The organism is Psychrobacter sp. 1Y11 (genome assembly GCF_052259045.1).
Lineage (GTDB): Bacteria > Pseudomonadota > Gammaproteobacteria > Pseudomonadales > Moraxellaceae > Psychrobacter.
Genome location: NZ_JBQQER010000003.1, coordinates 57,672 through 115,342, shown reverse-complemented (window position 1 = coordinate 115,342; position 57,671 = coordinate 57,672). Strand labels below are relative to the sequence as shown.

Below are 57,671 nucleotides of genomic sequence, written 5' to 3'. Positions count from 1 at the left end.
GCGATGCTACGGCGTGAAGGGGGCGTGAGCTTATTTGGCTTAGGGCTGGGCTTTGCTATTTTTGCTTTTGCTTTGACTGTCATTAAGGTACAGTTTTTGCCCATTATCGCGAAGCCAAAAGAAAATGAAGTCCTGTTCGATGCTTATGACATAACCAAAACCGCGCAAAATCAAGTGGCCTTAGCTTATCAGCAAACAGGGCGCTGTCCTACTGAGCTGCCAATAGCTATTAGCAATCCAAAAATAAAAGTAGCTATTGATACGCAAACGCCAAGCGTACCAGAGACCGACTGCGCAGTGACAGGCACTATTCAAAACGTTAGGTTTCCACTGCGCTATTTGAACGGGCAGACACTAGTGTTTTATCATCTGCCAAACGAGGATAACTGGCGCTGTACTAGCTCGTTAAATGAAAAACAAGCGCCTGCTTATTGCGTGGCTAATTAATCATTAGTTTTTTGAATGGGGTAGAGGTTCTTGATCTTTATCAATCGGTGTGGCTTGGTTTTTAAGCTCTTCATAAAACTCGCTTAGATCCATTGTGCGAGCCTTACCAATATCCTCATCGAAGAGACTCTCAAGTTCTGCCATTGCCGATTGCGCCGATTCGATCATACTTGCTTCGTCGTCATAGATGGCTTGCTGGCGTTCTATCAAATCATCGTCATAATCGCGGAAAGTCTGTACCGTTTCGCGTGCTTTTTCAGGGGATATACCCAATAGCTGCAATGATTCACGTGACATATCTAAGGAAGACAAATAAGTCTCGCGCCAAATATGACGGACCCCAACCTCACGCAGACGGTAATAGTGCTGCCTGTCTCGCGCTCGCGCTAGGATAATCAAATCTGGATAATTCTTGTGTAAATATTCAGCAGTCGTGATAGAGCGCTCTAAATCATCGATAGCTAGAATAAACAACCTTGCTTTATTGATGCCAGCGGCGCGTAGAATCTCGGGGTTTTTGGGGTCGCCGTAATAGACTTGGTTACCGAATTTACGTACAAAATCTACTCGATTCGCTGAGCGTTCAATGGCGGTAAATTCAATATTATGCATGCGCAGCACTCGACCAATAATCTGTCCGATACGGCCAAAACCGGCGATAATGACTTGATGCTCATGATCAGGAATGGTGTCGTACTCTCGCCTAGGCTTACTCTTAGCGAATAAAGGTTCGCCTGCTTTTTCGAGTAATAAAAACGCGAGCGGCGTTAGCGCCATGGAGATAGTCACCACCAGATTAAGTGTGTTGGCCAGCTCTGGCCGCAAGACATTTTGCGCGCTTGCTACACTGAATAATACAAAGGCAAACTCGCCGCCTTGCGCTAAGGTCACCCCAAGCCGGATGCTCGTCGGCCAGCGATTACCTGAGATTTTTGCGATAGCCGCTACTACGCCAAACTTGATGACCATTAACGCTATAGCACAGCCAACGATAAACACCGGTTTGGCGAGGATAAGCTTGACATCAGTCAGCATACCCACCGACATAAAGAATAGGCCTAATAATAAGCCCTTAAAGGGCTCGATACTGGCTTCTAACTCGTGACGATACTCTGAATCCGCCAATAGCACACCAGTCAAAAACGCGCCTAACGCCATCGAGAGTCCGATCTGCTCCATCAAAATAGAAACGCCCATGACGATAAATAACGCTACAGCCGTTAGCAGCTCAGTTGCGCCGCTAGACGCCACGAACTTAAAGAAAGGTCTGACGATATAACGACTAGAAAAAATCAAACCAGCAAAGACGGCGAATACTTTACCAAAGTAAATCAGATCATAGCTTTGTTCACGTACCCCAGATAAAAAAGGAATCACGGCGAGTAGCGGAATAACCGCAATGTCTTGGAATAATAGAATAGTAAAAGCTTCGCGGCCATGCGTGCTGGAGAGTTGCTGTTTTTCGGTCAAAATTTGTAGCACAAACGCGGTAGAGGAGAGCGCTAAACCAAAGCCGACAATGAAGGCTGTATCAAGCTGTAATGAGAAAAACTGATATAAAATCGCCATTAACACTATGCCGGTCAGACCGACTTGCAGACCACCTAACACAAAGATTGAGCGGCGCAGGGCCCATAGACGAGAAGGCTGCAATTCAAGACCGATGATGAACAGTAGCATCACCACGCCAAATTCAGAGAAGTGTAGTAAGCTTTCAGCATCACCCGCAACATCTAACGCGCTTGGGCCTAATATCAAGCCGGTAATCAGATAGCCCAAAACCGTAGCGATACCGAAACGTTTACCAAGCGGTACAAACAGCAGCGCTGCTCCCAAAAAAATAGTCGCTTGTAGCATTAAGTTTGGAGAGCCGGCGGCGGCTGCGAACATAGTAAATCCTTAGCAATCAGTATCAAGGGTATCAACATGGTTAAATAAAATAGCAAAAAGGCGATTTATTTTTTTCGATAAACTTTCCATACTGAGTTGTCCGCAATTGGGTTGCTATAAGCGTCATTGCGGCGCTTACGCGGTGTCTGCCGACTATCCACGATCTTAAAATCTGGCAGTGCATGGACAATCAGGCCGGTACGATAAAAACGAACGCGCTCAGGCTCTAGCATCTCGCCTTTGTTATCGCGGCAAAACACATAGGCTCGTAGATCGATAAACTCTCGATGGGCAACTAACCTAGCTTCATCATCTGCCTCGAATACGGCAGTCATACGCTCAATCTCTTGCGCAGTATAATCACCGCATTTATCAATCAAAGCGCTGACTGAGCCAAAGCTTTTGGATTCTTTGGCACGGGTTTTGGTCAGATGTAAGCGCTGCACGCTAAAAATAAACTGCGGAATCTCAAGGCTGGCAGGTAATGGTAAATGGTCAGGGGGCATATCCGCGGCAGGATAGAATTCCTTAGCACGCTGCAATAGGTTTTGCCAGCGCTGCTGATAAGCTTGTACCTCATTAAGGTTACCCTCAAAGATAGGCATATCGCGAATTTGCCGTAGAATATCAGGTGGAAACTGCTCATTACGAAAGCTGGAAATATCTTCTTGTAGCGTTGATAGCAGAACTTTAGCCTGCTTTTTGCCGTCTTTTGAGACAGGATCATCGATGTAGTCGGGAGCAACAAAAGGTGCTGAGCGTCTAGACATGGCAATAGCTCATTATTAAGAATTGATAAAGCTGCGATCACTACTAAATAATAGCAAAAAGCGGCTCATTATAGATATAATTATCATTATTATAACCACATAAACGGCTATAAGTTTAATTTAGTTCTAAATTTAAACCTTTATAATGATTGATATAGTCTATTCACTTTAAAAATGACATAGCGCTACTGGATTAGCAATCGCTAGCAAAATTATCATGAATATCGTCCGTACCTTACTCATATCTATATTAGCATTAGCCTTTGGGTTTTGGCTCGTTATGGCATCAAATATGGGGCCAGCTTATTTGCCACAGGTAATGAATGGAAGCTTAGATATTTGGATAAGAATGCTGTTATTGGTATCTGGCTTAGTGATTTGGTTAACCATTGTCATCTGGTTGATAAGAATTATTTACCGCTACCTTGCCAAACTGATTAAGACAGTTAAATAAATTTTGCTAGCTAAATTTTTGTTCCCAGATTTTTAGTTAATGATTATGACCAATATGTCCAGTATCACTCAGTGCACGCTCAGAGATATCGCAGACTAGCGTGTCGCTGTGAGCCATAGTCTGAGGATGCGATAGGCTCTCGACCTGAATGGTCGCATGACTAATCCCCAAATCCTGCAAGCGCTGTTCAAGCTCGCTAATTAGCACACTAGCCTCAGTAATGCTCATCTCACCATTGACCACCACATGACAAGATAAGGCATTCAGACCGCTAGTAATACTCCAAATATGCAAGTCATGAATTCTTTGGACTTGCTCATGATCGAGCAAGCGCTGTTCAACCGATTCTAACGAGATACCTTTTGGTGTGCCTTCCATCAGAATATGCACCGAATCACGCACCACTCGATAACCGCTGATCAATATCAAAACAGCAACGATGACCGAAGCGAGAACATCAGCCCACAGCCATCCAAATCCTATCATCAGTAGCGCGGCAATAATAGCAGCGACTGAGCCCATCAAATCACTTAAGACATGTAGATAGGCGCTTTGCATGTTCAGATTGACAGGCTCTTTAGCGTCAGAAGGGTTTTGTTTTTCTCCATGACTATTTCCGTTATGACTGTGTCCGCTATGGCTATTTCCGCTATCGTCACTACGGCTACCACGATGCATCAGCCAAGCCACTAATATATTGACGAGCATACCGATAGTAGCGATGATCAGCATGCCTTGGCTAGCGATTTCGGTCGGGGTGTTGAAGCGCTTGATGGCTTCCCAAAAAATCATCAGCGCAATAATCACTAAGGTTGCGCCATTGACACCAGCGACTAAAATCTCGAAGCGCTTATAACCAAAAGTCTTTTGATGAGTCGCCGCTTTTTCACCGATTCTAAAAGCCATCAAAGTCGCACCTAGCGCTACTGCATCGCTGAGCATATGACCGGCATCTGATAATAACGCTAAGCTACCCGTCAGTAAGCCGCCAATAACTTCGATAAGCATATAACCGGTAATGATAATAAAACTAATCAATAGCGTGCGCTGATAGCCTTTGGTATCTCGCGGCGCGGTAGTCTGCTCTAGATGCTCGTCATGATCATGCTGGTCTTCATCGTTGTAGAGATAATGTTCAGCATCATTATGAGTAGTCTTACTGTTAGCACTATTATCAGTATAAGGCTTATGTTTAGGGTTTGAATGGTCGGCACTCATTAGTCTTCTCACACTCAAAGCATTTGATGGGAAATCGATGACTTAGAATTTAGCATAACTGACAATAAGAAGCTGTAACGCTGCCGTAACGGCTAAAACTTATACAATATAAAAAAACAAAGAGGTATGGAGAAGATAAGGTAGACAAGACACCACAAACGCATTAAAAAATCACCAACCGACAGGGTCAATATCTAAGGTCAGCTTGAGATATTTAGTACTAGGTAAAGCCAGCACAGGCTGCCACCAGAGCTTGAGAATGTGATGCAGCTGCGCCCGCTCTTTGGCTAATAATAACAACTGCGAGTGATAACGGCTGTTCTTTTTACTCATCGGCGCATCAATAGGGCCGAGAACCGCCAGCTTATGACCTGTGGGTAAATGTGCCACGGCGTCTTTTAGCGCTTGCGTAGTCGCCGCCAAAGTCTTGCCTTCACAGCGAATTAAGGCGGCATGACTAAACGGAGGTAAGCCCATCATTTTGCGCTCTTGTAATAGCGACTGCGCAAAGGAATAATAGCCGTCCTTGACCAGCTTAAGCAGTAGCGGGTTGTCAGGTTGTAGCGTTTGAATTAATACGCGCCCGGCCTTGTCGCCACGACCCGCTCGACCCGCGACTTGAATCATCAGCTGCGCGGTATGTTCAGGCGAGCGAAAATCCGCGGACAAAAAGCCTCTATCGGCATTGGGCAAGCAAACGAGCGTCACATTAGGAAAATGATGACCTTTAGCGACCATTTGCGTGCCGACTAAAATCGCCGGTTTACCTTCATTAATACGCTGATAGATGTTCTCCCAGCTGTCTTTACCCCGAGTGGTATCACGATCGATTTGAATAATTGGGTATTGTATTTTACTGGTTTGCGGATTAGCAAACAGCGCATGTAAGTTTTCGCTAAGTCTTGTCGTCCCCATACCTTTGGTATCTAAGTTTTGACTGGCGCAATCAGGACAACTGCTTGGAATATAAGCCTGCCAATCACAGTGATGACACTTTAAATAAGAGTTTCTCTGATTTTGGCGACTGTAATGCACTGTTAAATGTGCATCGCAGCGTGGACAGTCTGCTTGCCAGCCACAAGCGGCGCAAAGTAACACGGGGGCGTAGCCGCGACGATTTAGAAATATTAAGACCTGATCGCCGGCTTCGAGCGTTTGCCTAATAGCATTGATGAGATCGTGGGTCAGACCAGTATCATAGTTTGCGCCATCGTCTCCAGTTTGCTGATGAGTAGTTTGCAGGCGAGCATCAATCAGCTGCATGGCCGCAGGTGTGGCACTGCCGGGGCGGGACGTTAGCTGAGACTCTGTCAGTTTGCCATCTGCCACGAGTTTTAGATGCTCAAGCGTTGGAGTCGCGGTTCCGAGCACTACGGGGATCTTACACTGAAGGCCGCGGTATAGCGCCACATCTGCGGCATGATAGCGCAGCGTATCTTGTTGTTTATACGAGCCATCATGCGCTTCATCAACAATGATCAGTCCTAAATTGGCAAAAGGATACAGCACAGCTGAGCGCGTACCGATGATGATTTGTGCGTGCCCAGTACGGCAGTCTTGCCAACCTTGCAGTCGATAAGTATTGGTCATACCTGAATGCAGCAGCACAATTTGCGCGGCAAAGCGACTGGCAAAACGTGCCCGTGTCTGCGGCGTTAAGCCAATCTCTGGCACCAGTATCAGTACCTGCTTACCAGCTTCTAGCACCGCTTGCATCGCTTGTAGATAGACTTCTGTCTTACCGCTACCGGTAATACCATTTAGCAAAATACCTTTATACTGCTCAGCGCTATGGGCGGCAACAATAGCCGTCACTGCGAGCTGCTGCTCATCATTAAGATCAAGCGGCATCTTCGCTAAACTCACTGGCTTAGGCGCCGATTTGTGCTCAATGTAGCGCTCAATTAAGCCTTTGTCTTCTAGCGTCTTCAAAAAGCTGCGCTGCATTCCTTCTAATAGCAACACATCTTCGCTCGCCCCGTGCTCGCCATGCAGCTTTAGCATATCGAACTGCTGTTTTTGCTTGACCGCATTGGCATGAAAGTCAGCATCAGTGACGTGCGGCAAGATCCGCCAATGGGTAATCAGTAAGTCGAGCGGCTTACCTTGCCGCACTAAAGTTGGCAGCATTACAGCGAGTACATCGCCTAAAGGGTAATGGTAATAACTCGCGAGCCAGTGCGCGAGGCGAAGCATAGCACTATCGACGATAGGCTCAGCATCTAAGCACTGAGTAATAGGTTTGAGCTTACTTGCCGGAACATTGCTATCTGCTTGTACAATTTGCGCAATGACGATACCGATGAGGGTCTGCCTACCAAAAGAGACTTCGACACGGCTACCGATTTTAGGCAAGGATAAGTCTGCAGGCACGCTATAGTCAAAGACTCGATAAAGAGGAACTGGTAGAGCAACTTGGACTAACATAAACGACGCTCGCAGCCTTATTAATAGTTAAATTATGGGGATTGATTGCTAAAAGTTAAGTGAAAAATACCAATAGATGAGGCGCTAATTTTACTTTTACGTAATATAAGCAGCAGAAACAGGTAAGCCCAAATTGCCGTTATCGATAACCGCGCTTTGGGCTTAAGCTTTTTTAACTTTATAGGGCTGGCTTTGGCCTTATGACTTTAGCTTTAAGGGTTTTAGCCTTGATGATATCAGTTATTCTATATACATAATCGACTCAATCTCGACTACACCGCCTTTAGGTAGGGCGGCGACTTGTACCGCAGCGCGAGCAGGGTACGGCTCGCTTAGATTAGCAACGAACACTTCGTTTAGCGCCGCAAAGTCGTTCAAATCGGTCAAGGAGACATTGAATTTAACGACATCATTGATAGTACCACCAGCCGCCTCACAAATCGCTTTTATGTTTTCAAAAACTTGCTTAGCTTGCGCCTCAAAGCCTTCTTTTAGCTCCATCGTCTCCGGGTCAAAACCAAGCTGTCCTGAGATGTAGACGGTATTACCAATCTTTACCGCCTGTGAATAAGTGCCAACAGCAGCTGGGGCTTTATCAGTTTGGATAGTTTGACGGCTCATGCTCATTCCTTATATTAAGTCGATAGTGGTGAAGTTATTTGGATAAATTTGTTATAGCTGGTACAGCCGCATAATATTAGGGAAACCTAACAGCGATCTGAGCTCACGTATACCTTGGGCTAAGTGCACACGGCTGCGAACAACTACATGGACGATAGTATCACTATTACGCACATCGATCGTTTCTACACCGATGTTTAACTGGCGCAGATGATAAACCACTTCGCTGATTTGCTCATCGCTTAGCGAAATGGAGAGCTTGAGATAAGCTGGAAAGCGTATCTTATTACTGACATCATCAGATTCGTTTTGTTTAATCGCTTTATCATCGCGCCACCTTAGCTGAATGATTTGGTAAGGATTGTCCTTACGTATATCATCTAGCGAAAAACACTTATGCCGATGTGCCACTAATCCATGCCGTGATAAGTGGCCAACAATAGGGTCGCCATAAATAGGATGACAACAATTGGCAAAATCAAGCTCAACACCAGCAGTATTGACGATCAGTTGTTGCGGCTGCGAGGCTTCATTGCCAACCGCTTGCAAACTTGCCATCTCATCGCTGAATAAGCGTGATACGACGAGCTGCGGCAATAAGGTGCCAGAGCTTATTTGCTCAAACAGGGTATTTTTATCGTTGAGACCACGCCACTCAAGTAGGTTATCCCACTCACAGTCGTGCAAGTCATCTAAGCTTTTATTATAAGTTTTTAGTGCGCGATCTAGCGCTTGTTGTCCATGACGCTGTTTTTCACTCGTTGTTAAGTCTTTAAACCAGCGTAGAATTTCTTCACGAGCCTTATTAGTTACCACAAACCCAAGCCACTCCGCTTTAGGTTCAGAGTCACTATCGACTTCGATTTCGACTAACTGTCCGTTTTTGACTACTGTACCGAGTTTGGCTTTTTCATTGTCTATATTAGCACCGACTGCGACATTACCGACCATGGGACCGACGGCATAAGCAAAGTCGAGCGCGGTTGCGCCTTGCGGTAGCTCATAAGCCCGACCTTGCGGACTATAGCAGAGGATCTTGCTAGAATGCAGATAGTCCATCAGCTCATTAATAGTAGACACCGCGGCCGTAAAGTCAGGGTTATTCTCACTCAAGGTTTCTTCATCAACCAGCTCTTTCATATTGCGTAGTGAGGCCTGAATCACCGATTGACTGACATCAGAGGCGTGCTCAGCGCCGATCACGCCTAGACGTGCTGCATGCTGCATCTTTTTGGTCATGATGATTACTTTGATACAGTCATTGTCACGCTCATAAAACAAGGTCAAAGATTGATTGCCGCCTGGCAGTGGGCGGCGAATATTGTCTTGAATATGGGCGTCTTCGATTTGATATTTTTTGATAAGGTAATAAGCCAGCTTGTCACAAGCCTCTACTGTATCGAGGACAATCTCAAAGGAATAATGTCGAAGTAAGGCACTAATCTCACCGCGGTTACGAAAGAATTGACGGTACATCGTCACACGATTGTCTAGGATCTTGACGTGACCATTTAATTCCAAATTGTTTAATACCACAATCAGATAACGGTGGATAGCTTCTTTTTGAAAATTACGTCCAAGACCATGTTGCAACAGCTTATCAGAGAGCTTGTTATACATCACTGGATTAAGATTACGGTAGCAGAGCACCTCAATATAATCAGCAATATCGTTGATGCCCATTAAGCGTGCGAAGGGCACATAAAAATCTAAGGTCTCTTGCGCGGTGGCACGCTGCTTTTCAGAGCTGACTGCATCGAGCGTTGACATATTGTGCAGACGATCGGATAGCTTGATAATTAAGACACGCGGATCTAACAAGGTGGCAGTCAGGATCTTATGAAAGGTCGCCGCTTTGTTTTGCTGTTTGTTATATTTTGAAGATTTAAGCTTAGTGACACCATCAACTAATTTAGCGACCACTTTGCCATAACGCTGCTCAATCTGTTCGCCAGTTACGTCGGTATCTTCAACCGTATCGTGCAAAATCGCGGCAATAATCGTATCTCTGTCTAAACGAAAACCCGCCAAAATCTCAGCAACAGCAATAGGGTGGGTAATATAAGGCTCACCTGATTTGCGTTTGTCCTTGATATGAGCGATATCACCGAACTCACAAGCATCGATAATGTCACGGCGATCGTCACTACTTAAGTACCCAACCGAGCGCAGCAAATTATATTGAGCCTCGTCCACTAAACGATGACTGAGCTTGGGAAGGGTTTGGCTCATACAGGATTGTCCTATAACTGAGCGCCTATCATTGGGCGCCTATAGCTTGGCAATGGATTTAGCGGCTATTGTTTTGCTAAACAAAAAGACCAGAAATGAATAAAATAAACTCCAAGACGAGTTTGGTTCTCCACCCTCTAATTAATCGTAAATTACCTACAATGTCAACCACTAAGCGCATTCACTCTGTAAATAGCAAAAAACAGTTTTTTAAATCATAAAAACCACAGCTTAGTACTGTGGTTTTATAGCGCTATGCGGGTGTATCAGCAGCTATTTTAGCTTAAAAAAGCCTATCTTTATAAGATTTTTTAAAAGCTATGATCGCCTGATAAAGCTAGATCCAATGAGCTAGTGGCAAAGCTATGCTCAGGTTGGTTTAGGATATCGCGGGTGATTTTGCCAGCGGCGATCTCACGCAGTGCCAACACCGTTGGCTTGTCATTATCGACTTCAACGAGTGGCTCAGCAATACCTTTTGCCAGTTGGCGAGCGCGTTTGCTAGCGACAAGTACCAGCTCAAAACGGTTGTCTACATTCTCTAAGCAATCTTCAATCGTGACACGTGCCATAGTTAATTACCTCAGTGATTTATGATTAGCAGATAGTATCGATGTTATAAATAATATACCAATAGGTCGCCTGCTAATGTATAGGAGCAGAAATATAGAAAGATATAGGGGAAGTAACTGGCTATTATAGCATTTTTTCGCCAGTCGCGTCATAGCTTTTATACTAGGTTATCGAAACCTTAAAGTCGCTATTATCACTTAAGCTATTATTACATAAGCTGTTATTACATAAGCCACTGATACGTAAGACACTAACAATTAGAATATTAGCACTTGAGCCGTACTTAAAAGCGGAGCTAAGGCTATACTTCGCTCTCATTAGTCAGCAAAGCGTTGATAATACGGCGATGATGGCGTTGCTGACGATTAAGCGTTTGTCTGTCAGCGACGATTATGGCTTTAAGCTCAGTTAGCGCCACTTCAAAGTTATCATTAATAATCACGAAGTCAAAATGTACATATTGCGCCATCTCAGTAACGGCGCCGGCAAGACGCTGCTCGATTACCTCAGCGCTGTCTTGAGCCCGGCCCGCTAAGCGCTGGCGTAGGGTTGAGAGGCTAGGCGGTAAGATAAAGATCATAGTGGCATCGGTAAATATCTTTTTGACTTGCAGCGCCCCTTGCCAATCAATCTCCAATATCACATCGATACCCGCCTCTAGCTGTGCTCGTACGCTTGCCTCTGCAGTGCCATAGTAGTTGCCAAATACCTCAGCATGCTCTAAAAATTTGCCTTCGCCAATAGCGGTAGTAAATACCTCTTTGTCGATAAAATGATAATGATGACCATCGATCTCACCTGGACGAGGCGCACGAGTAGTGTGAGAGATGCTGACAGTCAAGTCATTAGTGGTCGCAAGTAGCTGCTTAACCAAAGAGGTTTTACCGGTACCAGAGGCCGCGGTAATAATAAACAGTGAGCCTGTCATAAGTATCCCAATAAAGTAATGATAAGTGTTTTTTTCAATAGAGTAGATAATAGCGTCGGCAATTATAATACTGATACGATAGCATTTTAAAGCGTAATGAGAATATATTATGATAAAGTAGGGGTGGGTGCGTTGAATCTATGTATTTGTGCCCTGATAACAACGATAAGCAATGATTTAAGCACTAATTTAAGTTTGAGCACTGATCTTAAGTGCTTAACCACTGATTCTAAATTATCTAATGATAGGCTGTCTTATGCAAATTTATCTTGCCAATCCACGCGGGTTTTGTGCTGGCGTGGATCGCGCTATTGCGATTGTCAACGAAGCGCTGACTCGTTTCGAGCCGCCCATTTATGTGCGCCATGAGGTGGTGCATAATAAGTTTGTGGTCTCAGACTTAGCCAATCGTGGCGCGGTATTCGTCGAGGAGCTAGATGAGGTGCCTGATGGCGCTATTGTAATCTTTTCTGCGCATGGGGTGTCAAAAGCGGTCGAAGATGAAGCCAGTCGCCGCGATCTTACTGTGTTCGATGCCACCTGTCCGTTAGTGACGAAAGTACATATCGAGGTGGCGAAGTTCGCCCACGAAGGGATGGATGCGGTACTGATTGGGCATGCAGGACACCCAGAAGTCGAGGGCACTATGGGCCGCTTCAATCGAGGGCATGGTGGCCATATTCATCTGGTAGAGGATGAAAAAGATGTCGAAGACCTTAGCGTAAGAGACGCTGAGCGCTTAGCTTTTGTCACCCAAACGACCTTATCAATGGACGATACCGCAAGAGTGATAGACGCGCTTCGCAATAAGTTCCCAAGCATTCAAGGGCCGCGAAAAGATGATATCTGCTATGCCACTCAAAACCGACAAGATGCAGTCAAGGACTTAGCGGGTCGCTGTGAGGTAGTGCTAGTCGTAGGCTCGCCCAACTCATCGAACTCCAACCGTCTACGTGAGCTTGCCGAGCGCATGAATTGTAAGGCCTATCTCATTGATAACGCTAGCGAAATGAAGCAAGCTTGGTTCGATGGCGTAGAAGCGGTAGGGGTGACGGCGGGCGCTTCAGCTCCTGAAATTCTCATCCAAGAGGTACTACAGCAATTACAAGATTGGGGCGGCAAGCAGCCTGATGAGCTCTCTGGTATTGAAGAGAATGTCACTTTCAGTCTACCAAAAGCTTTACGTATTCCAGTGACTGAGGTCGGGAAGTAAGAGCCAACGGATAGTAGTTGTAGATAACCGTTCATAACCTTTAACTACTTAAAAAATTAATAAAAAGCAATTCAAATCTTGATAAAGAGCAAATAGGATGAAAAAAGGTAGAGCGAAATTTGTATTGGCGGAAGCTAGTCTCGCTGAGGTCAATAAGCAACTAAAGATCAACTGGTTGGTCACAGCGGTGGTTATCGCCATACTTGCGATGAATATTATTCAGTTTATGCAAGTCAAAAGCTTCTTTTATGCGGCGCTAACGGCACTGATGATATTTTTACTTTTTTTTATTACTAAAGCGCGTCATATTCTCAAATTAAGGAAGCAAGAACTTAGTCAATAAGGTACTAAAGGCACTAAAATACAGGTGCCGTAATAGCCAAACGGAAATGCAAATAAAAATATAGGACAGCTATGTCAGCGTATTACCACTTTAGCAAACGCGAGCAGCAGCCAGATGGCACTTGTATCGCTTATTATCAACCGACCAAAAATGTTCAAGGCGCTTGGAACGAGCATGAACAGCACATGGCGCCAGCGACAGGGCTGCTCACTTATGAGCTGAACCATTTCAATCCGCAAGACAATATGCGTATCGCCCGTATTAGTCTTGATATTTTGGGATTGATTCCGCTTAGCGACTTTACGATTACCACCCGCTGTATTCGACCCGGCAAAACCATTGAGCTTATCGAAGCGGTGATGACTAGTCGCGGCCGCGATTGTATCATTGCGCGCGCTTGGCGACTACTCACCCAAGACACTAGCGAGATCGCAGGTCTTGAGGATGCGCCAGCCATGCATCAACCCGAAGCGCTGCCAGTTTGGGAAGGCATGAAGCAATGGCCGGGTGGTTTTATTGAAACGGTTAATTTAGTCGCTGAAGCGGATCGCCGTTCTGGCAAAGGTATGGTGTGGATTACTAATGAGACTGATATGATCGAAGGCGAGCCGACCAGCGATTTAGTGAAACTATTAGGGATGGTCGATACGGCGAATGGAGTGGTGCAAAGACTGGGTCTTGGGCTGACAAAGTTAGAGTGGATATTCCCTAATACCGATCTGCAAATCCATATGCACCGAGAGCCAAAGGGTCAATGGCTAGGGATAGAAGCGGTACAGCAATATGGCAGCGATGGTATTGGCTTAACCAGCGCGGTGCTGCATGATGTGCATGGGCCGTTTGGGCGTAGCGAGCAAATCCTTACTATTCGCCCGATGCCCAGTTGATGATGGCTAGCTGATTCAGCAGCTAAGCTACTCACTTTTACCCTTGTCAGTACTCTTAAGGACAGCTTCTACGCTGTCCTTTCTTATGGTATAAAATAAAGGGCTGCTTATGTCAATCAGAACAATCTAGCGTGATGATTATTAAAATAAAACGAAAGGATACAATTAATTCATTATACAAATAACAGTGGTTAAGGTGTAATAAGCACTAGCAATGAGATTTTAAGCAAGCGTTAGAGAGCCAAAGAGTGCTTATACTTTGACTAATATACTTTGACTGACTATTTAAAGGAATAATCCCATGAGTGATAAAATGAATGATAAAAAATGCCCCTATGATTCAACGCCGCTCACTATGAGTAATGGTGCGCCTGTTGTTGATAATGAAAACAGTAAAACCGCTGGCAAGCGCGGGCCATTATTAGCTGAAGACCTATGGCTGAATGAAAAGCTAGCTGATCTGAATCGCGAAATTATTCCCGAGCGCCGTATGCACGCCAAAGGCTCTGGTGCCTTTGGTACGTTTACCGTGACTAATGACATCACGAAATATACTCGCGCCGGTATCTTTGACGAAGTCGGTAAGCAGACGCCGATGTTTGCGCGCTTTAGTACGGTAGCTGGCGAGCGCGGCGCCGCTGATGCTGAGCGTGATATTCGCGGTTTTGCCTTGAAGTTTTATACTGAGCAAGGTATTTGGGATATGGTCGGTAATAATACGCCGGTATTTTTCGTGCGTGATCCGCGTAAGTTCCCAGATCTGAACAAAGCGGTGAAGCGTGATCCGCGTACTAATATGCGCTCAGCGACCAATAACTGGGACTTTTGGACCTTATTGCCAGAATCTTTGCATCAAGTAACCATTACTATGAGCGATCGCGGTATTCCAGCCTCTTATCGGAACATGCACGGCTTTGGCTCGCATACTTATAGCTTTATCAATAGCGATAATGAGCGCTTTTGGGTCAAATTCCACTTTGTCACTCAGCAAGGTATCAAAAACCTAACCGATGCTGAAGCCGCTGATATTATCGCTAGCAATCGTGAAAGCCATCAAGAAGACTTGCTAAATGCTATCGATAATGGCGACTTCCCGAAGTGGAAAATGTACGTACAAATCATGCCAGAAGAGGAGGCTGATAAAGTACCGTACCATCCCTTTGACCTAAGCAAAGTCTGGCCCAAAGGCGACTATCCGCTAATCGAAGTGGGCGAGTTTGAGCTCAATAAAAACTCAGACAACTATCATCTTGATGTCGAGCAAGCGGCTTTTGCCCCGAACAATCTCGTACCTGGTATCAGTGCCTCTCCAGATCGTATGCTGCAAGCGCGTCTGTATAGCTATGCTGATGCCCAGCGCTACCGCGTTGGGGTCAACCATAAGCATATTCCGGTGAATAAACCTACTTGTCCGGTGACTAGTAACCAGCGCGATGGTCTTATGCGTGTCGATGATAACTACGGCGGCCGTCCGCACTATACCCCAAACAGCTTTGAGCAGTGGCAAGAGCAGCCGCAATATGCTGAGCCGCCTCTAAAAGTAGATGGTTACGCCGAGCATTATGACTTCCGCGAGGACGATAGCGACTACTTTAGTCAGCCGCGCGCGCTATTTAAGCTGATGAATGACGAGCAACAGCAAGTACTGTTTGACAATACCGCAAGAGCGATGGGCGATGCACTAGACTTTATTAAGTATCGTCATATTCGCAACTGTAACTGGTGTGATCCGGCTTACGGCGCAGGCGTTGCCAAAGCGCTTGGATTAACAGTCGAAGATGCGCTAGCCGCTCGTGATAGCGATCCTGCTCGTGATTTGCCAAGCTGTTTGTAGTTGATAATTAGCTTTTAAATCAAAATATTTTAAGAATTAACCACACCGCCTAAGGAAACTTGGGCGGTGTTTTTTTGTCTAACTTTTTTATAACAAGGCTTTTAAACTTGAAATATCTGGTCGCGACCCTATTAGTATAAACAGCCTAGCACTATTTGTGACTCTTAGTTTGAGACTCTCATTTAGTGCTACTGTTTGACGCTAATCTCAATTTTCCAATAAAGGAGTTTTTTATGAGTGAAGACAACAACAACCCAGAATTAAAAAAACATAGTTTTGAGGCGGAAGTCGCCCAGCTACTACATTTAGTGACGCATTCGCTGTACTCAAACGCTGACATCTTTGTGCGTGAGCTGGTCTCAAACGCCTCTGATGCTTGCGATAAGCTGCGTTTTGAAGCCACTAACGACGACAGCCTGTATGAAGACGATGGCGAGCTAAAAATTCGCATCGCTGTAGACGCGGACGCCAAAACCATCACCTTTACCGATAACGGCATCGGCATGAATGAAACCGATGCGATAGAGAACTTAGGGACTATTGCCAAATCGGGCACCAAAGCGTTCTTGGACAAACTCTCTGAGTCACAAAAGCAAGACGGCCAATTAATCGGTCAATTTGGCGTTGGTTTCTACTCCGGTTTTATCGTTGCCGATACTATTAGCGTTGAAACACGCAAAGCCGGTGAGCCAGCGGACAAGGGTGTACGCTGGATCTCTGATGGCAGCGGTAGCTTTACGGTTGAGACCATCACTAAAGAGGCTCGCGGGACGAGCATCACCTTGCATCTAAAAGAAGAATATACCGAGGGCGAAGATAATTATCTGGACCGTGCTAAGATTAAGCGTCTGGTTAATAAGTACTCAGACCATATCAGCTTACCGATTCAGATGCGTAAAGAAGTCTGGCAAGAAGATGTTAAAGAGGAAGGTGATGATAGTGATGCGCCAGCAGGCGGCGAGATGGTCTTGACCGACGAGTGGGAGACCATCAATAAAGCCAGTGCGCTCTGGACGCGATCTGCCTCTGAAATTGAAGATGATGAGTATGTCGATTTTTATAAAAACATCAGTTATGACATGGATGAACCGCTCACTTGGACGCATAACCGCGTAGAAGGTCGCGTGCAATATACCCAGCTGTTATATGTACCCAAAAAAGCACCAATGGATCTATACACCCGCGATCAGCAACATGGCTTGAAGCTATATGTGAAGCGCGTGTTTATCATGGATGACGCTGAGCAGTTATTGCCAACCTACTTGCGTTTCGTTAAAGGGGTGATTGATTCAGCTGATTTGCCACTCAACGTCAGCCGTGAGCTCTTGCAAGAGTCGCGCGATGTCAAATCTATCCGTGACGGTAACGCGCGCCGTGTCTTGACTATGCTCGCAAGCCTAGCCAATAGCGAAGACAGCGATAAGCAAGACAAGTTCGCTCAGTTCTACAGCGAGTTTGGCGATGTCATCAAAGAAGGTCTAGGCGAGGACATGGGTAATCAAGAGCGTATTGCCAAATTGCTTCGTTATGCTACCAGCACCGATGACAAAGTTGCGACTAGCTTTGAGGACTATAAAGGCCGCATGATCGAGGGTCAAAAAGCCATCTATTATCTCACTGCAGATAACTTAGCCGCTGCCAAAAATAGCCCGCAGCTTGAGCTATTCAAAAAGAAAGGCATCGAAGTCATCCTTATGACTAGCCGTGTTGATGAGTGGGCGATGAACTTCTTGACCTCATTCGATGAGACGCCGCTGCAAAACATCGCGAAAGGCGCGGTTGACTTAGGCGACTTGCAGGATGAAGAAGAGAAGGCAGAAGCTGAGAAAGCACAGGAAACTATGAAACCGGTGGTTGAAAAGCTAAAAACGGCTTTAAACTCACGTGCTAAAGATGTGCGCGTCTCGAATCGCTTAGTCGATAGCCCTGCGATACTAGTGACTTCAGAAGGCGATCTATCGCCGCAAATGATACAGATGCTGCAGCAGATGGGTCAAGAAGTACCAGACACTCAGCCTATCTTGGAAGTCAATCCTGAGCATCCGCTGATCAAAAGACTTGATAGCAGCGAGCAGTTTGATGACAGTTTTGACAAGCTGGCGCAAGTGATCTTTGATCAAGCGTTACTAGCTGATGGCGGTCAGCTAGAAGATCCAGCCGCTTATCTTAAACGGGTCAACGAGCTATTGATGCGCTAGTTTGAGAGTAGTTGAATTGTCAGTGTTAACTAAAAAGGAGATCTCGTTTGAGGTCTTCTTTTTTTGTAAATGGTTATTTTGATTAGTTTTTATGGATGGTTCTTTACGGTTAGCTAGGGTTGGTAACAACGGAAAACAGAGCGGTTTTTACAAATCAGCCTTATGGTCTGAACCGACAATCCGTTACAATTGCGTTATGTTAGGAAGCTAATAAGTCATCAATTATAAATGGTATATCCTATCTTATTTTATCCGACTCGATAGAGGTTTAAGTCTTTGTCACTCTCGTCCCTAAAAACCGTCTCCCTTCAGCGCTTCTCTCTTAATTTTGCGGCCAATATTATAGCCGCTTTTTGGATGCTGATCGGCTCTACGCGTGCCTTTTCTTGGGTGAAGCCTACCTTTATACAGTTTGCCGTATTTGCTTTTTTGGCGCTTGGGAGTAATGTACTCTTTTCTTGGTTAGCGGCGGAGAGTGGTAGCGTTTTTAATGAACAAGGCTTAGTCAGTTACTTGATTTGGCCGGTGATTATTCTGCTAGCGGGTATCATTCTAGCGCGGCGCTCCGGAAATCAAAGCTTATTATTCGTGCCAGCGGTATTGTGGTTAGTAGCAGATAGCATCTCAGCGCTACTACAAAGCTTAGTGCAGTTCTTTGGCAGCCGCGGCTGGTTACCGGATTGGAGCTATTCGCTTTTACCGATATTATTTTTAATATTGTTTTTATGGCAAACCTTAGCTCTGCTATGGATCTTCTCTCAGCGCTTGCGTACGCCTTGGTGGGAGCGCCTTATCGTCTTGGTAGGGGCTGTGGCCCTGCTTACTATTTGGCAAAAAAACGTCGCCGATCAGCCTATTTTTAAACCCATACCTGTAGAGCCGATCTTAGAAGAAGCGGCTATTTATAAACAGCCTGAACTACTACAAAACGCTTTAGCTAGTATCGATGCTAGTATCCCGGGGAAGACGGAATGGTACTTTATGGGCGTCGCAGGCTTTGCCGGGCAAGAGGTGTTCCGCTCTGAGATTAATAATGCTCGTGAGCTATTCGATGTCCGTTTCGGCACTAGTGGGCGCTCTTTATCCTTGATTAATAATCGCTACAGCTGGACGGAAGAGCCCATAGCGACGAAGACCAGTATTTTGCGAAGCCTAAAAAAGATCGGCCAACAGATGAATAGCGATGAAGATGTATTGCTGCTCACCTTATCATCACACGGTAACGAAGATATCCTTCAATTGGCAAACGCGCCTGTGGCGATGGATAATTTGCAGTCGGCGTGGCTACGCGCGGCTCTGGACGAGTCCGGTATTCGCTGGCGGGTCATCGTCGTATCGGCTTGCTATTCAGGCTCTTTTATCGACGAGCTGATGTCTCCGACCACAGTGGTTATCACCGCATCAGCAGCGGATAAAATGTCATTCGGCTGTACCAATAGCGCTGAGATGACTTATTTTGGTCAAGCCTTCTTTGCTGAGAGCTTGCGTGAGAACACTAGCTTTGCCGCCGCCTTTAAAGATGCGAGCTTACGCATACAAGAGCGCGAAAGATTCATGGGGTTTGAGCCATCAGAGCCGCAGATGATAGTAGGTAGCCTGATGGATACGGCTCTACCTGCTTTTGAGCAAGTATTATTTGATCAAAAGCGAGCGCTGCAGCCTTCTGCTATGGTCGATACGAAATAAAAGTGTCACGCTCTAATAAGCAAGGCTACGATATCACCACCCCTTAACAAAGAGCTAAAGAAAGCCAATAGATAGTCTGCAGATAGTTTGTATAATAGGGGTCAAGTCTTTCCTTACTCATTATTTGAGTAGTAAGTTTGCTTTTAACGGAACTTAAATAACACGCCCTAACTATATAACGATAAAAACGGTAAATATAAAAGGATATCAGTGATGAGTCATTATTCTAATCAAAAGTTATCTGTCAGCTCAAAATTGACGCAAGTCAGCGCTAATCGGTGCTTCGATGGCGAGCAGCACTATTACCGCCATGAGTCATCAGCGACTAACACGCCCATGACTTTTAGTATTTATTTGCCAGATGAGGCACTAGCCGGCCACCGTTGTCCGGCGATACTGTATCTATCCGGTTTGACTTGTAATGCTGATAATGTCACGCACAAAGCGCACTTTCAACAAAAATGCAGCGAGCTTGGCGTTATCTTTATCGCCCCAGATACCTCGCCGCGCAGTACAGATGATATCGATGTGCCAAATGATGAGCGTTACTTTGTCGGGCAGGGCGCTAGCTACTATGTCGATGCGACACAGGCGCCGTGGTCAGAGCATTTTAATATGCAAAGTTATATCGTCGATGAGTTTTATGATCTAGTGCGTAATGAGTTTCCAGTGAATAGTATCGGTATCACCGGCCACTCTATGGGCGGTCACGGCGCGTTGCTATTAGGGTTTAAATATCCTAGTAAATTCGTTAGTGTCTCAGCTTTATCACCAGTGTGCGCAGCTAGTGACTCCGCTTGGGGGCAAGCCGCTTTTAGCGAGTACTTCGGTGACGATAAGTCGTTATGGCAACAAGCCGATGCCGCTAAGGTTATTGAAGAAGCGGGGCAGCAATATGCCAGCTTGCTAGTAGACCAAGGTGCTGCCGATAACTTCTTGAGCGAGGGGCAGCTGCAGCCCGAAAGGCTACAACAAGCTTGCAAAGACGCGCAGCAGCCTTTGACGCTACGTTATCAAGCCGGCCATGATCATAGTTATTATTTTATTCAAACAGTCATTGAAGATCATATTTGGCATCATTATCGCCAAGCGCAGCTGAGCTAAGTGAGAAAGCAGCGCTTTAGATAAATAATATATAAGGCAAACCTTATGATCGAGACGTCAGCGGACACAGAAACCCAGTCGTCATTAGAGACTATGAAAGCCGATATGACAGCAGCATTAGCGCAAAAGCAGCTGGAGCACGAGCAGCCGACCAGCAGCGCTCACAGTGCTGAGCAAGCGCTAACAGCCACGCAACCAACCGATACCGACGGCAATATAGGGCTAGATGAAGTACAGACTTCAAGGGTCATCGAGATGGCATGGGAAGATAGAACGCCATTTGCCGCGATAGAGCACAGCTATGGCCTTGATGAGGCAGCGGTGATTAAACTGATGCGTCAAAAGCTAAAGCCATCTTCCTTTCGATTATGGCGCGAGCGGGTAACGGGCCGCAATACTAAGCATGAAGCCAAACGCGACTTCGATGTTGGCCGTGCTTATTGCAAGACCCAATATAAACCGCGTTAATACTTCTTAAATTATTTCTTATTTTTAATACCCCTTAACTAGGTAGCTCTCCTATGATTTGTCCGGATAAGCAGTATCTAATCGCGCCTTCTATTCTGTCCGCTGACTTTGCTCGATTGGGCGAAGAAGTCGAAACCGTCTTGGCAGCAGGGGCCGACGTCATTCACTTCGATGTCATGGATAATCACTACGTGCCGAACTTAACTTTTGGTAGCATGATCTGTCAGGCACTGCGTGATTATGGTATTGAGGCGCCTATCGATGTGCATTTAATGGTAGCGCCTGTTGATGGCATGATTGAGCAGTTTTTAGCAGCCAATCCTAATGTCATCACCTTTCATCCTGAAGCTAGCGATCATATCGATCGTTCACTGCAACTGATCAAAGACGGCGGCGCTAAGTGCGGCTTAGTATTCAATCCAGCGACGCCGCTGCATTACTTAGATTATGTCATGGACAAGGTCGATCAAATTCTGCTTATGAGCGTGAACCCTGGTTTTGGTGGGCAATCCTTTATTGAAGGCACGTTAGATAAAGTACGAGAAGTACGCCAACGTATCGACGCTAGCGGCCGTGATATCAGGCTAGAAGTGGATGGCGGTATCAAAGCCAATAATATTCGCGCTATTGCTGAAGCGGGCGCTGATATGTTTGTCGCCGGTTCTGCAATCTTCAACCAAGACGATTATAAAGTCGCTATCGATGCTATGCGGGCCGAGCTTGCTATGGCAAATCAGTAGTCTCTATCAGCTTTGACGCTTGCTTTTATACCGATAAGCCTCCATTAAGATAGGACTAGCTATAACTATAACGAGTTGTAATCGTACTGCTAACTGAGGTGACTTATGGAATCGCAAACGAATTCCCACAATCCGAGCATAAATTCTGAGTCAACTTCTAAGGAAGCGACTTTGAGCGCGCGCAGCTTAGTGCCGAAAGGCATCACCATAGGTTTAGCTATTTTCGCCTTAATATTAAGCTTAGCAGGTTATGGTTTTCGCCTGATAGTAGGTCACGACGTAAGCGAGGTTATGCTGCATGCTGCGGTATTAGTTCCCGCGTTTGTTATAGGCATTCCTTTACTGTTTTGGTTAGGCTCGAAGCTTTTTAATAAAATCAATGGCGCTAATATCGAAGGCTGGAACGCGATAAGTTTGGGCTATCTGACGTCTTGTATTTCACTGCTATGGATAATGGGCACTTATAGCTAGTCTTTTCTTACGCATTACTCTTTTTTCATTTTCGATCATCCATTACTGGCTTAGACCATAAAAACCACTGAGTTTTTTGTATGCAAATCATCCCCACTCGCATTGCCGATACTATTTATCCCAAAGACTTACCGAATGGTCTTTTTACGAGCCTTATTATCGCTTGTTTATTGTTAGGACTTGCTGGCTTGAGTAAAGGCACGGGCTTAGAAGGTTGGCTCAATGTGATAGAGAACTGGCTGTTGATGCTGCTAATACTGCCAACAGCTACTGCTGCGGTAGCCTTGCCTTTTAAATACCGTGATCCGACTTTAGAGCTCAAGCTTATGTATTATCTGGGAATGTTTGTGGCGTTTTTATTTACCATCGCCAAACTGCGCTACTGGCGTTGAACATTCGCCCTTGAAATTGACAACTAAAGCGTCCATTGTATGAAGTAACAAAGGTTTTGCCCAAATGCTGTAGAAAGTTAAATCATTAGTTTTCGAGGCAGCAAACTACGGGATAATAAGGAAAAATGTAATGCCATACGACATTGATAATGAGATAGAAGTGGAGACTGATAGTACCGATTCGTTTTCAGGGTTTGCCAAAGAGACGACGCTTGAGCTGATAGAGGCCGATGACGGTACGCTATTACTACGCGATACGGATAAAGATGATGAAGCGCTGATGACGATTGACTTCTCTGATAAGCTAAAAGACTTACTGGGTAGCGACACGCAATCTATTGGTCAACACATGATTCATGCCGCTATTCAGGTCATTATGCAAAAACAGATGAGCCAGTGGCATGCCCATGTTTACGACAAAGAGCCTACCCACTATAGCTGATGGAACCTTTATAGCTGAGCTGATGGCATATTCAGCTTGAGGTAACACTTAGCTTAAGTGAATAAATAAATAAGTGAACTAGAAAAAATAAAACGTAGCGCATAAAAAAGGGTTTATCAAATGATAAACCCTTTTTTACGTTCAAATATCAACGTTTATAATAAACGAAGATTATTTGATTTTAGCTTCTTTAAAGATCACATGCTGGCGAACTTTAGGATCAAACTTTTTGATCTCCATTTTGCCAGGCATAGTGCGCTTGTTCTTAGTCGTCGTATAATAATATCCAGTACCAGCAGTTGATACCAATTTGATTTTATCTCTCATGATAATGTTCCTTTAAAAGTGGCAGAGCACTAAGTTTAAATTGGGCTTAAACTTTTTGACCTTGTGCGCGCAGATCAGCTAGCACTTTATCAATACCTAGTTTATCAATGGTACGCATACCTTTGGTAGACACACGTAGACGGACAAAACGGTTTTCAGATTCTACCCAAAAACGGTGACGTTGCAGGTTTGGTAGGAAGCGACGACGGGTTTTGTTGTTCGCGTGCGAAACATTATTACCCACCATAGGGCGCTTTCCAGTCACTTGGCAAACTCTAGACATGGCGAACTCCTAATCTATGAGGTATGAGGTATTCCCATACCAGTCTGGGCAAGTTGCGCGAATATGCGGCATGGACACAGCAAGCGGCATCTTTGCACCAAACAAAACTATATGAAGGTTGAGCTGGCATTACTGTTATCTAAAGGCAAATAACAGAGTGACCAATTCAGAAAATTTTAAAGGCGACATTTATACCATAAAATAGCTAAATACTCAAATTATTTTACAATAATAGTCGATCTCAATGAGCGCTATTATACCTTGAATTTGCATCTAAGGGGAGGGATTAAGTGACTTAAAAATTTAATTATCGATTGTAAGTTTCGATAAAATTCAGTAAAGTTACTGTGATAAAATCAATACAAACTATTAATATGTAGTATATTATTGCATTCTTAGTTTATTTTGCCTATAGACCATAGGTTATCTCATTCTTTCTGTTTGCTTTTGCAGATACATTGTCGCTTGTGCGGAGTTTTAAATATGTTCTATAGCTCACTACCCCTTAGCTCTAAATTATTTAAGTTTACAGCGCTGAGTCTCGCGTTATCTTTGGCAGGCTGCGGTGGCGGCGATGGTGGTGGTGATACGATTGCGCCTGAGCCTGATACTGGGGTGACGCAGCCTGGTACGGGTGGCGGTAATAACGGTGGTAATCCGACTGTACCTATAGAAGCTCTAAATATCATTAGCAGTCAGTTAGTCAATGCAGATGGCGAGTCAGTAAACTCTATTGATTTGCAAGGCGCATACTACGAAGTGATAGTGACTAACAACAATAATCAGCCCCTTGCGAATGTTAAAGTTAGTTTTTCAATCGACGCTGATGGTATTGCCTTATCGCAAACCACCTCAGGCTCCACTTTGACGGATACTGATGGTAGAGCTCGCATATTTTTAAAGCCTAATGCTCCTGATGTTTCAGGTGCTTATACTATTACCGCAAATGCTAGCAATGATAATAATACGGCAATAGATAACTTTACTTTCTCAGTGCAAACTACCGCAGTTAGAATAAGCCAGTTAAGTTTTGACAAAACAAGCTTAGAGTCTGGTGGAGAAACCAAGGTTACGTTTAATGTTAGTGATACAGCTGGAAATGCATTAAGTGGAGTTATGGTTGATCTAGCAGCGGACTGTGGACAGCTACCAGAACAGGTGACCTCAGATTCTAACGGTGCTGTTGAGTTTACTTATAGGGGTATCAATGAAGATAATACCCTATGTAGTGATATGGTTCGTATATCCGCAACCACCGGTAATTCAACACAGTCTAGCAATATTATGATTGAGGCGTCCCAAGCGAATTCGATTGTCTATACCTCTAATGAGCTAACTCTTGGCATCCAAAATAGTGGTTCTTCAAGAACAGGGGCTGTAGAGTTTACAGTTTACGCAAATAATGTTCCTGTTCCTAATGCTGAGGTCATACTATCACTGGAGAAAGCTCCGTTAGGATTATCGTTTGGTACATTGGATAACAGAGCTGATTTTCGTGCTAGAACGGATAACGAGGGTAAAGTTTCTGTTGAAATATATCCAGGAAGCACGCCTGGTCCTGTAGAGATTGAAGCGACATTAGCGAGTGATTCTCGTATCAATGGCCTATCAAAGAATATCTCTATCGCAAGCTCTAGAGTGACTCAAACAGGTCTTAGCTTGTCATGGGAAAAGAACGTTTTAGATTGGTCGATGGATGGCGATACTAGTGGTATCACAGCGCGTATGGTTGACCGTAATGGTAATGCCGTACCTGATGGCACAGTCATTAACTTTACGGCTGAAGGAGGTAAAGTAACTTCAAGCTGTCCAACTATTAATGGAGTATGTTCGGTTACTTTCTCTACTCAAAATCCGCGTCCCGGTGATGGTCGAGTTAGCATATTGGCGGTAGCTGAAGGTGAAAAAGATTATATTGATTTAAATCAAAATAATGCCTTCGATCAATGTGAAGTTGTGAGAGAAGAGAACGGTGTAAAAATATATGAGACACCAAGTGCTACTACTTGTGATGTGTTAGTTCATAATATCGGTGACACTTTCCGTGACGATAACGAAAATGGTGATTATGAGGTAGGTGAATTTACTTATCCGTTGACAACGAGTGCAAACGGATCATGTGAAAACAACCTTGATCGATATATCAAACTCAAATTCCCATCTTTATCTGAATTGAAAAAGTTGCAATATAAAGCAAACTATATTGGTGAGTTTGTCTCTCCAAATAAGGATGATACCTGCAATAATGGATTAGATGCTGTGGTACGTTATCAAGGTATTACTTTACTCGCTAATAAAGATGCTAAGTTTACAATAGTCGCGCCTCAGCTCAACACACAAACACAGAATATCTATTCAAACAACAGTCTTATTCGTTTTAGAATTAACAGTGACGGCTTCTATGATTTAAATCCTATGCCTTCTGGTACTACAATAAGCGCAACTGCGACTGACAATACGGATTCAAGCTCAGTTGAAGTTAGGGTAGATAACGCTGGTCGTCCAAATGTTTATAAAATTACATTTACCGGAGGAACACCCGGTGGTACATTACAGTTCACTGTCGATGATGAGCAATATTCAGCTACAGATACAAACGGTGATGGAGTGTATGTATTCGAAGAATTGGAAAGAAGTACACCATTAGCTGTTGCTGATATTCAAGTAGATAGCGAAGAAGGGTCATGTTCAGCAGAGTTATCTTCTGGTTTAAGAGAGGTTCCCGCTAATGTGTTTACTGGTACGCCTGGCGATAATTTGGGAACTATTTCTACTTTCAAACTAAAAGACTGCTCAGCAGGCGATGAATTTACAATAATAGCAACTACGCCAAACGGTAATGTCACTAGATTAACCTATCCTATTGTAAGCCCTCTTTAGCAAATATTATAAAATGCAAAACCCTCAACTCTATGTTGGGGGTTTTTACATTCATAATATTAATAATCAAATACTAGCAACTCAATCAGCAAAGTTTTGCAAAAGCGATTAAACTAGTCGATTTCTGATGCTTTTATTAAACTTTTGTTTTAAGCGTTAAGGCTTAATGGCAGATAGCTTTTTTTCCTTTAAATTAGGCGCACTATGTTGAATACTAAAACCTCAAATACACTTTCTACAACCTCCTCAATAATCACCGACACCGCCACCCTACTCATAAAATGCCGCGATCAAGCTGGCATCGTGCAAGCAGTCTCAGAGTTTATCCATCGCTATGGCGGTAATATTATTACTCTTGATCAATATTCAACCGCGCATGAAGGCGGGCAGTACTTTATGCGTTTAGAGTTTGCTTTAGCGGAACTGAGCACTATCATTGATAACTTTGAGGCCAGCTTTGTTCATACCGTTGCCAAGCGCTATAATATGACTTGGCGACTCCATAACAATGCCGTTAAGACCAAAGTCGGTATCTTAGTCTCGAAGTTTGACCATGCCCTGCTGGATTTATTATGGCGGCATCAGCGTGGTTTATTAGACTGTGCTATTACTATGGTGGTCAGTAATCACGAGGACTTGCGGCAGGCGGTAGAGAACTTCGGGATTCCTTTTCATTATGTGCCAGTGACCAAAGATACTAAAGAAGCAGCAGAAGCGCAGATCGATAAGCTGATGGTAGATAATGACTTGTTAGTGCTGGCGCGTTATATGCAGATATTGTCATCAGACTTCGTCAAGCGTTGGCCGATGCAAATTATCAATATTCATCATTCATTCTTACCGGCATTTGTGGGCGCAGATCCGTATCGGCAGGCCTATGAGAAGGGCGTGAAGTTAATTGGAGCGACGGCTCATTATGTGACAGCAGAGCTGGACCAAGGTCCTATCATTGAGCAAGATGTGCACCGCGTCACCCATAGACAAGGTGTACCTGAGCTGCGAGCTATTGGCCGCGATATCGAGCGTAATGTATTAGCGCGCGCGGTGAATTGGCATGTACAAAATCGAGTCATAGTCGCCGGTAATAAGACAGTGGTGTTTAATTGAGTAAACTGAGTTTTGAGAATTATTTAAGGTGTTGCTCACACAGTTTCATAAAAGCTGATGATCACTCAAATCACCAGCTCCAAGACAAACTTACTGCCAATAAAGCCAACCGCTAAAAGAATAAAGGCGTAGATGGTGATGTTGGCAGCTCGTTTACCTCGCAAACTACCGCGCCAATTCCCTATTAATAAAAACCCGAACAGCAGCCATGATAAGATACTAAATACGGTCTTGTGTGCGATGTGCTGCGCCATGAGATCTTCGACATAGATAAAGCCAATACCTAGCGCCACGCTAAGCAGCACAAAGCCGACTAAGATCATGTCGAATAATAGCCCTTCCATACTTTGTAAAGAGGGCAGTTTATTGACCCAAAAGCGGTGGATGGTTTTGTGCTTAAGCTCACGAATCTGCAGACGTAAAAATAGCGCTTGTACCGCGGCCATCAGTAGCACACAGTAAGCGGCGAATGAGAGGATAATGTGCGCCTCAAGGCCCAGACTGACATCAGTCAAAGGCTGATAAGGTGCGCGACCGATATAGCCTGCTGTCATACCCAGTAAGGCCGTTGGCGCTGCCAAAATTCCTAAACTGATGATAGGGCGGTATAATGAAAACAGCACATAAAAAAATAAGAAAAATAGACTGGTTAGACTAAGAACGTTAAATAGATTAAAATTTAAACCATAAAGGGTGACAATATATGGATATAACAGCGCCGCGTGAGCCAACATGCCTAGCAGCAAAAGGCTCAAGCTAACGGTTTTATGGATAACTCTATTCGTCGTCAGCGCCCAACCGATATACAGGCTGACCGCAATATAAGCCGTACTGGCAATCACAAACGCAAGTAACACAGGCATGCCTCATGAAGTAGCAGGAGCGCAGCACTATCGCTATTATGACTTAGCGGCGCGCAAGTGACTGCTAAAATGATATGATTAGAATAATCGTTCAATTTATCATAAAATGGTCCCTAGTTGAGAATCATCTCATTTATTCTTTTTGCAATAAGCCTCAAAACCTTCATTCTAGCCTTGCTGTATGGTTTTTAGGTTGAGCTGAACTAACCATTGCTCCTTAAGGCTGATGCACAAAGCTAGCCTATAAAGCCCAAACCCTATTTAGTAATAATTTGCCTGTTATAAATCACAGAACACAGAACACAGAACACAGAACACAGAACACAGAACACAGAAAACGATAAAACATTCACTGAAATACGAGAAATACTTATGTTTGATACCTTAACCGAACGCTTATCGTCGAGTTTGCGCAATATCGCTGGTACTGGACAGCTCACCGAAGATAATATTAAAGACACGCTGCGCGAAGTGCGCATGGCGCTATTAGAGGCCGATGTGGCGCTGCCAGTGACCCGCGATTTCGTTAAACGCATCAAAGAGCAAGCACTAGGTGCTGAAGTGCTCAAAGAGCTAGCGCCAGGACAAGCCTTTGTAAAGATCGTCCATGACGAGCTGACGGAGATGATGGGCAGCGCCAATCAGCAACTAGAGATGACGGGCAAACCGCCGGTAGTTTACTTGCTCGCCGGTCTACAAGGCGCGGGTAAAACCACTACCGCCGGTAAGCTGGCCAAATATCTACAAGAGCGGCAAAAGAAAAAAGTCATGCTGGTCTCAGCCGACGTTTATCGTCCGGCAGCGATTAAGCAGCTTGAGCAAGTGGCCGGTCAAGTGAATGCTAAGTTTGTCAATTCTACGGTTGAAGAAGATCCGATTGATATTGCCAAGCGTGCTATCGAAGAGGCAAAGATCCAATATCAAGATATCTTAATCATCGATACCGCCGGTCGTCTAGCGATCGATGAGGCGATGATGAGTGAGATTAAGGCGCTGACTGCAGCGGTCAATCCGTCTGAGACGCTGTTCGTCGTTGATGCGATGACCGGGCAAGATGCGGCCAATACGGCCAAAGCCTTTAATGATGCGCTACCATTGACTGGTGTCATCCTCACCAAAACCGATGGTGACGCGCGCGGCGGTGCAGCCTTATCGGTACGCGCTATCACTGGCAAGCCTATCAAGTTCTTGGGCCGCGGTGAGCAGTTAGACGCGCTTGAGGCTTTCCATCCTGAGCGTATTGCCCAACGTATTCTTGGCATGGGCGACGTACTGAGTCTGGTCGAGGAAGTCGAGCAAAAGATTGACCGTGATAAAGCCGAAAAAATGGCGAAAAAGATGCAAAAGGGTGGCGACTTCGACCTTGAAGATCTACTCACTCAGTTTCAGCAAATGAAGAGCATGGGCGGCATGGCAGGGTTTTTAGATAAAATGCCAGGTATGGGCGGCTCTGATATGCAAAAAGCCGTCGAAGATGCTAAGCCTGAAGAAAAAGTGCGGGAAATGGAGGCGCTAATCAATTCGATGACGCCGTTTGAGCGTAAAAACCCCAGTAAGATTAACCCCAGTCGTAAGCGCCGTATTGCTGCAGGCTCAGGCCGTGAGATTCAAGACGTCAATCGTCTGCTTAAGCAGCATAAGCAGATGGCTAAGATGATGAAAATGATCTCTAAGCCTGAAGGTATCGGCAAAATGATGAAGTCCATGCAAGGTTTGATGGGCGGTGGCGGCGCATCTGGTGGCGGTGGCCCGTTATTCGGCGGTGGTAGCAATTCTAAAGGGCAAGGCGCAGGCGGCATGAAAAATGTCAACCAAGCCGAGATGGCTAAGCAGATGGGACTGGATCCCAATAATATGCCAAGCGCGGAAGACATGCAAAAGCAGATGCAAGAGATGCAAAACCAAATGCCAAAAGGCTTTAAAAAGCGCTTTTAATAAACGTTATAATGATGCATAACAAAGCCTCAAAGCCTCAAAGCCTCAAAGCTAGCTTTAGCTTTGAGGCTTTGTGTTATTATAAGTGCTGTTTTATAGCTGCTAATTTGCCAGCGAAAAATCTAAGTCTTTAAGAGAAGCCGAGGTTATCATGTTTTTAGCTATGGATACCGTGTTTGATCAATGTTCGGTCGCCATATTGGATGGCGAAGGTAAAGTTGTCTTTAACCAAACCGAAAAAGGCAAACGTGAGCAAACGCGGCAGATACTACCGATGATAGAAGCGGCCTTACAAGCTAGCGACTCGCAGCTTAGCGATATACAAGCTTTGATATTCAATCGCGGACCAGGCGCTTTTAGCGGTATTCGTATCAATACGGCCGTGGTACAAGCGTTATCGGTCGCGCATGATTTACCGTGTGTTGGCGTATCGAGCCTGCAAGCTATCGCACAGACTGCATATAAGCAATACGGCTTAACGCACGTTTACAGCGCTCTTGATGCACGTATGCAGCAAGTGTACTTTGGTGAGTATGTGCTAGCAGATAACGACAGTGATAATCCCGTGATGCAGCCCGTATTCAATAGCATTGACACTGGTGTAAATGAAGAAAACAGTACAGAGCGCTTAATGGATTATGAGCGTCAAACTGAGAATGATTTACCAATAGTAGGCAATGGATCAAGACTGCTAACCTTGCATGCGGATCAAGTCACTCACGAGGACGTTTGGCCAGATGCGTCGATCATTGGGCAAATGGGTATCGTCCAATTTATGGCGAATGGCGGCACCGAAGCGGCTGGTGCCTTGCCAAAGTATCTGCGTAATCAAGCTTGGAAGACTTTAAAAGAGCAAGGCAAAGCTTAAGGGTCTTAACGGTTATCTATTTGCCTTTTTTAAACAAAAACAATATTTAATATAAAAGATTCAATATAAAAATGTTGTAGCGCTATTGGGATGAATTTTGTGCAGCCTCTGTGTCAGCAGCACGCAAGGAAAATTTATACCAGTAACGCCTTTCAATTTATGTCAGTTTTATTTTTAATTGACTATATCATCACATCAAGCAGACACTAAGTCTGTGGTTAGGAAAGCGTACGTGGATATCATTTTATTACTTCAAGCTGTCATCATGGGTATCGTTGAAGGTATCACTGAGTTTTTACCCATCTCTAGCACCGGCTATCTGATTCTATCCGCTGATATCATGAGTTTTTGGACTAAAGAAAAAGTCGATCTTTTCGTCGTCGTTGTGCAGCTAGGCGCTATCCTTGCAGTCATCTACGACTATTGGGGCAGACTCTGGCAAGCGCTTATAGGGCTGATAACCGGTCAATCAGAGACAATGGCAAATCCGCGTCAGCTCGGACTCAGTCTGATTATCGCCACCATTCCGGTGATGATCGTCGGCTTTACTTTTGCCGATCAGATCAAGGCGTATCTGTTTAATCCTATCGTCGTCGCCATTATGCTGATTATCGGTGGTTTGCTCATCTTTTATGTCGAAAAGCGTCCCAAAACTATCGTCGCAAAAGAGGCGGAGGACGTCAGTTTTAAGACCGCGCTTATGATAGGTTTGTTTCAATGTTTAGCTCTGATACCGGGCACTTCACGCTCGGGCGCAACTATTATCGGCGCGCTTTGGCTTGGCGTCTCGCGTAAAGCCTCGGCTGAGTTTTCTTTCTTTTTGGGTATCCCAGTGATCGTTGGTGCAGGCTTGCTTGATTTGCTTAAGCATCATGAGGTGTTGACTAGCAGTGAGGATTGGCTGGTATTAGCGATAGGCACGGTCGTATCTTTTATTGTAGCGCTACTTTGTATTCGCTGGCTTGTGGCATGGGTCAGCCGCCGCGACTTTACTATTTTTGCTTGGCTACGCATTGTCACAGGCGTCGTGGTATTGCTAGCGGCTTGGGTGTTTGGGTATCAGTTTGCAGGATAAAGCGATAAAACTACTTTATGTTGATGGCTCGCAGCTGTCAGCTATTGAGCGCTTACGGACCTTAATCGCTGACAATAAACTACCGATAACTCTCGATTTAGAGTTCATGGAAGGCAAAATAAAACAGCGGCTAGCCGAATTAAACAATGAGGGCGATAAAGCCGCTTTGTTACTGGATAATAAAAACAAACTATCCTTATTAAGCGCGGCTCTCAGCGTAGCGCCTGAGTGGGATAAATTACAGCGGCGCGTAGTGAGCGCAGGGCGCAAGTCGGAGTTAATCCTAAAAGCCGCAAAAATTAGCGCAGACAGCCAAGTGCTAGATGCAACCGCAGGTTTTGGTCATGATAGCTTGATACTAGCGAGCACGGGCGCACAAGTGATGATGCTAGAGCAAGAGCCGCTGATGGCACTGTTATTATTGAGTGAGCAGCAGCGCATGAGTGCGCAGCCCAATTGGCAAAAGCTGATGGCACGGTTGACTATTATCAATACTGACGCGCTAAGTTATTTTGCACAATTGCAGAATGGCACTACTGGTCAAGCAGCAGGAATTAATGTCGTTTATTTGGATCCGATGTTTCCTGAGGACAGCTACCAAGATAGTAGCACCGGCAAAGGCGCAAAGGTAGGCAAGCAGATGCAAGCGCTGCATCACCTCGCTCGTCCGCCGACTTTAGATGAAGAGATGGCTCTACTAAAAAATGCGCAGGCCGTGGTGGCCGATAATCAAGAAGAACGAGGACGGGTTATCGTCAAGCGTCCGCAGCAAGCACCATTTTTGGCTCAGCAAAACCCCGATGAGAGTTGGCATAATGCAGCCGTCCGCTTTGATGGTTATTTCGTTTAGTGGGATATGAGTTATTATATTTATATTGATCTTTAGTAGCAGTCAGCTTAGGGGAGAGCGATGTTAACTATCATAGTTTGGGCGGTAGGAGCCGCATTATTATTGATAAATATATTTTTGCGCACTCGTATTTTGCGTTTAGAAGGTGAGCTTAAAAAGCTGCGCAGTCCGCAAGAATATATGACTTATCTACGTCAGCAAAACGTCCAAGACAATAAAGTTGCAGCAATCAAGGCATTGCGTAAGCAGTATCCTGAGTTGTCATTAATCGAAGCTAATAGTCTGTATGAGAACCTATAAAGAGCATCAAAGTTATGAGTAGTACGCCCTTAGAGTTAAGCCTAAAAGACAAGCTGCACGCTTATATGCAATTAACGCGCTTTGATAAGCCGGTCGGTATTGAGCTCTTGCTATGGCCGACGCTTTGGGGCGTGATGCTAGCGGCGATGGGTCAGGCTCAGCAGCAAGGCGCAGTTGCCGGTCTGCCAAGTTTGCGCGTGTTCATTATCTTTGCGCTTGGGGCTATTTTGATGCGGGCGGCAGGCTGCGCGATTAATGATTTTGCTGATCGTAAAGTGGATGGTCATGTGACGCGTACAAAAGGTCGTCCACTTGCCGATGGTCGGCTTTCTGGTCGTGAGGCGATAGCAGCGTTTTTAGTATTAGTTGTCCTTAGCGCTTGTTTGTTATTCTTCTTACCGATTCAAGTATTTTATTGGTCACTTGGTGCGATCGTTCTGGCCTTTATTTACCCCTTTATGAAGCGCTTTACCCATTTGCCGCAAGTGTTTTTGGCCGCGGCTTTTGGTTGGGCGATACCGATGGCTTATGTCGCGGTGCAAGGCGCGCCTGATATTTGGTGTTGGTTACTGTTTATCGCTTATATGTGTTGGACGGTTGCTTATGACACCCAGTACGCGATGGCGGATCGCGAAGACGATCTAAAGATAGGGGTCAAATCCACTGCGATACTCTTTGGCCGGTTCGATATCGTGATCATCTCTATCCTGCAAGTGCTCTTTTTATTAATAATGGGCGTGGTATTCTGGCATTATTTTGCGCCAACGAGCTTGAATATTATTCCTATCTTTGGTTTGGCGTTAGTGGCGATGATGTTCGCTAAGCAAAACAGTGCTTGCGCTAGCCGTCAGCCGATACCTTGCTTTCAAGCTTTTTTGGCCAATATCTGGGTCGGGCGTTACGTCTTTGCCTTAACTGCTATCTCTTGTCTATGGACGACCTTTAATGGGTAAATTATCTGAGTCACTAAAGCGCTACTCGACCAAAAACCCTGCAGCGAATGAGGTACAAACGGCTTATGAGATAAACCTTGCCGAGCACGGGTTAACCCGCGAGCAAGTCATTGCCACTGAGCGCAAACTCGCCAAGTTCGCTAACACTATGGATTCTGTGGTGCGCATACCTTTCACTAAGCAAGGTCTAGGCGCGGATGCGGCGCTGTCAACCATTCCGCTAGCAGGCGATATAGCGGGGCTGATATTGACCAGCTATGCGTTTATTTTGGGTCGACAATTAGGCGTTCCTGCCAATAAAATGACCCCAGCGGTGCAACTAGCCTTGGTCGACATGGTAGTCGGCATAGTGCCGGGCATCGGCACTTTACTCGATATCTTTATTCGCCCGAGTCGCAAGACTTTGACTATCGTGCATCAGCATTTGCAAGACGAGTACGGCATTACTGAGACCACCCATATGGATCGGCCGTTTCTACATCAAAGCCTAGAGGATAAGCAGCGGCAAAGTGGCTTTTGGCGTAATTCTATTGTTGCTTGGCTCTATCTGCATATTCCTGATATTTTAGGGCTCATTATTATCGTTTTTGTAGTGTTAGGACTTTGGACAGTGATTAAATGGTTAATTGGTCTGTTTTAGTAAGCTGAATATTGCTTAGACTTAGTGTTTGTTATTTAATTAGCGCTATGCCCTAAGGCTGAGTCACCACTTCCGCCTCAGCGCTAGTCGCTTCATAACTCGTGGTTTTACCATTCTGCAGCACATCTATACTACTACCACCGCCATGGCTGACCAGCTCTATACTACCGTCCTTAGAGCGATAAGTTGGGTTATTGCCTTGGCCTTCAGGCGCACTTAACGTCATTCTGGGCTTATTAGGCAAAGTGACGATAGCATTTAGCACGCCTGTCGCTGAAGTCTCAAAAACTACGGATAAGCTCTCACCTGACGCACTTCGATACTCTACATCCGTAATCTGCGTACCCTTTATCGCCTGCTCAGGATTAGGGGTCGTTGTTTCAGCATTAGGAGTTACTCCTGCTGCACCAAGATTATTCTCAAGTGACTTAAGCTCAACATCGCGCTCGCTTGGCGTATCTTCTATAGTTGTAGCCTCAGTTTGTTGATTTGTTTCATTATTGACGACGGTTTCTGTATCAGGAGTGGTTACAGGTGCTGCTGATTCTTCTACCACTACAGTGTCAGTTTCCGGCTCTTGTTGACAAGCTATCAATGTGAAGCTTGCTATACCTAAACCCATAATAGGTAGCAGGCGAGTTTTAGCTTGAATCGTAGATGAATTTTTCATAGTTGATATCTTATTATTAATAATAGAAACGCTGTAACTCGTAAAAGATTACTTAAATTTAAACACGCTATCATTGAGCTAACCATTTATTTATCTAGCCATTTTTCTTTGTATAAACTCAACTGCTGACCGTAATAACGACTCGGCGCGAGCCTCCATAATCCCTATGCTCACACAAATAAATCCCTTGCCAAGTGCCTAGCCCTAATGATCCATTCACTAGCGGTATGGTCAAGCTCACGCCAAGCATCATACTTTTAAAGTGCGCGGGCAAATCATCAGAGCCCTCAAGCGTATGACGATACTGAGGTTGATCGGCGGGCGCTATCTTATTGAGCCAATCCTCGGTATCCCAGCGCACATCAGGGTCGGCGTTTTCGTTAATAGCAAGACTAGCTGAAGTATGCTGCAAAAATAAATGCACTAAGCCTATTTTTGCTTCACTAGAGATAAGCTGATCGATAGCTTGGTTAATCTGCGGCGTAATGATATGAATACCGCGAGCGTAAGCGGGTAGGGTCACCATGGTTTGTTGATAAGGCATCAGATGGTCTCGCTATGAAGTTAGTGGCGTCTGCAGGCGAGCACGATTCGGCGATAACTTACTAAGCATCTCGCTCGATAAAGGCGCAAATGCTCCTAGCATGATATCAGCCAAAGCTTGCGCGCAAAGCGGTGCAAAGGCATAGCCTTTCGCGCCCATCGCACTCATGACCCATATGCGCTTACTGCCTGCAGGTTGTCCAACTATAGGATGATAGTCTGGTGTCTGCGTGCGTACGCCTGCGCGTGCTTGCCAAGACTGCGTATCGCTCGGAATAATGGGCTCAAGCTCAGGAATAGCTTTGATTAATTTATCACGGCTGACCTCATGCTCGTCTATCCGTATACTAGTATCGATATCATTACGCACAAAGCTTGCGCCCAATAAAAACTGCGGCTGATGTTCTAGCACAGGGTTTAAAGTACTATCGCCAGCTTTTGGAGTAAAAAGGGAGCAATAACCGCCATATTTAAGTGGTAGTTTCGGCAGGCTTGCAAGCTGCTTAGGAGTTGGCGTAAACCAAGACAGTTGCCCGCGTATCTTGCGACAATCAAAGATACGCTCGTCTAAATAATGGCTCTCAAACGCGGCGCAAATCACTACATTATCTGCTTGCAGCGTTATCTTGTTGGCACTTTGTTCTTTGTTATCATGACCGCTAACGCTGATATAGTCTTTTTGCTCATCAATCTTAGTCACTGCCAATGTCTGAAAACTAATCAGCGGATGACTCAGAATAACGTCTTTTAAAGCTTGCGGATTGACTAGCCCTGATTGCGGTAAATACAGGTTTTCGGTCAAGTCTTGCGCCGTTAATCCTGATAATACCTTTGCCTCGCTAGCCGGTAAGGTCGTCGCTAAATCATCAGGATAGTCGGCAATTTGACGGCTATCGATATTGGCCTTCAATAATAAATCAAGCGCCGCTGTTGGCTCGATAATAGGCGTAAAACCCTGCTTTTTTGCTTGCTCGTTAAGCTGATGATAGAGGCGACTACTGTAGAGATAACCGATCGTATGCAGGTGTTCATCGACATGATGGAGTGGCGTCATCTTCGGCGCGAGTAGGGCGCGGGGATTACCTGATGCGCCTGCTAATGGTGCGACTTTATCAAGTAGAGTAACCTCAATACCGCGATTGGCCAGCGACCAAGCCATCATTAGTCCCGCAACCCCAGCACCGATAACAAGATAGTGGTTATTGTCTAGACTAAATGTAGAGTTTTGCGAGGTCTTATCCTGAGTAGGACTTGCAGGGAGATCCTCACTGACTCTCGCAGTCAACATCTCACGCTTACGCCCAAAGCCTTTGACTTTTTTTATAGTAAAGCCATGCTCCTGTAAGCCACGTTTGACCACCCCGGCACAGCTATAAGTCGCTGCGGTAGTGCCAACCGTTGACAGACGCTGCAATTGCGCAAAGATAGTCGCTGCCCACAGCGATTCATTGCAAGAAGGAGCGAAACCGTCTAAAAACCAAGCATCCACTTGCGGGTTGTGGCTGTCAGTTTCAGTATCTCTAATATCCGTCGCTAGTTTGGCTAAACTAGTCTGGGCCTCACCAAGCCAAATATCGACTGTGAGATTATCTTCCTCAAAATGCAGACGATGACAGCCTTCGATAAGGCTAGGGTATATAGATAAAAAGCGCTCAATGTTTTGCGCTAGCTCAGGTGCGCGCACGCTCCATAAGCCCAATATCTGCCGTAAATCTTCGAGTAGAATAGGGTGTTTTTCGGTGGTGATAAATTGCAGCCGCGCCGTTGCTAGGTTAGTATGAGTACTTCGCAGTTGCTGCCATAATTGCCAAACGGCTAGCAAATTAAGACCGGTACCAAAACCTAATTCTGCAATGGTAAAGCACTGATTAGCTCTAAGATTTGCCAAGCGCTCAGCAAGCTGATTGCCCTCAATAAAGACATAACGCGACTCTGCTAAGCCATCGGCATGGGAAAAATATACATCGCCAAACTCGCCAGATATCGGCACTCGGTTACCGCTATCATCCGTCTGCCATGTTATATTGGCAGGAGTAATGACGTTTGCATAATCGCTGTGGCTAAAAGGAGGAGTAGACATACAAAGCTCAATAACTGAGAGGGATAAAAGAGGAGATAGCTGATATAACAATCGATATCAGCTTAATTCATCAAATAGCATAGCAGGGTCAGCAAGAGATAGGGACGCTCAAAGTTATCAAAGCTATCAAAATTATCAGAGCTACCAGCGCTCTCGGCGTACGAACACCAGCCAAGAAATAAAAATACCGACCAATAAACTAATCAAAACCGTAAAGGCGCCGTATAAAAACAGCTGACCTTTGCTCTCATAAACTAAGACATTGGCCTGCGTCTGCAAGTCATTGACTTGGCGTTGCAATTGCGCATTACGGCTGAGTAGCTGTTGGTTAGCGGCTGAGAGTGCTTTATCTGTTGGCTGTAACTCGGCAGCTAGCGTCGGCTTACCATCGGCATCTAGAGTAGCAGCTGGGCGCACCGTCGATGTCGTTGTAGCCTCAGTTGGCGCTGTTCCGGTTTGGGCTGTTGCCGGTTCTGTAGAAGGTACGGCGGATGCAGCTTGCACACTAGCAGCGCTGAGAAGTAAGGATATAGCCAGTAGACCGAGCAAGGCGCACTTAATGGCATAAGCTGGCGCTAAGGACGTTTGACTCACGATGAGACCTTATCACTAGGTAGGGTGTGAATAAAAGGTCTGACATCAACATGGCTATAAACGCCATCGCGTAGATACGGCTCAGCGTCGACCCAAGCTTGCGCTGCTTCCAAAGACTCAAAATCAGCGATAATAACACTGCCGGACATCGGCTCAAGACCGTGCTCGATAGGCGTGGGACCAGCGATAATCAAACGCTTATCGCGATCCAAGGCTTGCAGGCGCTCGACGTGTTCTGGCCGCGTGATCTTACGCTGGGCGCTGCTATTTGCTACATCGTGACCAATAATTACAAATAAGGGCATCGAACTTCCTCGAAAATAAGTAAGAATAAACAATAATAACGACTAATCATTATCAAAATCGGCATTTAGGTCAGGGCGATTTTTATTGTAATTTAACCAGCACTATTTAGATTTTTGATCCGTTAAGGCAGGATTGATATGGTTTTTTAATACCGCGAATTGCGCGATAATAAATACCAGCATAATAGGTATCCAGCCGTAGGTTTTAAAATTAATCCAAGCCTCATCAGACATGGTAAATGCCGTGATATAATGAAGCACTCCCATTAATACAAAAAATAAAGCCCAAGCGACAGTCAGCTTTTTCCAGCCGCTCATTGTCAGAGTGAAGACCTCTTTCATCGCCATTTGCATCAAGGGTTTATTGATAGCAGCACTGATAAACAAAGTTAAGGCGAAGATGCCATTAATAATAGGAGACTTCCAACGCAAGTAGATATCGTCACGTAGTAGCAGAGTGCCGCCACAAAAGACGATAGTCAATAATAAAACCACCCACTGCTGCTTATCGAATTTGCCTTTTTGGCGAATAAAGTGGATGGCATAAACCAGCACCGTAGCGATAAGCAAAGCGCCCGCCGCTGCCAAAATACCATTTTGTCTGGCGACAATAAAGAAGGCAATTAAGGGAATAAAGTCTAGTAAGGCTTTCATAGCAAATGAGATGTCCAACAAAAAGTAAAGTGTAGTTTACACGTCTACTGTGCTAAAAAAAAGCAATCAGGGCGGCAATCACCTATATAAGTAACCATTATAGTCATTCTGTATAAAAAACATAGCATAGGAACTGAAGATTGGGTTGCTCAATTCGCCTCAACCCTTATCGCTGTTAAATGAAGGTTTTTAATAGCATTTTTTAATACCATTAAGGCCAACTTTATGAAAATAGATTTACATTGTCATAGTACTTGCTCTGATGGCACTTATGCGCCTACTGAGGTCGTGCAGCGTGCTCATAGCGCTGGTGTTGAGGTATTGGCTTTGACCGATCACGACACGCTGTTGGGTATTGATGAAGCGAGAGCAGCGGCTACTGCTTGTGGTATGCAGCTGATTAACGGCGTTGAGATCAGCTGTGAGCACACGCTAACGGGTGGTTATGGCAAAAACAAATCCACCAACAAGATCATTCATGTGGTGGGGCTTGATTTTGCTGATCGCGCGCAGATGCATGCCACCTTGCAACAATTACAAGACAGCCGTGCTACGCGTGGTCAGCGGATCGTCGAAAAACTCAGTGAGCTTTTGGATATCGATTATGAGGCGCTGTGGCAAGACGTCCTAGCCAAAGCGGGCGACAATCCGCAAGCAGTGGGGCGCGCGCATATTGGGCAAGTGTTGTTTGAGCGCGGCGAGGTCAAAACGGTACAGAAGGCATTTGACAAATATCTAGCAGATAACAAACCTGCTTATGTCGCTATTGAGGCACTGAGCATGGCACGCGGTATCGAGCTTATTCATGCTTGCGGCGGTAAAGCAGTACTCGCGCATCCTACCCGCTATCAGCTTTCAGCTACGCGAGTGCGTAAGCTTATTGCTGAGTTTGCCGAGCTTGGCGGCGATGCTTGTGAGTTGCCGGCGAATAGTGAGCCTATCAGCACACGAAGAATGGTCGATCGCACTATCGCTGGGCATCAGCTAGCCACCTCTATAGGTAGCGACTTTCATGGTAGTAATATGCCTTGGCGACGCCTTGGTGATGTGCCTACTTTGCATGAGGAGCAGCAAGGGATTTGGCAATCCTTTGACTCATTATCTCGCTAGTACTAGCGAACTCTTCAAAGCTATTAAGGGTTTATAAGTGCTAGGGTCGAATGTTCAATAAACCCTAAACGTAGGTCTGCTGAATTTTTACGCTATTAAGCGTTTTATGATTGAATCAGGGCGTTACATTCGATAATATCAATAAAAAACTCGATTTATTTATACCAACCTGCCTGCGGCTGCGTATCCATGGCTATTTCGATATATCAATTAGGCTATAAGAAGCTCTCTCAGATTATATTTGAATGGCAAGTAGCGGATCGTACCTCGCTACTGGCCTTATTTATCTTTATAGAAGTTGCTCTACATTGGTTATGGTTTTTAGTGGTATGGTTTTGCCGAGATACCGTTGAACCTTATGTCGATATGCAGTTGTTTTATCCGCTTTGGCTAGGCGTTACGGTCACTGGGGTGCTGTTATGGTGGATGATTGGCTATTTGGCGCGCATAAAAAGTAACTATAAACGATTACTGCGCTGGCAGCTTATACTGGTGCTACTCTACACGGTTTATATCACTTCTATCATCGTCATGGTCGGCTACAGTAGTTTAGTCGCTGGCGTATCGCTGATTGGCGGTGCTATTTTGGGGATGATGCTCATAAAGCGTCGTTATGTTTGGCGCATATTTTTATTGCAGATATTTTTAGTACTATTGGCCATTATCTCTCCTTACTTTGGAATTAGTTTGCCTAATTTGCGGCAAATGCCTGTCATCTCTCCGCTTATCGATATTTATAGTTATCTTACTTATAACGAGATTATGACTATTGAAAACGCTATTGCCGCTTTTATTTTTACGAAAGAAACTTTAGGTTGGGACGATATTAGTGAGCTACAGCGTTCATCGACTTTTTTTTGGCGCGCAACTCATGTCTATTTGGCGCTCCCCAAAGCGCTTTTTACCGTCTATATTTTTCGTAAGCTGTTATATATCTTGGATGAGAGTAGAAAAGAGATTTTGGAGCATGCTCATAAAGATGAGCTAACTACTTTAGATAACCGCCGTTATGGCTTGACGCAAATGCAGCAGAGCTTAGCAGAAGCGACAAATACGCAAGATTATAGTGTGATTTTATTAGATTTAGATCTTTTTAAAGAAGTCAATGACAGCTATGGACATCAGGTAGGCGATCAGGTGTTACGCGAAGTGGCTGAAGTTTTAATCGCTTCACTAGCGGCGACTGACGCTATCATCAGTCGTTATGGCGGTGAGGAGTTCTTGATTTTTCTCCCTAATACAGCGCATGCCGAGACTCTAAGCATCGCTGAGCAGTTGCGAGAAAGCATCGCTGAACACATCATCCAAACCGAGGAAAAAGCTAGCGTCAAAGTGACTGCGAGCTTAGGGGTTTATACCTTAACGGCTGATGAGCTAGCGGTGATAAAAGAAGAGCATGTCTTAAAACAAAAAGCAGTACTCAGCTCGCAAGCGAAGCAAACGCGCCCGCGACTACCAGCATTTAGCCAAAATAACGTAAGCGGCTCTGCTAATGCCTTATCTGACATTCAGCAGCAGCTACCCAAAGATATTTGCCAATACTTGATCAGTAGCGCTGACAAAGCACTATACGAAGCCAAAGATAGAGGGCGTAATGAGGTAGTCAGTGCTAACGACTTACTAGTAGTAGAAATATAAAGTCGCAATCTTTATCTTTGTAGCAAGCAATAGGCATTTAAACGTTTATAAGCTATCGTACTTTTAGATGCTCAACCAAGCTTGCTAATACGCTAGTGGCAAAACTCCCTGTCGTCAGGGTAAAGCTCAAAACTAGCGTTTGTTCAGCGCTTTGCTCATCTATCCATTGCCAACTCAAATCCTTAACCGGTAGTCGCAGCGCTCGTCTTTGCGCTTTTATCTTGCGCTGCTCAAGTCCTGTTGCCAATTCAGCCAATAAATCATCTTGCTGTACTATTGTGTTTTCTATGTCAGCGGCATCGCCTGTTACTTTATCATTGCTCACACCCCACATTACTGCTGTCGGATGAATATCACCGCTAGCCACTCGCGCTTGTAGGGTTTCATCAAGGTGCTCGCTGGCAAATACCGAGCCTGAGCCATCTAAGTTAAACACTTCGCCATTTACCCCGGTATTCCAACTACCATCTCGTACTCTAGCCGCTAATATCTCATTAAATATCAGGCTTCGCGCTGCTGATAGCTCCATCGCGTTTTGTTCTCTTGGTTTACGTTTGCTTTTTTTCTTTGCAGATGGGGTGTTTTGCATGGGTCTGGCAAATAGAGTTAGCGCCTCGCGAATATTATTACCGCCAAAGCCAAAACGCTGCGGACCAAAATAATTAGGCACGCCTGTATCGCTAATACTCATTAGATGCTGCTCAACGAGTGCTTGATTATCTACAAGCGTTGAGCTATCAGCAAACTCTAATTCTCGCAGAGTAACCTCTCGTAAAGTAATGATAAATTGATTGGCGTTATGCGTACCGCGGTTCAGTTTTTTATTATGCCAATGCCCAGCGAGGATATTGACCATTTCATGCTCTTTTATATCTACAGGGGCAAAGTCGCTAGCGGGTTTATGCTTTTTAGGAAGTCGCAGACTAAACCATTGCTTGGTTAAAGCTTGACGATCTTTAAGTCCCGAATAGCCAACATCACGCAAGGGAATCTCTGCCCATTCGGATAACAGTTTGGCAAGGTAGGCGGTATTCACCCCTGATTTTTCTATATGTAGCCATAAATGCTCGCCTTCATCGGTAAAGTCTACCTCTAACCGCTCATTAACTACAAAGTCTTCAGGCTTAGCTTTATAAAGAGCCTGCTCGATGGGCGGCGTTATCGGCTGCGGTAAATTTTCAGTATTCGTTATCGCCGCAAAGTTGGTAGTCGCAGGATCAAAATTTGGGTTATCTATAAAAGTCATAAAATAGTCATTTGATAAGTGATAAAGAAGTGAATAAGGCGTTTTGATTTAATAAATAAGTAAAGTAGCATAAATTGTTAACTCTTAAACCATCAGGTTTTAAGATAACTGCTGAAAATTTACGATTTGCAACGCGCTAGATATACAAAAAAACAGCGCAGGCTAAGTGGTCTTGCTACTATTGAATATAAGGCTATTTTAATGATACTTATTTATTTGCGTTATTATAAAAGCATAGCTTCACAATCAGCTAAGTATGGTCAATTCGAAATAAAATCGATAGGCTTATATGGTCGTGCTACTGGGATAAATTTTGTGCAGCATCGAGGAGTGCGAAGCGCACAGCAAGCAAAGAAAATTTGTACCAGTAGCACTTTAACGGTTTTAAAGTGAGTCCCTATAGATTCAACTACTATCAACATACAATAATGAACGAGCAAACGTTAAGGATAACTTATGACTAACAATAACCAGATCACTATTAGCACAGAGGGTATCAAAGATGGCGGTATGAAGTCGTTTAAACAAGACGACGATAGTATCATTTTAATCACTCGCGATGGCGACACCTTTAACGCTTTTGATGGTAAATGTACTCACGCAGGCGCAGACTTGGGCGAAGGCTTACGCTGCGGCAATCGTGTAATATGTCCTTGGCATCACGGCACCTTTGATAGCACTGATGGCTCACTGATAGAGCCAGTCGCTATGAAAGGTTTGACTCGCTATAACGTTATAATAGAAGGCGATAATTTGATCGTTGATACTGCTAACAATCTCAACGAGCGAGCAGATAACGATAAGCTTAGCGAAACGCATACTATCATCGTCGGTGGCGGCGGTGCTGGGTTTATGACTGCCAATCAGCTGCGTCACACAGGTTATGGCGGTAAAATTACGCTAATCAGTGCTGATAACACAGCCCCTTATAATCGCCCTTTGTTGTCCAAAGCATTTCTAGCAGGGCAAATGGACGAAGGTAAACTTATCTTAGGAGGCTCAAATTGGGCAGATAGAAACAATATCGAATTGCGCCTTAATCAAAGGGTCAGCGAAGTCTTGCCGAACGAGAATGCCATCATTATCAAAAATAATAATGGCGATGATGAAAAGCAGAGCGCTGACTTTTTGGTAGTCGCTACCGGCGCAGAACCTAAGATACCGCCTTTTAAGGGCGCGGATCTTAAAGGCGTGTTTACGCTACGGAGCATGAGTGATGCCAAAGCTATCAAACAGGCCAGTCAAGATAAGCATGTAGTCATTGTCGGTACCGGCTTTATCGGTATGGAAGCCGCAGCGGCGCTATCGCAGGCAGGCGAGGCCGCTTCTATTACCGTCGTTGGTCGCAGTCCTCGGGTGATGAGTAATATCGTTTCCGAAAGCGTCAGTAATACGCTAATAAAAATGCATGAAGACAATGGCGTAAGCTTTGCCTTTGGCGCGAACGTTGCTGATATTAATGGCGAAAATGGGACTAATAAAGTCACCGGCGTTACTTTAACTGATGGCAGTAAGATAAAAGCTGACGTGGTTATTTTGGGTACAGGGGTAGCGCCGCGAACCGACTTGCTTGAAGAGGTTAATGATCCTGATGGCGTGCAAGTGGATAATGAGTTACAACTGCGTGATGGGGTTTACGCGCTAGGCGATATTGCCAAAGCCAGCAATCAGATGGGGCGTATGCGTATTGAGCATTGGCGCGTGGCTTTGCAGCACGGTATCGTTACCGCAGGCGCTATCTTAAATGATGATAAAGTCAGTAGCTTGGAAGAGCGTATTCCTTTCTTTTGGACGGCGCAATATGGTAAAAGTCTGCGCTATAGCGGTCATGCGGCGACCCCAGATAAAGGTATCTTGTTTGGCTCTCCAGACGATTTAGATTATATCGAGTACTATTTTGATGACGAAGGTGAGAATACTCGCGCTAGTGCAGCAAGCTCCTTAGGCCGTGATAAAGAGCTGATTGCTTTTAGCGAATTATTGCGCCGGGGTCACGCGCCAACGCGGGCGCAAATTAACGCCGGATTTGACATTATTGAGCAAGCTCACGCATTATCACGTTAAATCCAGATAGATAACAGCAGGCTAACTGATATGATAGAGGCTGATCTAAACAGTTAGGTCAGCTTTTTTATGGGAAGTAGGTTATAAGATTAGAGAATAGAATAATGACTAATAACACTAAAAACACAACTTCTAAAAATGCAGACTTTAAAAATACAGGGTCTATCAATAAAGAGGCTATCAACAAAGAAAAAGTATTTTTACGCCAAGCTGAAGCTGATGATGTGAGCGCTCTAGAGCAGCTATTAAACCTCTGCTATCGCCAAGACCAAGGCTGGACCAACGAGGCTGATTTGGTCGGAGGTATTCGCACTACGCAAGCAGAATTAGCTAGCGTTATTGCCAATCCTAAGCATTATGTTTTTGTTTATCCAAAGACCGATACAGGTGAACGCGGTGGGAAAGAGACGGGCGAGCTATGGGGCTGTATCGCCGTCGATATAAAAGTCGAGGTAGGCTTAAATAAAAAGGATCATAATAACAAAGCTTATATCGGTATGTTTGCCGTACATCCAGAGCTGCAAGGGTGCGGCGTAGGCAATGTGATACTACAGGCGGCTGAGACTTTTGCGGAACGGCATTTACAAGGTAACGATCGACCCAGCCGACTTACTATGTCGATCTTAAGCCATCGTCCTGAATTATTGGCTTACTATCAGCGCCGTGGTTATCAGTTGAATGGTAATAGTATGCCGTTTCCTGTTGATGGCAATAATGGTGAACCTAAGCGTCAAGACTTAGCGTTATTGGAACTTGAGAAAATCGTCAACGCATAAACGCTGGTTTTATGAGCCCCAAAAATGCCCAAAGGTCATAAATAAGCCAATGCTGAGTAGAATAAATGCCACAGTGATCAAGCGCTTAAACCAATTAAAAGCGGGCAAGCGTGTGGCATTGTCATCAGACATCAGATAAGCAAACAAGAACAGTAAACTTGCCGCCAGCGTCATAATCCCTATGCCTACGGGTAAGATGTAGAGGTAGACTTGCCACACAATTATCTCGCAACTTATTAGAGTATTAGCATAATATCAGTAACGCTGGCACGCTGTCTGTAATAATAAAAACTAGTATGCTTCGCTTAAGCTGATTTAATCACAGCTTTATGCTGGCAAAACTAAATTTAAGAAATTATGTTGGGTTTTTACTGCCGCTTAGGTATACTCTAAGCACCTTTTAAAGTTCTGAGATCAACATGAAAAACTTGAAAAAACTAGCCTTTATAATACTGCTTACGCCGCTATTCACCGCTTGCTCTAATGGTCCGTCCGATAGCGATGTAGAAGAGCTGATTCAAGCCCAGTATGATAAAGCGGGTAGCATGATGGATGATGCCATGGCGCAAGCGGGCGATGATGAGATGGCAAAAGCTATGAGCGGTATGATGGCAGGGATGATGCCGACCCTTGAGAGTGTCGATAACATCAGCTGTGATACTACCGAGGGCGACAACACTTATTTGTGCACCGCTGAGGTAACGCAAACGATCGGCGGTAACACACGTACCGATAGTGGCGCTTTTAAAGTCAATGATGTAAATGGCAAATGGGTGCTGACACCATAAAATAGCTGCTTTTGCCGTGAATAATTAGCAAAAAAGGAATGCACAAGTGGCACTCCTTTTCTGCTTTATACTATCTGCCCTAAACCTTTCTCAGTTCACCTAACGCATAGTCACAAATTCTTCTGCACCCGTTGGATGAATGGCAACGGTATTATCAAAGTCGGCCTTAGTCGCGCCCATCTTAATCGCTACCGCAAAGCCTTGCAACATCTCATCGACACCGTAACCGATGCCATGCAAACCAATGACTTTTTCTTCTTCGCCTAAGCATACCAGCTTCATTACGCACTTTTGGCGATGCTGCGTCACCGCACTATACATCGAGGTAAAGGTTGATTTATAGCATTTTATATTTTCTTTACCATGTAACTCAACGGCGTCAATCTCAGATAAGCCAATCGTACCGATAGCGGGATGAGTAAAGATAACCGTCGGTATCAAATCATAAACCAAATGCTCATCATGCTTTTCGTTAAATAAGCGCTCTGAAAGCCTGCGACCTGCAGCGATAGCGACTGGCGTTAGATCAATACTGTTTTCGATGATATCACCGACTGAATAAATACCCTCGACATTAGTATTCTGGAATTTATCGACTTTGATTTTGCCGTTATCCGTTGTCTCCACACCTGTCACTTCTAAGTTAATAGCGTCGGTAGAAGGTGCGCGACCAATTGCCCAAATCAGGCAATCTACCGTATCAAGCGTACCGTCTTTGGTACATAACTCTAAGCTGCCATCTTCATTTTTATTGACTTCAGTGAGTGTCGTTTCGGTATGCAATTGAATACCATCTTGCTCCATCTCTATCAGCAAGGTCTCGACGATAGTATGGTCAAATGAGCGTAGCGGCGAGTGCTGACGAACATACAGATGCACCTCTGATCCTAAGCTGTTAAGCACGCCTGCGATTTCAACAGCAATATAGCCAGCGCCAGCGATAGCGACCCGTTTTGGCAAATGATTCAATTCAAAAAATCCATCAGAATCGATGCCGTGCTCTGCGCCTGGAATGTCAGGGAGAATAGGATGGCCACCGGTCGCAATCAAAATATGGTCAGCGGTAATATGTTCGCCATTGACTTCAACCGTATTGGTATCGACGAATTTAGCAAAACCCTTTATGACTTCAACGCCGTTTTTTGCCAAATTATTATCATAAGAGCGATGAATGTTTTGGATATATTGTTGGCGGCTATTGACCAATTTTTGAAAGTCGAAGTTCTTTAATTCAACATCAAAGCCGTAGTCTGGCGCATACTTCTCAATGGCTTCAGCCACTTGCGCGCCGTACCACATCACCTTTTTGGGTACGCAGCCCCAGTTAACACAAGTGCCGCCTAATTGTTCCGCTTCGATAATCGCGCATTTTTTGCCATAGCTTGCCGCGCGGTTGATTGACGCGATGCCGCCGCTACCGCCACCAATAGCGATATAGTCATAATGTTTACTCATATAGGCTCTCTTAATTTAGTTTTTATTAGGTTTTTTTGTCACGTATAGTCATAGCTACTTATAAACTTATAGGTATAACGCATCGCGCAATGTGTGCTTGATGATACCATGAAGCGTGAACCACGTTAATAAGGAAAACTTATGCATATAGTTATCTTGACCCTGACTTTCTCACTGCCTGGCTGCAGCTCACTAAAAGAAAAACGCCAACGTATGGGCGGCTTGCATGCACGCTTTGGTAATACGCCAAGTGTCGCGGTATGTGAGAGCGGCGAACGTGATCGGCATGACGCTAGCGAGTGGACGTTTGTAATCGTCGGACTGACCAAACGTGAGGTTGAGTCGCAGTGTAGTCAAATCGAGGAGAAAATAGAGCGCACGGTAGATGCGCGAGTGATGAATATTGAGCGAGAATTTATTTAAGTGGGGTAGGTTTATCTCCTACCATGCAAGGCACTCAAAATCCTATCAAGCAAAATCAAGACTGATTTCAACACCTAAGTTAGCATTTATATTTACCAATGCATCTAGGCTAAATTTGCTAATTTTGCCTTGTAATAAGTCATTAAGACGAGGTTGAGTAATTCCGCAAAGCTTAGCAATCTCGCTTTGCGTACCTGACATATCTTTAATAATGTCTGTAATATGATGCATAAGTTCAGCACGCAATTTTAAATTAGCGCTTTGAGTAGGCGTATCACAAAGGGCGTCAAATGCAGAGGTGTATTTAGTCATTTTTTAAATTCTGTATGAGTGATTTTAGTCTTCGCTTAATATTAATTAGCTGAGAGTCTTTCTTCTTATGGTTTTTGAATAAATCAGGATTATTTAACTCTTTCACAGTTAATAAACCTTCCGCAGTTGGATGCTCAAAATAAAGCTTGTAATAGGTGACTTTCGTACCTTTTAATAAAATATCCTTACCTACATATTTTTCTAAGTCAAAATGGAATAATGTGTCTTCGTATTTGTCTTGAATGTAGACCTTTTTTAGATTTTCGTCTATATAAGTAATAATACCGTCGCTTAAATCTGGACCCATTGTCATCTCTATAGCTTATTAATAATCCTTTTCAAAAGTAACTAGCTTTTGCATCGTGCTCTCTACGCACCGATTGGATAACCTACAACCCCCGAAGCGCTCGCGTCGCATCGTCAAAAGCGACTTTCGCATCCTCAATCTCACCTGCAAACATCAAAAACAAATGCGGCATGGTCTCATAGACTTTTAGCTTGGTCTTTATGCCTGCGTCTTTGAGTGTATCAGCATAAGCCACACCTTCATCACGTAGCGGATCAAAGCCGCCGACCATAATAACAGCAGACGCAACGCCTTCTAAATTGCCAAAGATTGGCGATACCATCGGGTCTGTCGTATCGGTGTCATCGTTTATGTATTTTTTCTTAAACCAGCGCATCTTTACGCGCTCCAAAAAGAAACCGGTCGCAAATAGCTTATACGATTGATACTCACGGCTCATATCGACCCAAGGCACCCATAACAGTTGTAGTTTTGGCGGATGTGCATCGTCTTTGGCTTGCTGCGCGACGACCGCGGCTAAGTTACCACCTGCGCTGTCACCACCGACCGCCAGACGCGTCGCACCAACACCAAACTTATCGGCATTATTGGCAACATGACGGAAAGCTGCCAGTCCATCATTGACAGGAGTAGGGAAGGGGTGCTCAGGCGCGAGGCGATAATCGACTGCGATGACGGTACAATTACCATCTGCCGCCAAATGCTGACAGACCAAATCGTGTGATTCAAGCGAGCCTGCCACATAACCACCACCATGAAAAAAACACCAAAGCAGGCTGATTATTATCTTTGACTTTGCGATGGCGATAACGACGTAGCGTAATGCTATCACCGCCTGATACGTCAAGGGGAAAGTCATCGCTGATGATGTCTTTATGATTAGACTGCGCGAGTAATGGCCCTTGTGCATCGATCTGTCTGCGCGTGCTGGCAACGCTCGCTAGGTGATTGGGCGGTGGACCAAATAGCTTAAGAATGACTTGCACTGAGACATCCAAAGTCTGACCGTCTATGACGATGGGCTTACCTGCCATCTTGCGTAGAATAGGCTTGGGTAGGTGGACTATTTTTCTAACGATAGTTTTTTGTGCTTTGAATGCGAGTTTTTTTAGTTTTGGGTGATTCTTGATTTTCATTAAAGACATCCTTATCTTGAGTAATGAATGATAAACCGTTACGCCTTAGTTTTATGTCTACAAACCTTACGCAATACGGGTCATTTGCGTAAGATTAGAGTCTTCAATCATCTCCTTTGTCACCTTTATAAAGTTTTGAAAGTGCGCGCTTTGTCCATGCTGCTCCATAAGCGCTTTAGTCTCCCACACCTCATAAGTGATAAAATGATTTGGCTTGGCATTATTTTGATGAATATTATAATGGATAGCGCCTTGCTCAGCTTGTGACGCCTCGGCCAGCTTAAGCAGCTCAGATTTCACCTCCTCAGCATGTTCAGGTTTGGCGGTGATATTGGCAACGAGGGTGATCGCTTGTTTTTCTTGCGTATTCATAACAGCTTCCTATGGTTGAATATTATTTTAAAAGTGTAGCTAATACATCTTGTGTTTGACGGTTAAGTTCGGTAATGGCATCTTTATTTAACGCATCAGTATGCGGTTGTCCGAACTCGCCTCTGGCCTCGCCGTGCGTGCCATCTTTAATATCATTATCAAAGTATTTGCCAGTAACGCCTGCGAACTCATCGGATATGGCAAGCTGTGTTAAGATATTTGCGCCTTTGTCCGCTGATGACCAGTGTTTGCCGTAAGCTTCAGCGACCATTTTGGTATTGAGTAGCGAGCCGGGGTTGACGGCGATGACGTTAATATTATCGCCTGCGACGGCGTCCGCTAAGTCCATACTCCACATAGTAAGCGCCAGCTTGCTTTGCGCATAGGCATCTTTGTCATCGAGACGCTCGTTCCCTGCAAAGGCCTGATAAGATATTGGTGCTTGTGCCGCTGAGCTTAGATTCACAATGCGCGCTTTATTAGACTTTTTAAGTAAAGGTAATAGGGCGTTGGTCAACTCGTGAGGCGCTAGATAATTGACTACGAAGCGCACGTCCAGTCCGTCTTTGGTCACGGGCGATGCGGTGGTATAAATCCCAGCGTTGTTGATGAGTACATCAAGCTGCGATAGCTTGTCATTTACTTCTGCTGCCATGTCGCGTACCGCGTTTAAATCTGAAAAATCAGCCACGAACCCATCAATATGATCTGTCGCTGCGCCTGTTGCTACTGCTTTGACCTCCATAATAACGCTATCAAGCTTATCAGCATCTCTGCCATGCAAGTACACGTGATGTCCTGCTTTTGCTAAATTGAGAGCGGCAAGTTTACCAATGCCATCGGTGCTACCGGTAATTAAAATAGTTTTTGTCATGCGTTATCCTTATGGTGTTCGTTGTTTCTTAAACTTTGGATGGGTTCTATTTTAGCTGTCGACATGACGCTCATTGTAATGAAAGTGTTGTGATTGGGAGGTACCTTAGGTAATAGCAAAAACTAGCATCTACTAAAATATTATATTGAATATGAAAAAGGCTACTCTATAAAGAGTAGCCTTGAATTGATATCATGAATTACTAAAAAGAGACTAAAGTGACTTATAATTCAAATACAAGATATTGTAAGATTCTTTGCTGAGCATTTAATTCGCTTTCTGCGAATTCAGTTGGGTTTTCAAGACACTCATAATACTCTTCGTTGTCTAGATTACCGTTGATGAATTCGTCGTAGCAATAATCACTTCCTTCCTCATTATGATAAGAGGTATAGGTGACTCGACCACTACCATAATTAAAGGCAACAGTTAATGGACGCATTGCTTTATCACTATCTTGACCACTTGCATAGATATCAACTTTTTTGCTGCTGTTGACTGAGTTCATCCGAGCCCATCCACCAGCGAAGCCTTTAATAGTAACTGTACCATCTGCGTTTAAGCACGATCCCTGAGCACAAGTCACACCTTCTAACCAAGATTTGAGTTTTGGTTCAATATTGCTTTTGATGGTAATACCGCCTTGACCTTGATTAGCTTGGTACATTGTTTCTGGCTGATTGGTTGGGGTGTCATCTGAACCAAAAAAATCTATGTATTCTGGGAAAGTTTGTTCAACGATATCATAGGCGTGGTCACTCACATAAATTCGACCTCCCTTGCTGATATAGTCTTTAAGGATTTGACGTTTACTATCATCCATCAACCAAGATAGTCCATTTTGACCACAATTAAAGAACACTATTTCGTAGTCGTATATATCTGCTTTACCATCATTATTATTATCTACGAAAAGATTATCAGTTGAATTCCATAAGTCGAACTCGGACTCAGTAATCTCACCCGTTTTGGCGTCAGTACTGGCAAGCCCTAATTTTGCTAGGATAAGTTCAATACTATCGTAAGAGCCTTCAATAACGACCATCTTAGGAACACTTTGAAGAACAGTATCGCTTAGTTCCGTTACTCCCGCTTGCGATGACCCAGTGTCTTGTAGAGTGATTTTTTGCTCAGCAGTGAACGCCCCTTTCTCAAATTTGATCATTAAATCTTTGGTATCGGTCTCAATATCCAAGTTATAGCTACCGTCGGCGTTAGTACAGGTGCTAGCCAAACTGTCTTCTGGCGCTACACCGCATTCTGTCGCTATGCTGTCAATCATTGGTTCTTCAGCTTCCACATCTAAGCTGCTAGCGCTATACAAACTAGTCGCTATTCTACTATTTAAAGCATTTGGCTGTCCCACAACATATACCAATGCATTAGCAATAGGAGTTTTACCATCATAGGAAACCAACTTGCCGGAGACTGTACTCTTTTGAGTAGGCTCTGAAGGATCAGTCACCTCTCCTGGAGCTTCAGTATTTGGTGATGTACTATTGAAGTCATTATCATCATTACATGCCCCTAATGAAACGGAAGTCATAGCTATAATAGTCATCATTGATAGCTTATTTTTTAGAAACTTTGTCATACCTTTGGGCCTTTTTTATATGGTATTAGAACGTTTTAGATGATGCGCAAACACAGATGTAATCTAACAAAACTCTATCGTAATTACATATTGTAATAGTTGAGTATGTATACAGTAACAACCAAATAAATAGTAAACATAAGTATATTAGCTGTCAACTCTTATATCTCTGATTTAACTAAAATCAGTCTTAAATAAAATTAACATGCTATATCAACGTGCGATTGATATAAGTTTTCTTAGTTGATCTGCTTACACTGATAAAGACCGTATAAAATTAATTCCAACTATATTTCACTTATTTTACAGCTGCTAACTGGGTCCAAAATTTGTATAGAACTGAGCGCATATCGAAGACAATAGTTACCCTATCAGAATCTAGCCAAAAAAAAGGCCACCCCAAAAGAGTGACCTTTAAATGACAACCGAAACTAAAATACTAACTCGCCTCTGACATTGCCTGTTCCAGAACTGGCTTTAAGAACTCACCCGTAAATGAGCCTTCAACTTCCGCCACTTCCTCCGGCGTACCTTCCGCGATAATCATGCCGCCACCTTTACCGCCTTCAGGACCGAGGTCAATCACCCAATCGGCAGTTTTGATAACATCTAAGTTATGCTCAATGACCACGATGGTATTGCCTTTATCACGTAGCGCATGAAGGATATTGAGTAGTTTATCGATATCATGAAAATGCAAACCCGTGGTTGGCTCATCTAAGATATATAACGTCTGTCCCGTATCACGTTTGGCAAGCTCACGCGCTAACTTAACACGCTGCGCTTCACCGCCCGATAGAGTAGGCGCGGATTGACCAAGGCGAATGTAGCTTAGTCCCACATCCATCAACGCTTGCAAGCGACGATAAATCGCGGGAATCGCTGAGAAGAATTCAGTGGCATCTTCTACGGTCATATCGAGCACGTCAGCGATAGTTTTACCTTTGTAGTGAATCTCAAGCGTCTCACGGTTATAGCGCTTGCCCTCGCAGGTATCACAGGGTACATACATATCCGGTAAGAAGTGCATTTCGACTTTGATGAGTCCATCACCTTGGCACATCTCACAGCGACCGCCTTTGACGTTAAAGCTAAAGCGTCCCGCTTTATAACCACGCGCGCGCGCTTCTTGCGTTTGTGCAAACATTTCACGCACAGGAGTAAATACGCCGGTATAGGTTGCTGGGTTGGAGCGCGGCGTACGACCGATTGGGCTTTGGTCAATATCAACCATTTTATCTAGATGCTCAAGACCACTGATACTGTCATGCTTATCGGCAATCAAGGTCGAGGCATTATTGAGCTGAGTGGCCGCAATCGGCATCAAAGTACGGTTAATCAGTGTTGATTTACCCGAGCCGGATACGCCAGTAATACAAGTCATAATGCCGACTGGCAAACTTAAATCCACATCTTTTAAGTTGTTACCTGACGCGCCTTTTAGTTCAATCGTCATAGGTACTTTTTTGGGTTTGGCTTTACCTTTCGCCTCGACCTCTATGGTTTTGGCCTTATGGCGTACCGTTGGAATCTCGATACGCTTCTCACCTGACATGTATTGCCCAGTGAGCGAATCTTTAGTCGCCATAATCTCATCGACCGTGCCTTGGGCGATGATATGACCACCATGTACGCCTGCGCCGACACCGATATCAATCACGTGATCGGCTTGGCGAATCGCATCTTCATCATGCTCAACGACAAGGACAGTATTACCCAGATCACGTAAGCGCGTTAAGGTTTTAAGCAGACGATCATTATCACGCTGATGCAAGCCAATAGACGGCTCATCAAGCACATACATCACGCCCATGAGACCGGCACCGATTTGGCTAGCAAGCCTGATGCGCTGCGCTTCACCGCCCGATAGCGTTTCAGCAGAGCGTGCTAAGGTTAAATAGTCGAGTCCAACGCTCACTAAGAAGTTGAGACGCTCATTGATCTCTTTAAAGATTTTCTCCGCGACTTCGCCTTTATGACCGCTGATTTTAAGGCTTTTATAATAGTCAGCCGCATCGCCGATAGAGAGTTTGACGATCTCAGCGATGGTTTGCTCATCGACGCGCACGTTACGCGAAATCTCATTGAGACGCGCGCCATCGCAGACGTTACAAGTGGTATCGGCAAGATATTTGGCTAACTCATCACGCACCAGATTGCTTTGGGTTTTGGCATAGCGGCGCTCAAGATAGGGTAGTACGCCTTCAAAGGGAATGGTCTTATTAGTCTTACGGCCGCGCTCATCAGTGAAGTTAAAGGTCAGCTTCTCTTTACCTGAGCCTTGCATAATAAGCTCTTGCTGCTGCTTAGATAAATCCTGCCACGGCGTATCCATATCGATATTGAAATGCTTACAAACGGTAGTTAGCAAACCAAAATAATAAGAGTGGCGTTTATCCCAGCCGTTAATCGCCCCCTGATTTAAGGATTTTTCATGATGAGTAATCAGCTTTTCAGCGGCAAAATATTGACGTTTGCCTAAACCGTCACAAGTCGGGCAGGCACCATACGGATTGTTAAAACTAAACATCCGCGGTTCCAGCTCAGATACGGCGCGATCGCACACTGGGCAAGAGTGTTTAGCCGACATCACTTGGTTGGTATCGCCGCCTTCTTTCGGATTACCATCCATGAAGTGCAGCGTGACTAGGCCTTGACCCAGACGCAGCGCCGTCTCTAAGCTTTCAGCGACGCGGTTGCCTAAGTCATCGCGCACCTTAAAGCGATCAACGACGACCTCAATCGTGTGTTTTTTCTTCTTATCGAGGGTCGGTAGCTCATCAGTATCATAAACGTGACCATCGACGCGCACGCGCACAAAGCCTTGCCCGATTAATTGCTCAAGCAAAACAGTATGCTCACCTTTACGCTCTCGAACCACCGGCGCCAAGATCATAAGCTTGGTCTCAGCAGGCAGTGCCATGACTTGATCAACCATCTCCGTCACAGACTGCGCCACCATCGGCTCGCCGTGCTCAGGGCAATAAGGCGTCCCGATACGCGCGTACAATAGGCGTAGGTAGTCATAAATCTCAGTGATCGTGCCAACAGTTGAGCGCGGATTATGGTTGGTCGATTTCTGCTCAATAGCAATGGCAGGCGACAAACCCTCGATACTATCAACTTCAGGCTTCTCCATTTGCGATAAAAACTGACGCGCGTATGCTGACAGACTTTCAACGTAACGGCGTTGCCCTTCAGCATAGAGGGTATCAAAGGCTAAAGAGGATTTGCCAGAACCAGATAAACCAGTAATGACCACAAACTTATCACGTGGGATATCAAGATCAATATTTTTGAGATTGTGCGTA

Annotated in this window: 57 protein-coding genes (2 of these 57 cut by a window edge); 29 read left to right on the top strand and 28 right to left on the bottom strand. The window is 44.7% G+C overall.

Annotated features, from left to right (window positions below):
- Nucleotides 1-447, top strand: partial view of a DUF2628 domain-containing protein gene (locus tag ACTXGJ_RS03605; RefSeq protein ID WP_443565158.1) — the 3' portion only. The gene continues 483 nt to the left of window position 1, outside the view; only the last 447 of its 930 coding nucleotides appear in the window; its start codon lies beyond the left edge, outside the window; the stop codon is at nucleotides 445-447.
- Nucleotides 448-450: 3 nt separating this feature from the next.
- Here ACTXGJ_RS03605 and ACTXGJ_RS03600 read toward each other — a convergent pair whose 3' ends face one another.
- Together ACTXGJ_RS03600 and ACTXGJ_RS03595 are read right to left on the bottom strand one after the other, a co-directional pair.
- Entirely contained in the window at nucleotides 451-2,337 is a 1,887-nt protein-coding gene (locus ACTXGJ_RS03600) for a monovalent cation:proton antiporter-2 (CPA2) family protein (RefSeq protein WP_443565156.1), read from the bottom strand.
- A gap of 65 nt (nucleotides 2,338-2,402) precedes the next feature.
- The gene (locus ACTXGJ_RS03595) at nucleotides 2,403-3,107 is read right to left on the bottom strand and encodes a hypothetical protein (RefSeq protein WP_439241564.1); all 705 of its coding nucleotides are present in this window, start codon (nucleotides 3,105-3,107) and stop codon (nucleotides 2,403-2,405) included.
- Nucleotides 3,108-3,324: 217 nt separating this feature from the next.
- Between ACTXGJ_RS03595 and ACTXGJ_RS03590 the strand changes: the two genes are divergently transcribed.
- A complete protein-coding gene (locus ACTXGJ_RS03590) occupies nucleotides 3,325-3,561 on the top strand; it encodes a hypothetical protein (RefSeq protein ID WP_439241562.1) in 237 nt (78 codons plus the stop codon).
- Between the two features lie 36 nt (nucleotides 3,562-3,597).
- On the opposite strand, the gene ACTXGJ_RS03585 is transcribed toward ACTXGJ_RS03590, so the two are convergent.
- The 6 genes from ACTXGJ_RS03585 to gmk all read right to left on the bottom strand — a co-directional run bounded on the left by ACTXGJ_RS03585 (nucleotide 3,598) and on the right by gmk (nucleotide 11,560).
- Entirely contained in the window at nucleotides 3,598-4,779 is a 1,182-nt protein-coding gene (locus tag ACTXGJ_RS03585) for a cation diffusion facilitator family transporter (protein ID WP_443565155.1), read from the bottom strand.
- A gap of 171 nt (nucleotides 4,780-4,950) precedes the next feature.
- A complete protein-coding gene (locus ACTXGJ_RS03580; protein WP_443565154.1) occupies nucleotides 4,951-7,206 on the bottom strand; it encodes a primosomal protein N' in 2,256 nt (751 codons plus the stop codon).
- Nucleotides 7,207-7,446: 240 nt separating this feature from the next.
- Nucleotides 7,447-7,827, bottom strand: coding sequence for a RidA family protein (locus tag ACTXGJ_RS03575; protein ID WP_439241556.1), 381 nt, complete (start codon nucleotides 7,825-7,827; stop codon nucleotides 7,447-7,449).
- 51 nt (nucleotides 7,828-7,878) lie between these two features.
- Nucleotides 7,879-10,059: a RelA/SpoT family protein gene (locus tag ACTXGJ_RS03570; protein WP_443565153.1), complete on the bottom strand. Its 2,181-nt coding sequence runs from the start codon at nucleotides 10,057-10,059 to the stop codon at nucleotides 7,879-7,881.
- A gap of 311 nt (nucleotides 10,060-10,370) precedes the next feature.
- Nucleotides 10,371-10,631 carry a DNA-directed RNA polymerase subunit omega gene (gene rpoZ, locus ACTXGJ_RS03565; protein WP_353102829.1) on the bottom strand — a complete coding sequence of 87 codons (261 nt, stop codon included), beginning with the start codon at nucleotides 10,629-10,631 and terminating at the stop codon, nucleotides 10,371-10,373.
- A 302-nt stretch (nucleotides 10,632-10,933) separates the two neighbouring features.
- On the bottom strand, nucleotides 10,934-11,560 hold the full coding sequence (gene gmk / locus ACTXGJ_RS03560; RefSeq protein ID WP_439241552.1) for a guanylate kinase: 627 nt from the start codon (nucleotides 11,558-11,560) through the stop codon (nucleotides 10,934-10,936).
- Between the two features lie 256 nt (nucleotides 11,561-11,816).
- Here gmk and ispH point away from each other — a divergent pair, with 256 nt between their 5' ends.
- The 12 genes from ispH to ACTXGJ_RS03500 all read left to right on the top strand — a co-directional run bounded on the left by ispH (nucleotide 11,817) and on the right by ACTXGJ_RS03500 (nucleotide 23,338).
- Entirely contained in the window at nucleotides 11,817-12,773 is a 957-nt protein-coding gene (ispH, locus tag ACTXGJ_RS03555; RefSeq protein WP_443565152.1) for a 4-hydroxy-3-methylbut-2-enyl diphosphate reductase, read from the top strand.
- Between the two features lie 97 nt (nucleotides 12,774-12,870).
- The gene (locus tag ACTXGJ_RS03550) at nucleotides 12,871-13,116 is read left to right on the top strand and encodes a hypothetical protein (RefSeq protein ID WP_439241548.1); all 246 of its coding nucleotides are present in this window, start codon (nucleotides 12,871-12,873) and stop codon (nucleotides 13,114-13,116) included.
- Between the two features lie 71 nt (nucleotides 13,117-13,187).
- The gene (locus ACTXGJ_RS03545; protein ID WP_443565151.1) at nucleotides 13,188-14,003 is read left to right on the top strand and encodes a thioesterase family protein; all 816 of its coding nucleotides are present in this window, start codon (nucleotides 13,188-13,190) and stop codon (nucleotides 14,001-14,003) included.
- A gap of 313 nt (nucleotides 14,004-14,316) precedes the next feature.
- Nucleotides 14,317-15,837 carry a catalase gene (locus ACTXGJ_RS03540; protein WP_443565241.1) on the top strand — a complete coding sequence of 507 codons (1,521 nt, stop codon included), beginning with the start codon at nucleotides 14,317-14,319 and terminating at the stop codon, nucleotides 15,835-15,837.
- Between the two features lie 233 nt (nucleotides 15,838-16,070).
- Nucleotides 16,071-18,035, top strand: coding sequence for a molecular chaperone HtpG (gene htpG / locus ACTXGJ_RS03535; protein WP_443565150.1), 1,965 nt, complete (start codon nucleotides 16,071-16,073; stop codon nucleotides 18,033-18,035).
- Nucleotides 18,036-18,311: 276 nt separating this feature from the next.
- Complete coding sequence (locus tag ACTXGJ_RS03530) at nucleotides 18,312-19,721, top strand: C13 family peptidase (protein WP_443565149.1); 1,410 nt, start codon at nucleotides 18,312-18,314, stop codon at nucleotides 19,719-19,721.
- 213 nt (nucleotides 19,722-19,934) lie between these two features.
- Nucleotides 19,935-20,825 carry an S-formylglutathione hydrolase gene (fghA, locus tag ACTXGJ_RS03525; RefSeq protein ID WP_443565148.1) on the top strand — a complete coding sequence of 297 codons (891 nt, stop codon included), beginning with the start codon at nucleotides 19,935-19,937 and terminating at the stop codon, nucleotides 20,823-20,825.
- A 216-nt stretch (nucleotides 20,826-21,041) separates the two neighbouring features.
- Nucleotides 21,042-21,293 carry a TIGR03643 family protein gene (locus ACTXGJ_RS03520; RefSeq protein ID WP_443565240.1) on the top strand — a complete coding sequence of 84 codons (252 nt, stop codon included), beginning with the start codon at nucleotides 21,042-21,044 and terminating at the stop codon, nucleotides 21,291-21,293.
- A 53-nt stretch (nucleotides 21,294-21,346) separates the two neighbouring features.
- Nucleotides 21,347-22,033, top strand: a complete 687-nt coding sequence (gene rpe, locus ACTXGJ_RS03515; RefSeq protein WP_443565147.1) for a ribulose-phosphate 3-epimerase — start codon at nucleotides 21,347-21,349, stop codon at nucleotides 22,031-22,033.
- Nucleotides 22,034-22,138: 105 nt separating this feature from the next.
- Nucleotides 22,139-22,504: a hypothetical protein gene (locus ACTXGJ_RS03510; RefSeq protein WP_443565146.1), complete on the top strand. Its 366-nt coding sequence runs from the start codon at nucleotides 22,139-22,141 to the stop codon at nucleotides 22,502-22,504.
- 80 nt (nucleotides 22,505-22,584) lie between these two features.
- Nucleotides 22,585-22,896, top strand: coding sequence for a hypothetical protein (locus tag ACTXGJ_RS03505; RefSeq protein ID WP_443565145.1), 312 nt, complete (start codon nucleotides 22,585-22,587; stop codon nucleotides 22,894-22,896).
- Between the two features lie 130 nt (nucleotides 22,897-23,026).
- Nucleotides 23,027-23,338: a hypothetical protein gene (locus ACTXGJ_RS03500; protein ID WP_443565144.1), complete on the top strand. Its 312-nt coding sequence runs from the start codon at nucleotides 23,027-23,029 to the stop codon at nucleotides 23,336-23,338.
- A gap of 171 nt (nucleotides 23,339-23,509) precedes the next feature.
- Here the strand turns inward: ACTXGJ_RS03500 and rpmG are convergent, their stop codons facing one another.
- On the bottom strand, nucleotides 23,510-23,665 hold the full coding sequence (gene rpmG, locus ACTXGJ_RS03495; protein WP_010201403.1) for a 50S ribosomal protein L33: 156 nt from the start codon (nucleotides 23,663-23,665) through the stop codon (nucleotides 23,510-23,512).
- Nucleotides 23,666-23,711: 46 nt separating this feature from the next.
- Nucleotides 23,712-23,948, bottom strand: a complete 237-nt coding sequence (gene rpmB / locus ACTXGJ_RS03490) for a 50S ribosomal protein L28 (protein ID WP_443565143.1) — start codon at nucleotides 23,946-23,948, stop codon at nucleotides 23,712-23,714.
- Nucleotides 23,949-24,500: 552 nt separating this feature from the next.
- On the opposite strand from rpmB, the gene ACTXGJ_RS03485 reads away from it, so the two are divergent.
- Together ACTXGJ_RS03485 and purU are read left to right on the top strand one after the other, a co-directional pair.
- On the top strand, nucleotides 24,501-26,828 hold the full coding sequence (locus ACTXGJ_RS03485) for an Ig-like domain-containing protein (RefSeq protein ID WP_443565142.1): 2,328 nt from the start codon (nucleotides 24,501-24,503) through the stop codon (nucleotides 26,826-26,828).
- Nucleotides 26,829-27,032: 204 nt separating this feature from the next.
- Nucleotides 27,033-27,935, top strand: a complete 903-nt coding sequence (gene purU, locus ACTXGJ_RS03480; protein WP_443565141.1) for a formyltetrahydrofolate deformylase — start codon at nucleotides 27,033-27,035, stop codon at nucleotides 27,933-27,935.
- Nucleotides 27,936-28,000: 65 nt separating this feature from the next.
- Here purU and ACTXGJ_RS03475 read toward each other — a convergent pair whose 3' ends face one another.
- Nucleotides 28,001-28,792: a cytochrome C assembly family protein gene (locus tag ACTXGJ_RS03475; protein WP_443565239.1), complete on the bottom strand. Its 792-nt coding sequence runs from the start codon at nucleotides 28,790-28,792 to the stop codon at nucleotides 28,001-28,003.
- Between the two features lie 378 nt (nucleotides 28,793-29,170).
- Between ACTXGJ_RS03475 and ffh the strand changes: the two genes are divergently transcribed.
- The 7 genes from ffh (at nucleotide 29,171) to ACTXGJ_RS03440 (ending at nucleotide 35,419) form a co-directional block, all read left to right on the top strand.
- A complete protein-coding gene (gene ffh / locus ACTXGJ_RS03470; protein WP_443565140.1) occupies nucleotides 29,171-30,733 on the top strand; it encodes a signal recognition particle protein in 1,563 nt (520 codons plus the stop codon).
- A 151-nt stretch (nucleotides 30,734-30,884) separates the two neighbouring features.
- Nucleotides 30,885-31,601, top strand: coding sequence for a tRNA (adenosine(37)-N6)-threonylcarbamoyltransferase complex dimerization subunit type 1 TsaB (gene tsaB / locus ACTXGJ_RS03465; protein ID WP_443565139.1), 717 nt, complete (start codon nucleotides 30,885-30,887; stop codon nucleotides 31,599-31,601).
- A 232-nt stretch (nucleotides 31,602-31,833) separates the two neighbouring features.
- Entirely contained in the window at nucleotides 31,834-32,676 is an 843-nt protein-coding gene (locus ACTXGJ_RS03460) for an undecaprenyl-diphosphate phosphatase (protein ID WP_443565138.1), read from the top strand.
- Nucleotides 32,654-33,526, top strand: coding sequence for a class I SAM-dependent methyltransferase (locus ACTXGJ_RS03455; protein WP_439241519.1), 873 nt, complete (start codon nucleotides 32,654-32,656; stop codon nucleotides 33,524-33,526). Before ACTXGJ_RS03460 ends, ACTXGJ_RS03455 begins: the two co-directional genes overlap by 23 nt.
- A 60-nt stretch (nucleotides 33,527-33,586) precedes the next feature.
- Nucleotides 33,587-33,826, top strand: coding sequence for a hypothetical protein (locus ACTXGJ_RS03450; protein WP_201609707.1), 240 nt, complete (start codon nucleotides 33,587-33,589; stop codon nucleotides 33,824-33,826).
- Nucleotides 33,827-33,840: 14 nt separating this feature from the next.
- On the top strand, nucleotides 33,841-34,779 hold the full coding sequence (ubiA, locus tag ACTXGJ_RS03445) for a 4-hydroxybenzoate octaprenyltransferase (protein WP_439241517.1): 939 nt from the start codon (nucleotides 33,841-33,843) through the stop codon (nucleotides 34,777-34,779).
- Nucleotides 34,772-35,419, top strand: a complete 648-nt coding sequence (locus ACTXGJ_RS03440; RefSeq protein ID WP_439241515.1) for a DUF4112 domain-containing protein — start codon at nucleotides 34,772-34,774, stop codon at nucleotides 35,417-35,419. Before ubiA ends, ACTXGJ_RS03440 begins: the two co-directional genes overlap by 8 nt.
- 52 nt (nucleotides 35,420-35,471) lie before the next feature.
- Here the strand turns inward: ACTXGJ_RS03440 and ACTXGJ_RS03435 are convergent, their stop codons facing one another.
- The 6 genes from ACTXGJ_RS03435 to ispZ form a co-directional block, all read right to left on the bottom strand.
- Entirely contained in the window at nucleotides 35,472-36,089 is a 618-nt protein-coding gene (locus ACTXGJ_RS03435; RefSeq protein ID WP_443565137.1) for a hypothetical protein, read from the bottom strand.
- Between the two features lie 118 nt (nucleotides 36,090-36,207).
- A complete protein-coding gene (locus ACTXGJ_RS03430; protein ID WP_443565136.1) occupies nucleotides 36,208-36,633 on the bottom strand; it encodes a secondary thiamine-phosphate synthase enzyme YjbQ in 426 nt (141 codons plus the stop codon).
- Between the two features lie 12 nt (nucleotides 36,634-36,645).
- On the bottom strand, nucleotides 36,646-38,712 hold the full coding sequence (gene mnmD, locus ACTXGJ_RS03425) for a tRNA (5-methylaminomethyl-2-thiouridine)(34)-methyltransferase MnmD (RefSeq protein WP_443565135.1): 2,067 nt from the start codon (nucleotides 38,710-38,712) through the stop codon (nucleotides 36,646-36,648).
- A gap of 141 nt (nucleotides 38,713-38,853) precedes the next feature.
- Entirely contained in the window at nucleotides 38,854-39,306 is a 453-nt protein-coding gene (locus ACTXGJ_RS03420) for a hypothetical protein (protein ID WP_443565134.1), read from the bottom strand.
- Nucleotides 39,303-39,611 (bottom strand): YciI family protein, encoded by a 309-nt coding sequence (locus tag ACTXGJ_RS03415; protein WP_443565133.1) that lies wholly within the window; start codon nucleotides 39,609-39,611, stop codon nucleotides 39,303-39,305. The genes ACTXGJ_RS03420 and ACTXGJ_RS03415 overlap by 4 nt, the downstream gene beginning before the upstream one ends.
- Nucleotides 39,612-39,713: 102 nt before the next feature.
- Nucleotides 39,714-40,265: a septation protein IspZ gene (gene ispZ / locus ACTXGJ_RS03410; RefSeq protein ID WP_443565132.1), complete on the bottom strand. Its 552-nt coding sequence runs from the start codon at nucleotides 40,263-40,265 to the stop codon at nucleotides 39,714-39,716.
- A 225-nt stretch (nucleotides 40,266-40,490) separates the two neighbouring features.
- Between ispZ and ACTXGJ_RS03405 the strand changes: the two genes are divergently transcribed.
- Entirely contained in the window at nucleotides 40,491-41,375 is an 885-nt protein-coding gene (locus ACTXGJ_RS03405; RefSeq protein WP_439241501.1) for a PHP domain-containing protein, read from the top strand.
- Nucleotides 41,376-41,564: 189 nt separating this feature from the next.
- The gene (locus ACTXGJ_RS03400) at nucleotides 41,565-43,013 is read left to right on the top strand and encodes a GGDEF domain-containing protein (protein ID WP_443565131.1); all 1,449 of its coding nucleotides are present in this window, start codon (nucleotides 41,565-41,567) and stop codon (nucleotides 43,011-43,013) included.
- A gap of 52 nt (nucleotides 43,014-43,065) precedes the next feature.
- Here ACTXGJ_RS03400 and truD read toward each other — a convergent pair whose 3' ends face one another.
- Nucleotides 43,066-44,259 (bottom strand): tRNA pseudouridine(13) synthase TruD, encoded by a 1,194-nt coding sequence (gene truD / locus ACTXGJ_RS03395; protein WP_443565130.1) that lies wholly within the window; start codon nucleotides 44,257-44,259, stop codon nucleotides 43,066-43,068.
- A 456-nt stretch (nucleotides 44,260-44,715) separates the two neighbouring features.
- Between truD and ACTXGJ_RS03390 the strand changes: the two genes are divergently transcribed.
- Together ACTXGJ_RS03390 and ACTXGJ_RS03385 are read left to right on the top strand one after the other, a co-directional pair.
- The gene (locus ACTXGJ_RS03390) at nucleotides 44,716-46,323 is read left to right on the top strand and encodes an FAD-dependent oxidoreductase (protein ID WP_443565129.1); all 1,608 of its coding nucleotides are present in this window, start codon (nucleotides 44,716-44,718) and stop codon (nucleotides 46,321-46,323) included.
- Nucleotides 46,324-46,427: 104 nt separating this feature from the next.
- Nucleotides 46,428-47,099: a GNAT family N-acetyltransferase gene (locus ACTXGJ_RS03385; protein WP_443565128.1), complete on the top strand. Its 672-nt coding sequence runs from the start codon at nucleotides 46,428-46,430 to the stop codon at nucleotides 47,097-47,099.
- A gap of 9 nt (nucleotides 47,100-47,108) precedes the next feature.
- Here ACTXGJ_RS03385 and ACTXGJ_RS03380 read toward each other — a convergent pair whose 3' ends face one another.
- A complete protein-coding gene (locus tag ACTXGJ_RS03380; RefSeq protein WP_439241491.1) occupies nucleotides 47,109-47,318 on the bottom strand; it encodes a hypothetical protein in 210 nt (69 codons plus the stop codon).
- Nucleotides 47,319-47,518: 200 nt separating this feature from the next.
- On the opposite strand from ACTXGJ_RS03380, the gene ACTXGJ_RS03375 reads away from it, so the two are divergent.
- On the top strand, nucleotides 47,519-47,887 hold the full coding sequence (locus ACTXGJ_RS03375; protein ID WP_443565127.1) for a hypothetical protein: 369 nt from the start codon (nucleotides 47,519-47,521) through the stop codon (nucleotides 47,885-47,887).
- 99 nt (nucleotides 47,888-47,986) lie between these two features.
- On the opposite strand, the gene gorA is transcribed toward ACTXGJ_RS03375, so the two are convergent.
- A complete protein-coding gene (gorA, locus tag ACTXGJ_RS03370) occupies nucleotides 47,987-49,342 on the bottom strand; it encodes a glutathione-disulfide reductase (RefSeq protein ID WP_443565126.1) in 1,356 nt (451 codons plus the stop codon).
- A gap of 141 nt (nucleotides 49,343-49,483) precedes the next feature.
- Between gorA and ACTXGJ_RS03365 the strand changes: the two genes are divergently transcribed.
- A complete protein-coding gene (locus tag ACTXGJ_RS03365; protein WP_439241485.1) occupies nucleotides 49,484-49,765 on the top strand; it encodes a DUF503 domain-containing protein in 282 nt (93 codons plus the stop codon).
- 45 nt (nucleotides 49,766-49,810) lie between these two features.
- Here ACTXGJ_RS03365 and ACTXGJ_RS03360 read toward each other — a convergent pair whose 3' ends face one another.
- From ACTXGJ_RS03360 to uvrA, 8 genes are all read right to left on the bottom strand, one after another.
- Complete coding sequence (locus ACTXGJ_RS03360; RefSeq protein WP_435949491.1) at nucleotides 49,811-50,077, bottom strand: helix-turn-helix domain-containing protein; 267 nt, start codon at nucleotides 50,075-50,077, stop codon at nucleotides 49,811-49,813.
- Complete coding sequence (locus tag ACTXGJ_RS03355; RefSeq protein ID WP_443565125.1) at nucleotides 50,070-50,384, bottom strand: hypothetical protein; 315 nt, start codon at nucleotides 50,382-50,384, stop codon at nucleotides 50,070-50,072. The genes ACTXGJ_RS03360 and ACTXGJ_RS03355 overlap by 8 nt, the downstream gene beginning before the upstream one ends.
- Before the next feature lie 82 nt (nucleotides 50,385-50,466).
- Complete coding sequence (locus ACTXGJ_RS03350; RefSeq protein WP_443565124.1) at nucleotides 50,467-51,126, bottom strand: alpha/beta hydrolase; 660 nt, start codon at nucleotides 51,124-51,126, stop codon at nucleotides 50,467-50,469.
- Complete coding sequence (locus ACTXGJ_RS03345; protein WP_443565123.1) at nucleotides 51,110-51,520, bottom strand: hypothetical protein; 411 nt, start codon at nucleotides 51,518-51,520, stop codon at nucleotides 51,110-51,112. Before ACTXGJ_RS03345 ends, ACTXGJ_RS03350 begins: the two co-directional genes overlap by 17 nt.
- A gap of 66 nt (nucleotides 51,521-51,586) precedes the next feature.
- Nucleotides 51,587-51,892 carry a putative quinol monooxygenase gene (locus tag ACTXGJ_RS03340; RefSeq protein ID WP_443565122.1) on the bottom strand — a complete coding sequence of 102 codons (306 nt, stop codon included), beginning with the start codon at nucleotides 51,890-51,892 and terminating at the stop codon, nucleotides 51,587-51,589.
- A gap of 22 nt (nucleotides 51,893-51,914) precedes the next feature.
- A complete protein-coding gene (locus ACTXGJ_RS03335; RefSeq protein ID WP_443565120.1) occupies nucleotides 51,915-52,766 on the bottom strand; it encodes an SDR family NAD(P)-dependent oxidoreductase in 852 nt (283 codons plus the stop codon).
- 223 nt (nucleotides 52,767-52,989) lie between these two features.
- Nucleotides 52,990-54,360, bottom strand: a complete 1,371-nt coding sequence (locus ACTXGJ_RS03330; RefSeq protein ID WP_443565119.1) for a hypothetical protein — start codon at nucleotides 54,358-54,360, stop codon at nucleotides 52,990-52,992.
- 439 nt (nucleotides 54,361-54,799) lie between these two features.
- Nucleotides 54,800-57,671, bottom strand: the 3' portion of a protein-coding gene (gene uvrA, locus ACTXGJ_RS03325; RefSeq protein ID WP_443565118.1) for an excinuclease ABC subunit UvrA. Its footprint extends 35 nt past the window's final position; only the last 2,872 of its 2,907 coding nucleotides appear in the window; the start codon falls outside the window, past its right edge — the gene reads right to left on this strand; the stop codon is at nucleotides 54,800-54,802.

Coding starts and splice junctions, on each gene's coding strand:
- ACTXGJ_RS03375 (WP_443565127.1), top strand. CDS start 47,519: ATGAAAAACTTGAAAAAACTAGCCTTTATAATACTGCTTACGCCGCTA.
- ACTXGJ_RS03355 (WP_443565125.1), bottom strand. CDS start 50,384: ATGGGTCCAGATTTAAGCGACGGTATTATTACTTATATAGACGAAAAT.
- ACTXGJ_RS03510 (WP_443565146.1), top strand. CDS start 22,139: ATGGAATCGCAAACGAATTCCCACAATCCGAGCATAAATTCTGAGTCA.
- htpG (WP_443565150.1), top strand. CDS start 16,071: ATGAGTGAAGACAACAACAACCCAGAATTAAAAAAACATAGTTTTGAG.
- gmk (WP_439241552.1), bottom strand. CDS start 11,560: ATGACAGGCTCACTGTTTATTATTACCGCGGCCTCTGGTACCGGTAAA.
- gorA (WP_443565126.1), bottom strand. CDS start 49,342: ATGAGTAAACATTATGACTATATCGCTATTGGTGGCGGTAGCGGCGGC.
- ACTXGJ_RS03365 (WP_439241485.1), top strand. CDS start 49,484: ATGCATATAGTTATCTTGACCCTGACTTTCTCACTGCCTGGCTGCAGC.
- truD (WP_443565130.1), bottom strand. CDS start 44,259: ATGACTTTTATAGATAACCCAAATTTTGATCCTGCGACTACCAACTTT.
- ACTXGJ_RS03550 (WP_439241548.1), top strand. CDS start 12,871: ATGAAAAAAGGTAGAGCGAAATTTGTATTGGCGGAAGCTAGTCTCGCT.
- ACTXGJ_RS03385 (WP_443565128.1), top strand. CDS start 46,428: ATGACTAATAACACTAAAAACACAACTTCTAAAAATGCAGACTTTAAA.
- rpoZ (WP_353102829.1), bottom strand. CDS start 10,631: ATGGCACGTGTCACGATTGAAGATTGCTTAGAGAATGTAGACAACCGT.
- ACTXGJ_RS03345 (WP_443565123.1), bottom strand. CDS start 51,520: ATGAAAATCAAGAATCACCCAAAACTAAAAAAACTCGCATTCAAAGCA.
- ACTXGJ_RS03360 (WP_435949491.1), bottom strand. CDS start 50,077: ATGACTAAATACACCTCTGCATTTGACGCCCTTTGTGATACGCCTACT.
- ACTXGJ_RS03595 (WP_439241564.1), bottom strand. CDS start 3,107: ATGTCTAGACGCTCAGCACCTTTTGTTGCTCCCGACTACATCGATGAT.
- rpmB (WP_443565143.1), bottom strand. CDS start 23,948: ATGTCTAGAGTTTGCCAAGTGACTGGAAAGCGCCCTATGGTGGGTAAT.
- ACTXGJ_RS03545 (WP_443565151.1), top strand. CDS start 13,188: ATGTCAGCGTATTACCACTTTAGCAAACGCGAGCAGCAGCCAGATGGC.
- purU (WP_443565141.1), top strand. CDS start 27,033: ATGTTGAATACTAAAACCTCAAATACACTTTCTACAACCTCCTCAATA.
- ACTXGJ_RS03505 (WP_443565145.1), top strand. CDS start 22,585: ATGCAAATCATCCCCACTCGCATTGCCGATACTATTTATCCCAAAGAC.
- rpmG (WP_010201403.1), bottom strand. CDS start 23,665: ATGAGAGATAAAATCAAATTGGTATCAACTGCTGGTACTGGATATTAT.
- ffh (WP_443565140.1), top strand. CDS start 29,171: ATGTTTGATACCTTAACCGAACGCTTATCGTCGAGTTTGCGCAATATC.
- ACTXGJ_RS03400 (WP_443565131.1), top strand. CDS start 41,565: ATGGCTATTTCGATATATCAATTAGGCTATAAGAAGCTCTCTCAGATT.
- ACTXGJ_RS03570 (WP_443565153.1), bottom strand. CDS start 10,059: ATGAGCCAAACCCTTCCCAAGCTCAGTCATCGTTTAGTGGACGAGGCT.
- ACTXGJ_RS03335 (WP_443565120.1), bottom strand. CDS start 52,766: ATGACAAAAACTATTTTAATTACCGGTAGCACCGATGGCATTGGTAAA.
- ACTXGJ_RS03600 (WP_443565156.1), bottom strand. CDS start 2,337: ATGTTCGCAGCCGCCGCCGGCTCTCCAAACTTAATGCTACAAGCGACT.
- ACTXGJ_RS03590 (WP_439241562.1), top strand. CDS start 3,325: ATGAATATCGTCCGTACCTTACTCATATCTATATTAGCATTAGCCTTT.
- ubiA (WP_439241517.1), top strand. CDS start 33,841: ATGAGTAGTACGCCCTTAGAGTTAAGCCTAAAAGACAAGCTGCACGCT.
- ACTXGJ_RS03440 (WP_439241515.1), top strand. CDS start 34,772: ATGGGTAAATTATCTGAGTCACTAAAGCGCTACTCGACCAAAAACCCT.
- tsaB (WP_443565139.1), top strand. CDS start 30,885: ATGTTTTTAGCTATGGATACCGTGTTTGATCAATGTTCGGTCGCCATA.
- ACTXGJ_RS03580 (WP_443565154.1), bottom strand. CDS start 7,206: ATGTTAGTCCAAGTTGCTCTACCAGTTCCTCTTTATCGAGTCTTTGAC.
- rpe (WP_443565147.1), top strand. CDS start 21,347: ATGATTTGTCCGGATAAGCAGTATCTAATCGCGCCTTCTATTCTGTCC.
- mnmD (WP_443565135.1), bottom strand. CDS start 38,712: ATGTCTACTCCTCCTTTTAGCCACAGCGATTATGCAAACGTCATTACT.
- ACTXGJ_RS03540 (WP_443565241.1), top strand. CDS start 14,317: ATGAATGATAAAAAATGCCCCTATGATTCAACGCCGCTCACTATGAGT.
- ispH (WP_443565152.1), top strand. CDS start 11,817: ATGCAAATTTATCTTGCCAATCCACGCGGGTTTTGTGCTGGCGTGGAT.
- ACTXGJ_RS03415 (WP_443565133.1), bottom strand. CDS start 39,611: ATGCCCTTATTTGTAATTATTGGTCACGATGTAGCAAATAGCAGCGCC.
- fghA (WP_443565148.1), top strand. CDS start 19,935: ATGAGTCATTATTCTAATCAAAAGTTATCTGTCAGCTCAAAATTGACG.
- ACTXGJ_RS03450 (WP_201609707.1), top strand. CDS start 33,587: ATGTTAACTATCATAGTTTGGGCGGTAGGAGCCGCATTATTATTGATA.
- ispZ (WP_443565132.1), bottom strand. CDS start 40,265: ATGAAAGCCTTACTAGACTTTATTCCCTTAATTGCCTTCTTTATTGTC.
- ACTXGJ_RS03330 (WP_443565119.1), bottom strand. CDS start 54,360: ATGACAAAGTTTCTAAAAAATAAGCTATCAATGATGACTATTATAGCT.
- ACTXGJ_RS03340 (WP_443565122.1), bottom strand. CDS start 51,892: ATGAATACGCAAGAAAAACAAGCGATCACCCTCGTTGCCAATATCACC.
- ACTXGJ_RS03575 (WP_439241556.1), bottom strand. CDS start 7,827: ATGAGCCGTCAAACTATCCAAACTGATAAAGCCCCAGCTGCTGTTGGC.
- ACTXGJ_RS03390 (WP_443565129.1), top strand. CDS start 44,716: ATGACTAACAATAACCAGATCACTATTAGCACAGAGGGTATCAAAGAT.
- ACTXGJ_RS03435 (WP_443565137.1), bottom strand. CDS start 36,089: ATGAAAAATTCATCTACGATTCAAGCTAAAACTCGCCTGCTACCTATT.
- ACTXGJ_RS03405 (WP_439241501.1), top strand. CDS start 40,491: ATGAAAATAGATTTACATTGTCATAGTACTTGCTCTGATGGCACTTAT.
- ACTXGJ_RS03500 (WP_443565144.1), top strand. CDS start 23,027: ATGCCATACGACATTGATAATGAGATAGAAGTGGAGACTGATAGTACC.
- ACTXGJ_RS03585 (WP_443565155.1), bottom strand. CDS start 4,779: ATGAGTGCCGACCATTCAAACCCTAAACATAAGCCTTATACTGATAAT.
- ACTXGJ_RS03430 (WP_443565136.1), bottom strand. CDS start 36,633: ATGCCTTATCAACAAACCATGGTGACCCTACCCGCTTACGCTCGCGGT.